The sequence below is a fragment of the Variovorax sp. YR750 genome (genome assembly GCF_900109805.1).
In the GTDB taxonomy this organism is placed as follows: domain Bacteria; phylum Pseudomonadota; class Gammaproteobacteria; order Burkholderiales; family Burkholderiaceae_C; genus Variovorax; species Variovorax gossypii.
The window spans coordinates 1-57,304 of record NZ_FOBJ01000010.1; the positions used below are offsets into that span (position 1 = coordinate 1).

Sequence of the window (57,304 nt, forward strand, 5' to 3'; positions counted from 1 at the left end):
AAGGGGTTCATGCTCATCTTGACGTTGGCAATGTCCACTCCGGTGCCATCGCTCTTCACGCGCACCTTCACGTTGTAATCGACGACCCGTTTGACAGGCACAAGAACCTTCATTGACTTGACTCCATTGGATTGCAAAAAGGGGGCTTCGAGGGCAAACCGGTCATTCTAGGGCGCGACCTTTGCCGCCTCTCCATTCTTCCCGCCGGCGCTGGCGCCAGAAAAAAGAACGATCGTGCTTTTTCGTGATTATAAAGCAGCGCCGGAGGCCTGAGCCTTTCGACCGACAAAGATATTTGGCACGCCGCTGACGCGGAAGCCTCCGCGCCATCCGGCTGCATGGATCGCACGGAAATCGATAGCCACGCCCGCTCGCGGTGCACGCAAGGCCGGCGATGGCGCCATCTGCAGCCAATTTCCGGGTTTTCGCCGATATCTGGCCTGGCACGCTCCATGCAAGATGCATTCTGTCGACAGCTGACAGTCGATCTTCGGAGATCAAATGGAAACAGCAGAACGAAGCATCCCGGACTTGCGCGGCAGCGCCCGCCCTCCCATGACGCCCGCGGAGCGCCAGATCCGGCAGGACCTGGCCGCCGCCTACCGGCTCGTCGCCCTCTACGGAATGGACGACAGCATCTACACCCATATCTCCGCCCGCGTGCCCGGCACCACGGACCAGTTCCTGATCAACCCCTTCGGCATGCTGTTTCGCGACATCACGGCGTCCTCGCTCGTGAAGATCGACCTGGACGGCAACGTCATCGAACCGTCCGACCACGACGTGAACCCGGCCGGCTTCACGATTCACAGCGCCGTGCACGCCGCCCGCCATGACGCCGTCTGCGTCCTGCACACCCATACCGTCGCCGGCGTGGCCGTGTCCTCGCTGGCCGGCGGGCTGCAGCCCTGCAACCAGTGGGCGCTGCAGTTCCACAACCGCGTGACCTATCACGAGTTCGAGGGGATCGCGCTCAACCACGAGGAGCGCGAGCGCCTGGTCGCCGACCTCGGCCCGAGCTCCCGCGCGCTGATCCTGCGCAACCACGGCCTGATCACGCTGGGCCGCAGCGTCGCCGAGGCCTTCATCCTCATGCACAACCTGGAGCGCGCCTGCCGCGTGCAGGTCGCCATCCAGGGTTCCGGCCAGCCCGTGCATCCGGTGCCCGAAGAGGTCTGCGAGCTGACCGCGCGCCAGTACGAGAGCGGCGACACGAACCGCCTGGCCTCGGCGCCCACCGACCCCTACGCCCGCGAGTGGCGCGCGCTGCTGCAGCGCCTGGCCCCGCCCACGCCGGCCTCCTTCCGCGACTGAGATTCACCCGTTCTTCACTGCCCTCCCCACTTTGAAAGGTCCGCTTCGATGAAACGCCGCAACCTGATCCAAGCCGGCTCCGCCGCCCTCGGCCTGTCCATCGCGGGGGTGCCCCTGCACAGCCTGGCGCAGGCCAGGAAGGGTGTCGTCAACGTGCTGGTCCAGCCCGAGCCGCCCGGCCTGATGATGGGCATCGTGCAGAACGGCCCCACGCAGCTGATCGCCGGCAACATCTACGAAGGACTGCTGCGCTACAACGAGAAGCTCGAGCCCCAGCCGCAGCTCGCCACCTCCTGGACCGTGAGCGCGGACAGCAAGACCTACGTCTTCAAGCTCAAGCCCGGCGTCAAGTGGCACGACGGCAAGCCCTTCACGGCCGACGACGTGGTGTTCTCGTGCGACGTGTTCCTGCGCAAGACGCACGCGCGCTTCCGCGCCAGCCTGGCGCAGGTGGAATCGATCAAGGCGCTGGATCCGCTCACCGTCGAGTTCAAGCTCAAGCAGCCCTTCGGTCCCTTCATGGGCATATTCGAGAACGGCACCATGCCCATGGTGCCCAAGCACATCTACGAAGGCACCGACTTCGCGACCAATCCCGCCAACGCCACGCCTATCGGCACGGGCCCGCTCAAGTTCAAGGAATGGGTCAAGGGCTCCTACATCCACCTGGTGGCCAACGAGAACTACCACCAGCCGGGCGCCGTCGGCGTGGAGAGCGTGTATTTCCACGTGATTCCCGACGCGGCCGCGCGCGCCGCCGCGTTCGAGTCGGGCAAGGTCGACATCGCTCCGGGCGGCACCGTGGAATACTTCGACGTGGGCCGCCTGGCCAAGCTGCCGGGCGCGGCCGTGACCACCAAGGGCTGGGAGTTCTTCGCGCCGCACAGCTGGCTGTGGATGAACAACCGCACGGCGCCCATGAACAACGTCAAGTTCCGCCAGGCCGTGTGGACCGCCATCGACCGCGAGGCCATGGCCAAGGTCGCCTGGTACGGCTACGCCAAGCCGGCCACCGGCCCCTTCAACAGCCACATCGCCTACGCCAGCGACGACGTGACCAAGTACCCGCGCGACACCGCCAAGGCCAAGAAGCTGCTGGCCGAGTCCGGCTACAAGGGCGAAACCATCCGCCTGCTGCCGCTGCCCTACGGCGAATCGTGGCAGCGCCAGGCCGAGATCGTGCGACAGAACCTCACGCAGGCCGGCATCAAGGTCGAGATGGTCGCCACCGACGTGGCCGGCTGGAACCAGCGCAACAGCGAATGGGACTTCGACCTGGCCTTCACCTACGTCTACCAGTACGGCGACCCGGCGCTCGGCGTGGGTCGCAACTACACCAGCGACAACATCGCCAAGGGCTCGCCGTTCAACAACGTGGCGGGCTACGTGAACCCCAAGGTCGACGAGCTGTTCGCCGCCGGCGCGCGCGAGAGCGATCCGGCCAAGCGCCGCGCCATCTACCTTGAAGTGCAGAAGCTGCTGGTCGACGAAGTGCCCGTGGCCTGGCTGCACGAGATCAACTTCCCGACGCTGTACCGCACCAAGATCCAGAACGTGGTGTCCTCCGGCATCGGCCTGAACGACAGCCTGGGCCGCGTCAAGCTGGCCTGACCTCCCTCCCCCGCATGCGGTGGCCCGGCGGGCCGGGCAGCCGCATGCCCGAATCGAGCTTGCCATGAAACGACTGCAGTTCATGTCCGTGCGCTTGCTGCAGGGCCTGCTGGCCCTGCTGGTGATCGCCACCGTCAACTTCCTGCTGGTTCGCGCGGCGCCGGGCGATCCGGTTTCCGTCATGGCCGGCGAGGCCGGCGCATCCGATGCGCAGTTCGTGGCCCAGTTGCGCCAGCAGTTCGGCCTCGACCAGCCGCTGCCCGTGCAGCTCGGCAACTACCTGGGCCACGTGGTCAAGCTCGACCTGGGCTTCTCCTACCGCCAGCAGCAGCCCGTGGTCGACCTGATCCTGGAGCGCCTGCCGGCCACGCTGCTGCTGACGGGCACGGCCTTCGGGCTCTCGCTGCTGTTCGGCATCGTGCTCGGCGCGCTGGCCAGCCGCAACGCCGGCAAGTGGCAGGACAGCCTCATCACCGTGGTCGCGCTGATCTTCTACGCCACGCCGCTGTACTGGCTGGCCATGATGGCCGTGCTGGTTTTCACGGTGCAGCTCGACCTGCTGCCCGCCTTCGGCTTCTTCACCGTGGGCGCGGACCTCAAGGGCATCGACAAGGCGCTGGACATCGCGAAGCACCTGATCCTGCCGTCGCTCACGCTGGCGCTGTTCTACATGGCGGTCTATGCGCGCATGACACGCGCCTCGATGCTGGAGGTCGCGCAGATGGACTTCGTGAAGACCGCGCGCGCCAAGGGCGTGGCGCCCGGCCGCATCCAGCGCAAGCACATCCTGCGCAACGCGCTGCTGCCGGTGGTCACGCTGGCCGGCATCCAGGCCGGCGGCATGATCGGCGGCGCCGTGCTGACCGAGACGGTGTTCGCCTGGCCCGGCATCGGCCGGCTCATGTTCGACGCCCTGCTGCAGCGCGACTACAACCTGCTGCTCGGCTGCTTCCTGTTCACCGCGGCCATGGCCGTGCTGTTCAACCTCATCACCGATTTCGTCTACACGCTCGTCGATCCCCGCATCGAGCTGAGCTGAGGAGAGCCGTTCATGAAAAGCAAATTCTGGCGGCGCTTCAGCCGCAACAAGGGCGCGGTCTTCGGCCTGATCGTGCTGATGCTGGTGGCGCTGGTCACCGCGCTGGGCCCCTTCGTCGCGCAGAACAACCCATGGGACATGGTCGGCACGCCCTTCGCTGCGCCCATGGCGGAACAGGGACTGCTGCTGGGCACCGACACCATGGGCCGCGACATCCTGTCGGGCATCGTCACCGGCGCGCGCGTCTCGCTGCTGATCGGCGTGGTCTCCACCGTGGTCTCGCTGCTGATCGGCGTGTCCATCGGCGCCGTCTCGGGCTACTTCGGCGGCTGGATCGACGCCACGCTGATGCGCTTCACCGAGCTGTTCCAGGCCATCCCGAGCTTCGCGCTGGCCATCGTGCTGGTGGCCATCTTCCAGCCCTCGGTGCAGTCCATCGTCACGGCCATCGCGATCGTCTCGTGGCCGCCCGTGGCGCGGTTGGTGCGCAGCGAGTTCCTCACGCTGCGCCAGCGCGACTTCGTGGCTGCGGCCCAGTTGGCGGGCCAGTCGACGCCGCGCATCATCCTGACGCAGATCCTGCCCAACGCCGCCTCGCCCATCGTGGTGATGGCCTCGCTGATGGTGGCCACGGCGATCCTGCTCGAGTCCAGCCTGAGCTTCCTGGGCCTGGGCGACCCGAACCAGATGAGCTGGGGCTACATGGTCGGCTCGGCGCGCACGGTGCTGCGCCAGGCATGGTGGATGGCGGTGTTCCCGGGCGTGGCCATCCTGCTCACGGTGCTCGCGCTGAACCTGGTCGGCGAAGGCTTGAACGACGGCCTCAACGCGCGCGCCGACGGGAGGGGCAAATGAAAATGGAAAAGATCGTCCTTCCCGTGCTCGACGTCCAGGAGCTGGACATCCGCCTGCCGCCGGGCGCAGACCGCGAACTGGCGGTCCGGGGCGCCTCGCTGCAGCTGCTGCCGGGCCAGACGCTGTGCGTGGTCGGCGAATCCGGCTCGGGCAAGTCCATGATCGCGAACGCCATCATGGGCCTGCTGCCCCGCCCGCACGTGGAGCCCGTGGCCGGCCGCATCCTCTTCGACGGACAGGACCTGCTGCAGCTCGACGAGGCACAGCTTCGCACGCTGCGCGGCCGGCGCATCGGCATGGTGTTCCAGGAACCCATGACGGCGCTGAACCCGGTCATGCGCATCGGCGAGCAGATCGCCGAGGTGTTCGACGCCCACGTGAAGCTGTCGGCCGCGCAGAAGCGCCAGCGCATCCTCGCGGCACTGGCCGACGTCGGCCTGCCCGAACCCGAGGTGCTGATCGACAGCTATCCGTTCCGCCTGTCGGGCGGCCAGCGCCAGCGCGTGATGATCGCGTGCGCGCTGGTGCTGGAGCCGGCCCTGCTGATCTGCGACGAACCCACCACCGCGCTGGACGTGACCACGCAGGCGCAGATCCTGAAGCTCATCCGCGAACTGCAGCAGCGCAAGGGCACGGCGGTGCTGTTCATCACGCACGACTTCGGCGTGGTCTCCGAGATCGCCGACCAGGTCGTCGTGATGCAGACGGGCGAAGTGGTCGAGTCCGGCCCGGCCGCCGCCGTGCTGGCGCGGCCCCAGCACGCCTACACACGCAAGCTCATCGCAGCGATCCCGAACGGCCAGGTGCGCGCGCCGGCCGAAGAGCGCCCCGTCGAGCACGTGCTGCAGGTGCAGGAGCTGCGCAAGACCTACGTGACCGGCGGCGGCCTGTTCAGCAAGGGCCGGCGCGTGGAGGCGGCCAAGGGCCTGTCGTTCGAGCTGCGCCGCGGCGAGACGCTGGGGCTGGTCGGCGAATCGGGCTCGGGCAAGTCCACCGTGGGCCGCTGCATCGTGGGCCTCGCGCCGTTCGACAGCGGCCGCGTGCTGTTCAAGGGCCGTGCGTTGCAGTCGGGCGCGCAGTTCCGGGCGCAGTCGCAGGGCAAGATCCAGATGGTGTTCCAGGACCCGTATGCCTCGCTGAACCCGCGCCATCGCATCGGCCCGGCCATCGCTGCCGGCCCCATCGCCCAGGGCGTGCCCAAGGCGCAGGCCATGGCCCGCGCGATGGAACTGCTGGAACTGGTGGGCCTCAAGCCCGACGCGGCGGAGCGCTTTCCGCACGAGTTCTCCGGCGGCCAGCGCCAGCGCATCGGCATCGCGCGCGCACTGGCCATGGAGCCGCAGCTGCTGGTGGCCGACGAGCCCGTCTCCGCGCTCGACGTGTCGGTGCAGGCCCAGGTGCTGAAGCTCTTCGCCGAGGTGCGCGAGCGCTTCCAGCTGGCCATGGTGTTCATCACGCACGACCTGCGCGTGGCCGGCGAGATGTGCGACCACATCGCCGTGATGCAGCGCGGCGAGATCGTCGAGTACGGCGAAACGGCCAAGGTGCTGGCGAACCCGCAGCACGCCTACACGCGCACGCTGATCGAGGCGCAGCCGAGGCTGTCGGCGGCGGCCGCGGAACAGGCGGTGGCCGCATGACGCTCAACATCGCACTGGTCTCGGACCAGATCGCCATGGACTACCTGCAGCCCGCCTTCCGCGAGCGCTTTCCGCAGGCACGGCTGCACCGCATCGACACCGAGGTGCAGGAGCTGGACGCGCTCGGCGAGATCGACACCGTGGTCTGCTGGTCGCCGCCGCCGGGGCTGCTGGCGCGCATGCCGCGGCTGCGGCTGGTGCAGTCCGTGGGCGCAGGCACCGACCACATCACGCGCGACCCCGCGCTGCCCGACGTGCCGGTCCGCCGCATCGTCGACGCCGACATGGCCGACGGCATGAACGCCTATGTGGCATGGGCCGTGGTGCACGGCCAGCGCCACATGGGCTCCTATCTCGACAGCCAGCGCCGCGCGGCCTGGGAGGAAGCGCCCATCGAGCCGCCGGGCCGGCACCGCGTGGGCATCGCGGGCCTGGGCGTGCTGGGCCAGTCGGTCGCGCGCGCGCTGCTCGCCATCGGCTACCGCGTGCGCGGCTGGAGCCGCAGCCCCAAGGACGGCCTGCCCGAGGGCATCGAGGCCTTCCACGGCGACGCGGCACGCGCCGAGTTCCTGGCGGGCTGCGACACGCTGGTCTGCCTGCTGCCGTTGACCGACGACACGCGCGGCATCCTCGATGCCACGTTGTTCGCGCAGTTGCCGCGCGGCGCGCGCCTCGTCAACGCCGGCCGTGGCGCCCATCTCGTACAGGAAGACCTGCTCGCGGCGCTGGAGAGCGGCCAGGTCGCCTCGGCCGTGCTGGACGCCTTCGTCGAGGAGCCGCTGCCGGCAGCCCACCCGTTCTGGCACCACCCGCGCATCACCGTCACGCCGCACATCGCGACGCGCACCCGGCCCGAGGCCATCGCACGGCAAACGCACGACAACCTGGCGCGCCTGTAGCCACTATTCAGCGCCCGACATTCAAAGAGGAACCCCATGGCAGAACCCCTCGGCACCGGCGACAAGGACGTCGCCACCCACCTGCATTCGTACACCAACCTGGCCGCGCTGCCGCAGACGCCGCCGCTGGTCATCGTCGAAGGCGACGGCATCCACGTCGTCGACGAAGGAGGCAAGCGCTACCTCGAGGCCATGTCGGGCCTGTGGTGCGCATCGCTGGGCTTTTCCAACAAGCGCCTGGCCGCGGCCGGCGCGAAGGCACTGAACACCCTGCCCTACTACCACACGTTCAACCAGCGCACCAACGTGGCGGTGGCCGACCTGGCCGAGCGGCTGCTGGCGCTGGCGCCCGCGCCCATGGCGCGCGTGTTCTTCGCCAACTCGGGCTCCGAGGCCAACGACAGCGCGGTGAAGATGGTCTGGTACTACCACAACGCCATCGGCCAGCCGGAGCGCAAGAAGATCATCGCGCGGCGCAACGCGTACCACGGCGTGACCGTGGCCGCCGCCAGCATGGGCGGGCTCGACGGCAACCATCGCGACTTCGACCTGCCCATCGCGACCGCGCCCGCGCGCTTCCTGCACGTGGACTGCCCGCACCACTATCGCTACGCCGAGCCCGGCGAGACGGAGCAGGATTTCTCCAGCCGCCTCGCGCAGCAACTGGAGCAGACCATCCTGGCCGAAGGTCCGAACACCGTGGCCGCCTTCATCGCCGAGCCGGTGATGGGCGCGGGCGGCGTGCTGGTGCCGCCGGCCGGCTACTTCGAGAAGGTGCAGGCCGTGCTGCGCAAGTACGGCGTGCTCATGATCGCCGACGAGGTCATCTGCGGCTTCGGCCGCACGGGCAACATGTTCGGCTCCACGACCTTCGGCATCCAGCCCGACATCCTGAGCTGCGCCAAGGCGCTGTCTTCCGGCTACGTGCCGATCTCGGCGGTCATGGTCAACGAGAAAGTGCACAGCGCCATCGCCGCCAACAGCGGCAAGCTCGGCAGCTTCGGCCACGGCTACACCTACTCGGGCCACCCCGTCGCCTGTGCGGTGGCGCTGGAGACGCTGAAGGTCTACGAGGACGAGCGCATCCTCGAGCACGTGCGCGAGATCGCCCCCGCGTTCCAGGCCGGGCTGCGCGCCTTCGCCGAACGGCCCTGGGTGGGCAACGTGCGCGGCGTCGGCCTGATCGGCGCCATCGAGCTCATGGCCGACAAGGCAGCGCGCACGCCGTTCGCCGCCGAGCGCAAGGCCGGCTACCGCTTCGCGGCGCTGGCACTCGATGAAGGCCTGATCGTGCGCGCCATGGGCGACAGCATCGGCCTGTGCCCGCCGCTGATCATCACGCGGGCCGAGCTGGACGACCTCTTCGCGCGCCTGGGCCGCGCCATGGACCGCTTCGACCAGGAAACGAAGGCCTGAGCATGCAGGCCTTCTTCAGCGACGACCAACTGCTGCACGACCCGCAGCAGTTCATGCGGCTGGGCCGCATCAGCAAGCCCGCCGACCTGCCCACGCGCGCCGAGGCGCTGATGGGCACGCTCGCCGCGCGCGGCATCTCGGTGAGTGCGCCGCCCGAGGCCGGCCGCGCCGCGCTGGAACTCGTGCACAGCCTCGACTACCTGGACTTCCTGGAGAGCGCCTACGCGCGCTGGCAGAAACTCGGCGGCCCCGGCCTGGAGCCCGGCATCGAGGTGCTGCCCAACCTGTCGCCGCACGGCACGCGATTCGGGCCCTGCCCCTCGCCGTCGGTGGTGGCGCAGGCCGGCTGGTACATCGGCGACCTGGCCTGCCCGATCGGCCCGCACACCTGGCGCTCGGTGCTGCGCTCGGCCCATGCGGCGCAGGCCGCGGCCGAGACGGTGCTCGACGGCGGCGGCATCGCCTACGCGCTGTGCAGGCCCTCGGGCCACCATGCGCAGCATGCGCGCGCGGGAGGCTTCTGCTACGTGAACAACAGCGCCATCGCGGCCGCCACGCTGCGCCGGCGCCATGCGCGCGTGGCCGTGCTCGACATCGACGCCCACCACGGCGACGGCACGCAGCAGATCTTCTACGAGCGCGCCGACGTGCTGACCGTTTCCACGCACGCCGACCCCTCCGGCTACTACCCCTGGTACACAGGCTATTCGCACGAGCGGGGCACCGGCGAGGGCGAAGGCTGCAACCTGAACCTGCCGCTGGCACACGGCAGCGGCAACGCCGAATTCGCCGAGGCCCTGGACAAGGCCGTCGCCGCCATCGAGCGCTTCCAGCCGCAGGCCCTGGTGCTGCCGCTGGGCTTCGACACCTACAAGGACGACCCGATCAGCGTGCTGAAGTTCGACATGGAGGCCTTCCGCCTCGCAGGCGCCCGCGTGCGCGCGCTGGGCCTGCCCACGGTCGTGGTGCAGGAAGGCGGCTACATGGTCGAGGCCATCGGCGCCGCGCTCGACGCGTTCCTGGAGGGATTGCAGGCATGACCGTATCCATAAATGGCGACCGGCTCTGGCGCAGCCTCATAGACCTGGCCCGCATCGGCGCCACGCCCAAGGGCGGCAACTGCCGGCTCGCGCTGAGCGCACTGGACGGCCAGGGCCGTGACCTCGTGGTCGGCTGGATGCGCGAAGCCGGGCTGGACATCACCGTGGACCAGGTCGGCAACATCTTCGGCGTCCGAGCGGGCCGCGACCCGTCGCGCCGGCCGGTGATGACGGGCAGCCACATCGACACGCAGCCCACGGGCGGCCGCTTCGACGGCTGCTACGGCGTGATGGCGGGCCTCGAGGTCATGCGCACGCTGAACGACCACGGCATCCGGACCGAGGCGCCGCTCGCGCTTGCGATCTGGACCAACGAGGAAGGCACGCGCTTCGTGCCGGTCATGATGGGATCGGGCGTGCACTGCGGAGTGTTTCCGCTCGAGACCGCACTGTCGGCCACCGACGTGGACGGGCTCGCCGTGCGCGACGAGCTGGCCGCCATCGGCTACGCGGGCAGCGCGCCCATCGGCACCGTGCAGGCCGCCTGCTACCTGGAGGCCCACATCGAGCAGGGACCGATCCTGGAGGCCGAGCAGACCGTCGTCGGCGTGGTCACGGGCTCGCTGGGCCTGCGCTGGTACGACGTGTCGGTCACCGGCATGGAAGCGCACGCCGGCCCCACGCCCATGGCCATGCGCCGCGACGCGCTGTACGCGGCCACGCACCTCATGCAGGCCGTGGTCGACATCGCCAACGATCCGGCCTTCGCGCCGCTGGGCCGCGGCACGGTGGGCGTGGTGAACGTGCATCCGGCCTCGCGCAACGTGATTCCGGGCCGCGTCGACTTCACGGTCGACCTGCGCCACGAAGACGCCTCGCTGCTCGAACGGATGGAGCAGCGCTTCCGCGCCGCGGCCGCCGCGCTGGCCGCGGGCGAGACCACCGGCACGCCCGTCGAAGTGCGCATCGCCGACGTGCAGCAGTTCCCGCCGACGCCGTTCGACCGCACGCTCGTGGAACGCGTGCGCAGCGAGGCCGCGGCACGCGGCAGCACGCACCGCGACATCGTGACCGGCGCCGGCCACGACGCCGTCTACATGGCGCGCCGCGTACCCACCGCGATGATCTTCGTGCCCTGCAAGGACGGCATCAGCCACAACGAAGTGGAAGACGCCGATCCGCGCCACCTGGAGGCCGGCGCCAACGTGCTGCTGGGCGCGATGCTGTCGCAGGCTGCATGAGCACGGTGCAGGCCTCGCCCCTCCCGGCGCGCCGCGACAGCGCGGGCACGGGCATCGCCCTGTTCCTCTGCGCGCTGGTGCTGTTCGCGGCATACGACGCCTTCGCCAAGCAGATGGTGGCCAGCCATGCGCCGGCCGTCGTCAACCTGGGTCGCTACACCGCGATCGGCGCCATCGCCCTGGTGCTGCTGCTGCGCCACGGCGACCTGCGCCTGTGGCGCCAGCCGCACCAGAAGCTGCTGGCCGCGCGCAGCGTGGCGCTGGCCATCGTGGCCACCTGCTTCATGACTGCGCTCGTCACCATGCCGCTGGCCGAGGCCACCGCGATCTATTTCACGGCGCCGCTGATCATGGTCGCGCTGTCGCCCTGGCTGCTCGGCGAACGCGTGGGCCGCGCGCAGTGGACTGCCGTGCTGCTGGGCTTCGCGGGCATGCTGTGCATCGTGCGACCGGGCGGCAGCCTGCCGCTGGCGGGCACGCTGCTGATGGCCGTGTCGGCCGTCTGCTATGCGCTCTTCCAGGTGCTCACGCGCCGGCTCTCGGGGCTGGTGCCGGCACCCGTGCAGTTCGCGCACATGGCGCTGGCCTGCCTCGTCATCACGAACCTGCCCGTGCTGTTCATGCCGCACGTCACGCTGCCGCCCTGGCCGGAGATGGCGCTGCTGGTCGCCGGCGGCGCCGTCAGCGGCAGCGCCCAGCTGTTGCTGCTGGCTGCGTTTCGCCGCGTCGGCGCGGCCACGCTGGCGCCGCTGAACTACGTGCAGCTGCTGCTGGCGGTGCTGATCAGCACGCTGTGGTTCCAGCGCCCGCCCGACGGCACGGCCCTGGCCGGCATGGCGCTGATCGCTGTCGCCGGCGTGTACCTGGCGCGCACGCAACGACCGGCGCGGAATGGCCCGCGCAAAGGGCCGACGCAAGGGGCCGGCATGATACGCACAAGAGATCGAGACAAGGAATTCCGATGACCACCAGCCGGCCCGAAGCCGCCACTCCTCCCGCCTTCTCGTCGATCCAGGTGCCCGACCTGGTCGGCGTGGTGGAGGCGCAGCTGCAGCAAGCCATCCTGTCGGGCCGCATCGCGCCCGGCGAACGCATCGTCGAGGCCGAACTGGCCCGGCAGATGGGCGTGAGCCGCGCGCCCGTGCGGGAAGCCGCGCGCCGCCTCGAAAGCCTGGGCCTGCTGATATCGCGCCCACGCCACGGCTTCGCGGTACGCACGGTTTCGCCCAAGCAGGTCACCGACCTGTACGAAGTGCGCATCCAGCTCGAGCTGCTGGGCGCGTCGCTGGCCTGCACGCATGCCACCGACGCCGAGCTGGCCCAGCTCGACGCGCGCGTGGACGACATGGTGGAGCGCGCCGAGATCCTTTCCTCGCCCGAGCGCGTGGCGCTCGACCTGGATTTCCACTTCGCCATCAGCGCGCTCTCGGGCAACCACTATCTTCACCGGCTGTTCGACAACATGCAGACCGAGGTGCGCATGTTCCTCGCGCTCAGCGAGGACAGCTACGGCGACCTGAAGGCGCTGGCCGAGACGCACAGGCCCATCGCCAAGGCGATGGCGGCGCGCGACGTCGACGCCGCCCAGCACGCGCTGCGCTATCACCTCGAAACCGCCAAGGCCCACGTGCGCGGCCTCTTCTCCAAGGCATGAGATGAAGGCCGCGCCCCGCGTCGCCATGGTCAGCGGGGGCAACCGCGGCATCGGCCTAGCCATCGTGCGCGAGCTGCTCGCGCACGGCTGGCGCGTGAGCGTGGGATCGCGCAACGCCACCGATGCCTTCGCCGGCCACGACCCGGGGCAGGTGCGCGCCTACCGCTTCGATGCCGAAGATGCGCGCAGCGAGACCGACTGGGTGGCCGCGACCGTGCGCGACTTCGGCGGCATCGATGCGCTGGTGCACAACGCCGGAGTCCTCAGCACGCGCTCGGTCATCGATGCCGACGACGCGGAGGTCGACCGCCTGCTCGAGATCAACGTCAAGTCGCCGCTGCGGCTCACGCGCAAGGCCTGGGCGCACCTGCTGGCGGCCGACGAAGGCAAGGTGCTGGTGATGGCCTCGCTCGCCGCCAAGCGCGTGCGTACGGCAGATGCCTCGCTCTACGCGCTGAGCAAGGCGGCGGTGCTGTCGCTGGCCCATGGCATCCGGCACTGCGGGGCCGAGTCGCGCGTGCGCTGCACGGCGCTGTGCCCCGGCTTCGTCGCCACCGACATGGCGGCCGCCCTGCCGCCCGAGCAGCAGCGGCAGGCCACGCGCCCCGAGGACGTGGCCCGCATCGCGCGGACGGTGCTCGAACTGCCGGCCTCGGCCAGCGTCGCCGAGATTCCGATCAGCTGGACCGTCGAACCCGAATACTGAAAGCCCGACATGAAAGTCATCTACAGCGACCAGCACACTGGCCACGACCCGCAGCAGTTCATCGTGCGCGGGCGCATGAAGCGCAGCAACGAGCAGCCCGAGCGGGGCACCCTGCTGCTGAACGCCGCGCGCGCGCAGGGCCACGACATCGTTGCGCCCGAAAACCACGGCCCGGGCCCGCGCGCCGCCATCCACACGCCGCAGTACCTGCGCTTTCTCGAAACCGCCTGGGAGCGCTGGCAGCAGCTCGACGGTGCCTCGGAGGAAGTCATTCCCAACGTGCATCCGTTCCCGGGCCAGCCCTTCACCTACCCCGACAGCCTCGTGGGACAGGCCGGCTACCACATGGGCGACATGGCCTGCTCCATCGGGCGCCACACCTGGCATGCCGCGACCTGGTCGGCCCACGTGGCCACGCATGCCGCCCAGCTCGTGCTGGACGGCGAGCGCGCCGCCTACGCGCTGTGCAGGCCGCCCGGCCACCATGCCTATGCCGACCGCGCCAACGGCTTCACCTATCTCAACAACGCGGCGATCGCGGCCCAGCATCTGCGCAGCAGGCACGACCGCGTGGCGATCCTCGACATCGACGTGCACCACGGCAACGGCACGCAGGGCATCTTCTGGCGCCGCAAGGACGTGCTGACGATCTCGCTGCACGGCGACCCGCATTTCTGCACGCCCTTCTTCACGGGCCACGCGCACGAGACCGGCGAAGGAGAAGGCCTGGGCTACAACCTGAACCTGCCGCTGGCGCGCGGCACGCAGGACGAGGGTTTCCTCGCCGCGCTGGCGACGGCGCACGCGACCATCCGCGCCTTCGCACCCGGCGCGCTCGTCGTGGCCCTGGGCCTGGACGCGCACGAGAACGACCCCTATCAGGCGCTGGCCGTCAGCACCGCGGGCTTCGGCCGCATCCTCGGCGAGATCGCGCGCCTGGGGCTGCCCACGGTGCTGGTGCAGGAAGGCGGCTACCTGTCGGAAGACCTGGGCCGCAACCTGGCCAGCGCGCTCGGCGGCTTCGAGAAAGCGGCGTGATGACGCAGGAACTCGACGACGCCATCCGTGCGGCCCTGCCCGAGGCGGCAGTGCTGACCGCGCCGCCCGCCCCCGTCGAAACCGGCTGGGCCGCCGACCTGCTGCAGCGCCTGTACGGCAAGCGGGGCAGGCTCAAGCCGCTCACCGGCGAGCGCGACGCCAACTTCCTGCTGGAGCCGGAGGACGGCGGCGCGCGCTGCATGCTCAAGCTCTCGCACCCCGACGAGGACCCGCTTGTCGCCGACTTCCAGACGCAGGCGCTGCTGCACCTGGCGCGCACCGACCCCAGCCTGCCGGTGCAGCGGCTGCTGCCGGACCGCCTCGACGCGGCCTCGGTGCAGATCGAGGACGCCGAAGGCCGCACGCGCGTGGCGCGCCTGTTCAGCTACCTCGAGGGCCTGCCCATGCCGCAGGCGCCGCGCTCGGCGGCGCAGCGCACCTGCGTCGCCCGCATGCTCGCTCGGCTGGGCCTGGCACTGGCCGGCTTCGAGCACCCCGCCGGCGCCCGCGAACTGCCCTGGGACATCCAGCGCGCCGACCGCGTGCGGCCTCTGCTTGTGCACGTGGCCGACCCTGCCCGCCGCGCGCTGGCAGAGGCCGCGCTCGACGGCTTCGCGCAGCGCACAAAGCCCAAACTGGCCGGGCTGCGCCGCCAGCCCATCCACAACGACTTCAACCTCTACAACCTGCTGGTCGACCCGGACGAACCGGCGCGCGTGGCCGGCATCCTCGACTTCGGCGACATGGTGCATGCGCCGCTCGTCGACGACCTGGCCGTGGCGGCCTCGTACCACATCGACGAGCATGGCGATGCTCTGGCGACGATCGCGCGCTTCGCGGCCGACTATCACGCCGTCTCGCCGCTGACCGATGGCGAGACCCACGCGCTGCTCGACCTGGTGCGCGCGCGGCTGGCGATGGTGGTCGCCATCAGCGGCTGGCGCGCCGCACGCCAACCAGACAACGCCGCCTACCTCATGCGCAACAACACCGTCTCCTGGGCGCGGCTGCAGGCCTGCGCCACGCTGACGCCCGACCAGATGCAGGACGCCATCCGGGCCGCCTGCCGCGTCGCTCAACCCACGGAACCCACGGAAGCCACGGAACCGATCCATGACTGAGAAACACACCGCCGAGTTGCTCGAGCGCCGCGCCCGCCTGCTCGGGCCGGCCTACCGGCTCTTCTACGAAGAGCCCTTTCACCCCGTGCGCGGCGAAGGCGTTTGGCTCTACGACGCCGACGGCACGCCCTGGCTGGATGCCTACAACAACGTGGTGCCGCTGGGCCACGCGCGACCCGAGGTGGTCGAGGCCATCGCACGCCAGGCGTCGGTGCTCAACACGCACACGCGCTACCTGCACGAGGGCATCCTCGACTACGCCGAGCGGCTGCTGGCCACCATGCCGCCCGAGCTCGGCCATGCCACCTTCACCTGCACCGGCAGCGAGGCCAACGACCTCGCCATGCGTATCGCCACCGCGCACACGGGCGGCGCCGGCCTCATCGTCACGCGCTTCGCGTACCACGGCGTGACCTCGGCCATCGCCTGCGCCTCTCCGTCGCTTGGGCAGTACGTGCGCCTTGGCGAGCACGTGCGACTGGTCGATGCGCCCGAGGGAGGAGATGCCGAGACGGGCAAGCGCTTCGCCGACGGCGTGCGCGCGGCCATCGCCGACCTGAAGGCGCACGGCATAGCACCTGCGGCGCTGCTCGTGGACACGGTCTTCTCCAGCGACGGCGTGTTCACGGCGCCCGCCGGATTCCTGCGCGAGGCGGTAGAGGCGATCCGTGCGGCCGGCGGCGTGTTCATCGCCGACGAGGTGCAGCCCGGCTTCGGCCGCACGGGCGAGGCCTTCTGGGGCTTCCTGCGCCACGGCGTGGTGCCAGACATGGTGACCATGGGCAAGCCCATGGGCAACGGCCACCCGGTCGCGGGCCTGGCCGTGCGGCCCGAAGTCTTGAAGGCCTTCGGGCAGGCCAGCCGCTACTTCAACACCTTCGGCGGCAACCCGGTCTCCATGGCAGCAGCCTCGGCGGTTCTCGACGTGATCCAGAAGAACGGCCTGCAGGACAACGCATTGCAGGTCGGCAACTACCTGCGCGAACGCCTGGCCGCACTCGCGCAGCGTCATGCGCTGGTCGGCGAGGCGCGCGGCGCGGGACTGTTCATCGGGCTGGAACTCGTGACCGACCGCGCAACGCGCGCGCCGGCCACGGCGCAGGCGGCCAAGGTAGTCAACGGGCTGCGGCAACGGCAGGTGCTGCTGAGCGCGACGGGGCCGCAGGGCAACGTGCTCAAGATCCGGCCGCCGCTGGTGTTCGAGCGGCAGCATGCAGATCTGCTGGTCGAGCGGGTGGATGAGGTGCTGGGGACGCTTGGGTAGTTGCGGAACGCCGTTGGGCCTGCGTATGCGGAGGGGAGCGAGCGGCGTACTGGGCTGCTCGCTGAAACAGCATACGGCCGACAACTGCAGTCGGGCAGAAGCGGACCCCAAGCCGAGTGCGACGGCTAGTGTCTATGGTTGGACATGCTCTGACGTGATCCGCCACATCGACTACGCATCGATCGGATCACCTCCGCGGAAGGCGCCGTGGTGTCCAGATGTGGCTGGCGTTCAGCATGCGCAAAAGGCTAGGTGCGGCGGGTCAGCGCGCATACGAGCGATGGCTGCCGCCTCAAGTGTCATACGTGCTTGAAATTTTCCGTAGTTGGCGAAGTGCAGATGCTGGTGGATCGTCGTTTCTCCAACCTGGTACAGCCGAGGGAGCACTTGGTTCGCAATAGGTTCAGGCAACCAACGGAAACGCCCGCTGATGCGCATGAGCCTGATTACCCTATCCGCCAAAAAGACGTTCCGCTTGGCACCGCACTGGATAAGTGCATTCAGCCCCTCCAGGTGCGCGGGGTCGAGATCATCCAATACCAGCTGACTGCGACCGACCGTCGGGATGTGCAGTAATTCGATGAATGACACGCGGCACGCGTCCTTCGGTTCGAAACCCGTCCGTGCGAAGTTGCGGTGATAGCGCTGGCCGTCGCCCCTGTAGTCAGCCAGAAGAAACGGATGATGAACCTTGTAGCGCCGCCAGAAGGCAACGCCGTCGTCGTGATACTCCAACACACGGGAGAAGACAGGGCTGCTTTCGATGTCAGCGGCGTAGTTCGCATCTAGTCCCACGAAGATGAATTCCGCACTTTCCGGCCTGGCACCTTGGTAGGGCTTGGCACGGAACATCTCGACGAGCTTCTGGCTGAGGTGCGGCTGGTACACCACGGCAGCATATGAGAGTTCGCTACAGTGCGCCAGTGACGCAATCGAGCGTTTTCCGTCCGGCGGGGCGCTAGCCAACTATGAGCGACAGGATCGCTTCTGGCGATAGAGTTCGCGGATGTCTGTTTCGGGCCGTTTCGCGACAGTTGCACGTCCGGCCACGGTCGGCCAAGAACAGACATTCGCGCCCATGGCAAGCTCGTTGCACGCATCGGTTGCGTGACCGTCTAGTTGAATGATGACTCTCTCCTTGTGACAAATTCAAATCCGTTTCACGCCAAGAACTACGATCTGTTCGTACTGCTTGGCGCGCCGGACTTGTTACCCTGGCAATGGCAGATATGGGTGGAGATCGAGCCGTTGCTCGCGCCATTTGTCTGCTCGGACCGCGGAAAGTCGATAGTCCGGTCAAGCCAAGCCTCTGGTTTGGGGAAAGAATATCGATCGATCGCCTTCGGAAAGATGGGGTGGGATTTGAAGTCGCATCTACGTTGGACGCACGGATCGCCCTCCAATGCCCTCGACTCAAATCCTCGGAGATTCCTTGGAATGGAAGCGTGGGGGCCGTCATGGACGGTATGCGAAAAGGAACATGAGGCGCCGGACTTCTACTTGCATCTGCTTTCGGCGCCCAACGCCCGACAAGGAGGCATACCCCGGTTCGGTTCCATGTTGGTGGTCGCGCTGACAGCTTCTGCCTCTGGAGAACGCAGAAGAGAGCTCCGCGCTGCAATGATCGCCGTTGCTGCGCTGCTCAAGAGCCCCCTAGCAGTTTGCAAGCGCCGAGCTTGGGGCATCGCATCAGGCGCGGCCGGCGGCTTTCGGGACGCGGTGCAGGATCTCGGCGTCGGCCGCGGTTTGTTCAGGGAGGAAGACCCTCACGCACAGCCTGTTAGCCTCGAAACCTTTTCTGAGGCGTGGAGCCCGCTTCGGGCTTGAACAACGACCCAGGCTCAACGACCAGAGCACCGATTCGGCGTAGGCGCTTGTGCAGGACAGCTGCGAGGAAATCTGCACTTCCTGTTCGGCCTCTTTTCGCCGCTTGGACGGCTACAGTCGGCTAGAAGGAGACATCTGATGCAGGTTCGCGACTTTGCAGCCTCTGACCTTGATGCGGCTTATCAACTCCTCGTCTCAAGCGGCTGGAGCCATCGCGTCCCAAGTGCTCAATACCTGCAACGACTTGTCGCTGCCTCGCAACGCACAGCAGTCGCGTCACTCGACGGCCAAGTCATCGGCTTTGCTCGCGCAATCACAGACGGCATATCGAACGGATACCTGTCAATGATTGTTGTCGCCGATGCGCATCGTCGGCGAGGTGCGGGCAAGGCCCTCGTAAATCACATTGTCGGGACGGAACCTGGAATTACCTGGGTCCTGCGTGCCGGCCGTAGCGGTGCATCGGAATTCTTCGCCAAACTAGGGTTTGTCGCATCCAGTGATGCGATGGAGCGTCAGCGTCGCTGACGGCCAGGATCCGTCGTTCGCAGAAGAGTCTCAATTCGCCCCAGAGCGGTCGCCTGAAGTAACCAGCAAGATGAACTCTGAACTCGAAACTTGGATCCTCGAGGTCGGTGACCTCGTCATTCAGAGGCAGGCCGATGGAGGCGTGAGCGCGCTGTCCGAACCGGAGCGCGCCATCTACCGGATGTGGCTGATCGACTACGCCGTGAGAAATTCAGGTTCGTTTGGACCACTAGAGGACATGGACTCCACTGCTCTCGCAGACCTCGCGACATTTGCAAGGGATGCGCGACTCTTGGGGCTGGCTTCATGGCTGGCGCTGTCGAGCGATGAAGAAGCCTTCTGCGCGACTTACCATGACCGCTTTGACGAGGGCTGCGCAGAATTGAAGGCCTTCTATGAAGGCAGTGGCGCGCAGACCGGCTCATGACGACCACAACCAGTCGTTCGCAACAGCCGTTGAAAATGGACATCACACGCATCCAGCGCTCGGTCTTCTACCGCTATCAGCATGTGATTGGTCCGAAGTGCGTCTTGGTTTCCGTCCGCTTTGGAAAGGCGCCGCTGAACGGCCCTCCAGTGATTCGGCTACTTGCGATGAACCGAACGGAGAGTGCGGTCCAATTTGACTTGGCGAATCACGTGTCCGAGATACTTGCTGGCGTGGCTCGGGCAAATTCTGAATGTGGAACCTGTCTCGAAGTGGAAGCGATTGAAGTGGTTCCTGACGACTACCCAGGAAAGGGACACGCTGAGCATGTCGCGTACAAAGTCGCTATGGCCGTGGGTCGGGGCGACGTATAGCCGAAGCGAGCCAGGAGCGGAGATTCAACGATCTCGTCAAGACGAAGATGCTGCGTAATCGCACAGATGCATACCAACTCCTGAAGCGGCTCGGTGCTCCTCCGCGCTTGCTACTCCATGTTCAATTGGTCGGAGAAGCCGCCGACATGCTTGTGGAGGGCTATAAAAAATTGGGGCTAAACCTCGATGCGAAACGAATCGAGTTGGGAGTGGCAATCCACGATGCCGGAAAAATTGGCCATCCAGAGGAGATGAGCGGACCAGGGTCGCTCCATGAAGCCGAAGGCAAGCGGTTGATGCTTGAGAACGGTGTTCAAGTCGAGATAGCCGAGTGCTGTGTATCTCATGCAGCATGGCGAAGCCCCGGCCTGAAATTGGAGGAGCTCTCCGTTGCGCTTGCTGACAAGCTATGGAAAGGGAAGCGGGAGGAGGAACTGGAACTTCTTGTAATCGACAAAGCTGCGCAGTACTTGGGGACGGACCGTTGGGAAGTATTCGCTGCGCTTGATTCTGTGTTCGAGGACATCGCGGCTGGAGGCACGGAACGTCTACAGCGCAGCAACATCGAGTGATAACGCAAAGCGTCTACCGCGCAAATACGATGACTGCTATCGGCCTCTAGTGATTACTGCTCAGGACCCATAGCAGTCGGTCCCTGACTCCGGTCCCGGTCGGATGGCCGATCCACTCAGCCTGGAAGTGAAAGGCACGCCATCCGAAACCCGTGTGAATTGCTCGGCGCTCTGAAGAGCCCCCTGTGACGCTGCGATTCGAAACCCACGAACATCCTTGCCTCCAACGCGCAATGGCCAATGCGCGCGAACACGGGAAACCTCGATCGCCTATTTTTCCGCGACCTCGCCAGCAAGGGCCGCACCGGCCGGAAGAGACTCCACCCGCACCACCCGCTGCGGATAAGGAATATCGATCCCCGCCCCCCGCAACCCATCGAGGATCGCGATGTTGATCGCCGAGCGCAGGTTGTCCTTGCCCTTGTCCGGATCGGCCACCCAGAAGTTGAGCGTGAACTCCAGCCCGTCGGGCGCGAAGTTCATGAGGAAGGCCACCGGGGCCGGGTCGGTCATCACGCGCGGCTGGGCCTTGGCCGCCTCGCAGAGGATGGACTGCACCAGCGCCACGTCGCTCTCGTAGCCGACCACGATGGTGGTCGTGATGTTGAACTTGCGGTCGGCCAGCGAGAGGTTCTCCACGCGGCTGGTGATCAGCGACTCGTTCGGCACGATGGCTTCGCGCCCGTTGCCCGCGCGGATGAGCGTGTAGCGCGTCTTGATGTCGGTGATGCGGCCCTCGAAGGTGTCGACCTTGACGTTGTCGCCGATGCGGATGGAGCGCTCGAGCAGGATCACGAAGCCGCTGACATAGTTGGCCGCGAGTTTCTGCAGCCCGAAGCCGAGGCCCACGCCGAGCGCGCCGCCCAGCACGGAGAGCGCCGTCAGGTCGACCCCCACCGCCGAGAGCGCGAACAGCAGGCCCACCAGCAGCAGGAAAGCGCGCACCGCGTTCGACGCCACCTTGCGCATCGACAGGTCGGTGACGGCCTCGCGCAGGATGCGTTTCTCGATGGTGCTGGAGATCCACAGCGAGATCATCAGCACCACGCCCGCCGACAGCACGCCCTGGAAGATGGTCTGCAGGCTCACGCGCGTCTTGCCGAAGGCCAGCGTGATGTCGTCGAGTTCGGCCAGCACCGGCGGCAGCAACCCGACGATCCAGAGCACCGCCGCGATCCAGGCCAGCCACGAGATCGTGCGCTCTATCAGCCTGACGAGATTGGAGGCCGGGAACACCGCCCTGAGCACCCGCGCGAACAACCTGATGACCGCCAGCGACAGGAACACCGGCACCGCGATGCGCAGCACCAGCACGGTCTGGAAGTCGATCACCACGCGCCGGGCGAGATCGGTGAACACCAGCGCCAGCAGCGGGAACAGCAGCCCGTCGAAGGTGCTCTCGCCGAACCAGATGGAATCCTTGGGCTGGTCGCGGCCGAACCACTTGCAGATGGCCCAGGCCAGGGCCACGCAGGCCACCAGCGCGATCAGTTCGATGCCAAGGCCGCGCGCGTCGACCTGGCTCAGTCGTTGGAGGAAATCGTTGAAATTCATCTATCGGGACAGGACACCGGCGTCGGCCGTGCCCGCTGCGTCACAGGGAAGCCAGCACGCGGATGTGGGCTTCCACGCTGCGCGCCAGTGCGTCGAGGTTGTAGCCGCCTTCGAGCATCGAGACTATGCGCCCTTTCGAATGCCGCTTCGCGACATCGTGTATGCGGCTCGTGATCCAGGCAAAGTCGTTCTCGTTGAGGCCCAGCTGGCCCAGGTCATCCTCGCGGTGCGCGTCGAAGCCGGCGCTGACGAAGATCATCTGCGGCTTGAACTCCTCCAGCCGCGGCATCCAGGTCGCCTCGATCATCTCGCGCACGTCCATGCCCCGGGTGTAGGCCGGGATCGGCAGGTTGAGCATGTTCGGCGCCGGGTGATTCGTGCCGCTGTACGGGTAGAACGGGTGCTGGAAGAAGCCCACCATCAGCACGCGCGGGTCGTTGGAAAGAATGTCCTCGGTGCCGTTGCCGTGGTGCACGTCGAAATCGACGACGGCCACGCGCTCGATCCCGTGCGCCTCGATGGCGTGCCGCGCGGCGATGGCCACGTTGTTGAAGAAGCAGAAGCCCATCGCCTGCTCCCGGCAGGCATGGTGGCCGGGCGGACGCACCGAACAGAAGGCGTTTTCCAGGTCGCCGGCGATCACCGCATCGGTGGCGGCGATCGCAGCGCCGGCGGCGCGGCGCGCGGCCAGCAGGGTGTAGCGGGTGAGCGTGGTGTCGGGGTCGAGCTGCGCGTGGTCGGGGCCGCCGGCGGGCTCGTCGGCCACCAGGCGCTGGTGCAGCGCCTCCAGGTGCTCGACGTGCTCCGTGCTGTGCGCCCGGGTGAGCTGCTCCAGCGTGGCCAGCGGCACCTCGCGGTGCTCCAGCGCGTCGCCCACGCCGGTGAGCAGCAGGCGGTCCTCGATGGCATCCAGCCGGCCGGGGCACTCGGGATGCCCTCCGCCCATGTCGTGCTTCCAGAAGTCCCGGTGTGTGAAGTAGCCTGTCTTGCCCATGTGTCTCTATCGCCACGTCTAGACCTCACGCAGCATGGGGCCGGCGGGTCTTACGGTATCGTTTGCATATGGATACAAATATGGACGTTGCCGCAAAGCTAGCCACTTTGTTAACTCAGCTTAACACGGTGATCGTGGGCAAGGAGGCCCAGGTTCGCGACTGCGTGGCCTGCCTGCTGGCCGGCGGCCACCTGCTGATCGAGGACGTGCCGGGCGTGGGCAAGACCACCCTCGCCCACGCGCTCTCGCACACCTTCGGGCTGCAGTTCTCCCGCGTGCAGTTCACCGCCGACCTGATGCCGGGCGATCTCTCGGGCGTGGCGATCTACGACCGGGGCCAGCAGGCCTTCACCTTCCACCCCGGGCCGATCTTCGCGCAGGTGCTGCTGGCCGACGAGATCAACCGCGCCAGCCCCAAGACCCAGAGCGCGCTGCTCGAGGCCATGGAGGAGAAGCAGGTCACGGTCGAGGGCGAGACCCGCCCGCTGCCCACGCCCTTCTTCGTGATCGCCACCCAGAACCCGCAGGACCAGCTCGGCACCTTCGCCCTGCCCGAGTCGCAGCTCGACCGCTTCCTGATGCGCATCTCGCTCGGCTACCCCGACCGCGCCGCCGAACGCCAGCTGCTCGCGGGCGTCGACCGCCGAGAAATGCTCGCCACCCTGCCCGCGATGCTGACCGCCGGCGAGCTGACAGCGCTGCAGCAGCGCGTGCAGCAGGTGCACGCGGCCGATCCGCTGCTCAACTACGTGCAGGACCTGATCGCCGCCACCCGCTCGGGCCGCTGGTTCCTGCAGGGCCTGTCGCCGCGCGCCGGCATCGCGGTGCTGCGCGCCGCCAAGGCGCAGGCGCTGCTGGCCAACCGCAACTACGTCGCGCCCGACGACGTGCAGGCCGTGCTGCCCCAGACGATCGCGCACCGCCTCACGCCCGTGGGCGACGCGGGCCGTGGCGCCGTCGAGCAGGTGCGCGCGATGATCGCCGCCGTGCCATTGCCGTGAGCCCTGTCGGCGTCATCCGCTCGCGCATCGACGGCTGGTTCCTGTCACGCCGGCCGCCATCCGATACGCTGGAACTCACCCAGCGCAACGTCTACATCCTGCCCACGCGCGCCGGCTGGACGCTGGGCGCGACGCTGCTGGTGCTGCTGATCGCCTCGATCAACTACCAGCTCAACCTGGGCTACCTGCTCACCTTCCTGCTCGCCGGCAGCGTGGCCGTGGGCATGCATGTGTGCCACGGCACCCTGCGCGGGCTGGCGATGCACATGGTGCAGCCCGAGGCGCATTACGCGGGCGCCGCCGCCGCCTTCCGGGTGGTGCTGCACAACACCAGGCGCCGGGTGCGCTACGGCATCGGCATGGCGGTGCGCGGCAGCGGGCAATGGGCCTGGACCGACGTGCCGGCCGAAGGAACCTCCACCGTCGAGATCGCCTTCCAGCCCGAGCGGCGCGGGCTGCACCCGGTACCACCGCTCACGGCCGAGACGCGCTTTCCGCTCGGCACCTTCCGCGTGTGGACGGTCTGGCGGCCGGCCGCGCAGATGCTGGTCTACCCGGCGCCCGAGGCCCATCCGCCGCCGCTGCCACCGGGCGAGCCCCTCTCCGGCCCCGCCGCACTGACCGCCTCGATGCGCGCCCACAGCGCCGGCGAGTACGACGGCGTGCGCGCCTACCGCCGCGGCGATCCGCTCAAGCTCGTGGTCTGGAAGAAGGCTGCGCGCGCGCAGGCGACCGGCTCCGAAGACCTGGTCAGCCGCGACACCCAGCAGGCCCAGCGCGAAGAGCTCTGGCTCGACGCGCAGGCCACCGGCCTCGCTGACACCGAAGGCCGCCTCTCGCGCCTGTGCGCCTGGGTGCTGATGGCCGACCGGCTGGGCGTGGACTACGGCCTGCGGGTGGCCGGCCGGGTCGTGAAGCCCTCGCAGGGCGAGGCCCACCGCCGGGCCTGCCTCGAGGCCCTGGCCCTGTGCTGAACGGGAGCGCCGCATGAACAGAGTGATGCGCGAACTCGCCGCCCTGCCCCGCGACGCGCGGGACACGCTTTTTCTTCTCTGCGTGATCGGCCTGATCCTGCTGCCGCAGATCGAAAACCTGCCGTGGTGGTGCTCGGCCCTCACCGCGATGGTGCTGCTGTGGCGCGCCTCGCTGGCCGTGCAGGCGCGGCCGCTTCCCAGCCGGTGGTGGCGCCTTGCGCTGCTGGCTCTGATATTGGGCGCCACCTACGCCACCCACCGCACGCTGCTGGGTCGCGACGCGGGCGTCACGCTGATCGTGAGCCTGCTCGCGCTCAAGACGCTGGAGCTGCGCGCGCGGCGCGACGCCTTCGTCATCTTCTTCCTGGGCTTCTTCGCGATGCTCACGAATTTCTTCTACTCGCAGTCGCTGCTGACGGCCTTCACCATGCTGCTGGCGCTGCTGGGGCTGCTGACTGCGCTGGTCAACGCCCACATGCCGGTGGGCCGGCCGCCGCTGATGCAGGCCGCGCGCACGGCGGGGTGGATGGCGCTGGCGGGCGCGCCGATCATGCTCGCGCTGTTCCTGCTGTTCCCGCGCTTCGCGCCGCTGTGGGGCACGCCCAGCGACGCCATGATGGGCCGCAGCGGCCTGTCGAACAGCATGCGCGTGGGCACGATTGCCGAGCTGGCGCTCGACGACCGCATCGCCGCGCGCATCAAGTTCGAGGACGGCCAGGCGCCGCCGCAGAGCCAGATGTACTTCCGCGGACCGGTGCTGGCGCAGTTCGACGGCCGCGAGTGGACCACCCTGCCCTCATGGGCGCGCGGCTCGCAGTGGGCTTCCAACCTGCGCGTGAGCGGCTCGCCCGTGCGCTACGAGGTCACGCTCGAAGCCAGCAACCGCCCCTGGCTGCTGACCCTCGACGTCGCGCAGCGCCCGCCCGAGGTGCCGGGCTTCGAGGTCAGCGGCACGCCCGACCTGCAGTGGTTCGCCAGCCGCCCGATCAACGACCTCGTGCGCTACAGCGCCGAGAGCTACACGCAGTTCCAGAGCGGCCCGCTCAGGCGCACCGGCGGCCAGCTGCAGGCCTATCTCACGCTGCCGCCGGGCACCAACCCGCGCACCGCGGCGCTCGCCGCAGAGATGCGCGCCGCCCCCGCGCTGGCCCAGGCCGACACGCAGGCCTTCGTGCAGGCTGCCCTGCGCCGCCTGCGCACCGGCGGCTACACCTACACGCTGGAGCCTGGCGTCTACGGCAACGACACGGCCGACGAGTTCTGGTTCGACCGCAAGGAGGGCTTCTGCGAGCACATCGCCTCTGCCTTCGTGGTGCTGATGCGCAACCTGGGCATTCCGTCGCGCATCGTCACCGGCTACCAGGGCGGCGAGCTCAACAACGTCGACAACTACTGGGTCGTGCGCCAGAGCGACGCCCACGCCTGGGCCGAAGTCTGGCAGGAAGGCACCGGCTGGATGCGCGTGGACCCCACCGGCTCCGTGGCGCCGGGGCGCATCGGCCAGTTCCAGCGCCTGACCCCGCAGCCCGGCCTGCTCGCGGGCGCCATCGGCTCGATGAGCCCCACGCTCGCGCAGAACCTGCGCGCCGTCTGGGAGGCCGTGAACAACGGCTGGAACCAGTGGGTACTCAACTACACGCAGAGCCGGCAGCTCAACCTGCTGAAGAACATTGGCTTCGAGGCTCCCAGCCTGGAAGACCTGGGCTACGTGCTGCTGTACCTGCTGGTGGCCGCCAGCCTGGCCGGCGCCGGCTGGACGCTGTGGGAGCGCAGCAGGCACGACCCGTGGCTGCGCCTGCTGGGCCAGGCGCGCACGCGTCTGGCCAAGGCCGGCCTCAAGCTGCCCGACACCGCCCCGCCCCGACAGATGGCGCAGGCCGCCGACGCGCGATTCGGCCCGGCCGCGCAGTCGGTGCGCGACTGGCTGCTCAAGCTCGAGGCGCAACGCTATGCGCCGGCCACGCCCGACTCGCTTTCCACCCTGCGCGCGGAGTTCCGGCGCCTCGCGTGGCCCAGCGCCGATCCCGCAAGGGGCTGAAACCACATGTGTCGCTGAAGAGGGGCCGCGCGGGCGGACGGCACAATGGGCCCATGCGATTCCTTCTTCCCAAGCCTTCGCGCACCGCCACGGCGGCTGCAGCCCTCCTTGCCGCCTGCTGCCTCGCTTGGTCCACGGGGGCCCAGGCCCAGAAGTCTCCCAACGGCCGCAGCGCCGCGGCCAACGCGGTTCGCGGCAGCACGCCCTACGCCACGCGCGACGACGCGATGCAGTTCGCCGACGACGTCGCCGAGCGCCGCGGCCTCGACCGCGAATGGGTGCGCGCCACCATCGGCAGCGCGCGCTTCCTGCCCAACGTGCCGCGGCTGATGCTGCCCGGCCCCGTGGGCACGGTGAAGAACTGGCAGACCTACCGCGGCCGCTTCATCGATCCGGTGCGCATCGCGGCCGGCGTGCGCTTCTGGCGCGCCAATGCCGACACGCTGGCGCGCGCCGAGCAGGTGTACGGCGTGCCGCCGGAAATCATCGTCGGCATCATCGGCGTGGAGACCATCTACGGCCGCAACATGGGCAACTTCCGCGTGATCGACGCGCTGGCCACGCTCTCCTTCGACTTTCCCGATGCACATCCGCGCGCGGCCGACCGCCGGGCCTTCTTCCGCGGCGAGCTCGAAAGCTTCCTGAGCACCGAGAGCCGCACCGCCGAAGACCCGCTCGTGCCAGTTGGCAGCTACGCCGGCGCCATGGGCATGCCGCAGTTCATGCCCAGCAGCATCGCCAAGTACGCGGTCGACTTCGACGGCGACAGCCGCATCGACCTCGTCAACAACCCGGCCGACGTGATCGGCTCGGTCGCCAACTACTTCAAGTCCTTCGGCTGGACGCCCGGCATGCCGGCCATCTACCCGGTGCATTTCGAGGAAGCCCGGCTGCAGAAGGCGCTGCTGCTGGCGCCCGACATCCTGCCGAGCTTCAGTGCCGACAGCTTCGTGGCGGCCGGCGCGGTGCCCGAGGGCGACGGCATCAACCACAAGGGCCTGTTCGCGCTGATCGAGCTGCAGAACGGCCTCGACATGCCGCCGACCTACGTGGCCGGCACGCGCAACTTCTACGTGATCACGCGCTACAACTGGAGCAGCTACTACGCCATGTCCGTGCTCGACCTGGGGCAGGAGGTCAAGGCGGCGATGGAGCAGCAGCAACAGGCGGCAAGGTGACACCCGAGGCGCTGCACGCGAACTGGGCCGCAGCATGGCATGCGCTGGGCGTCGCATCGCCCGGCGACGCGCTTTGCGACGAGCTTCAGCGCCGCTACGCCGAGCCGCAGCGCCACTACCACACGATGCAGCACCTGGGCGAGTGCCTCGCGTGGTTCGAGCGCGAGAAGGCCCTGGCCGAGCGCCCCGGCGAAGTCGCGCTCGCGCTGTGGTTCCATGACGCGATCTACGACGTGCACGCGCATGACAACGAGGCGTGCAGCGCGGACTGGGCCCGCCGGGCGCTGCTTGATGCGGGTGTCGACACCGCGGCGGCGGATCGGGTCCACGCACTCGTCATGGCGACGCGCCACGACGCCGTGCCCCAGGGCCGCGACGCCGAACTACTGATCGACATCGACCTGTCGATCCTCGGCGCCGAACGCGCGCGCTTCGACGAATACGAGCGGCAGGTGCAGGCCGAATACGCCTTCGTTCCCGACGAAGTGCGGCTGCCTCGCCGCCGCGCGATCCTGCAGCGCTTTCTCGACCGCAAGGCCATCTACGCCACGCCGCGCCTGCATGCGCAGCTGGAGGCGCGGGCGCGCGCTAACCTGCAGCGCTCGATCTCAGGCTGATTTCAGGTCGGCACCAGGCGCCACCATTCGGAGCGCGCGGGCTCGCCGTTTCGCTCCTCTTCCACGACGCCGAACAGAAGCCCGTCCGGCGAGGCACCCAGCTTCGCCAGCCGCAGCACCTGAGCCGCATCGCGGCACAGCGCGAAGCTCGCATCGCCCTGCCACTCGAGACACCGACCGACCTCGGCCAGCATCAGCGCGGGCTGGCTCTGCATGAAGGTGAAGGGCATCGGGAGCCCGGCGTCGAGCTGGGCCAGCCCGGTGTGCGTGGCGCCCCAGGCGCCGCGCTGGCTCGAAACGCGGATGCGCGCGCCCGGCGGCAGCGCGGCTTCGCCGGCGACACCGAGGCAGCAGCGCGCGCCGTACATCGCCAGCTCGGTCCACAGGCCCACGCGGCGCGGCCTTCGGCCTATGCGCTCCGCCAGATCGTCGCGCCATCCCTCGGGCGGCGGATGCGCGACGAAGTGGGCAGCGGTGCGCCAAGTGGTCATGCGCCCGTGTCCTTCAACACCAACGAGGCGTGCCCGCCGCCGAAGCCCGAGAAGTTCAGCAGGATGTTGCGCAGCCTTCGCGGCGCCTCCTCGCTCAGCGCGATGCCCAGCGACCCGTCGAGCGGGTAGTCGACCGACGGCCACGCGCCGCCTTCGATGCAGCCGAGCAGCAAGGCCAGCTCCGCCGCCCCCGACGCGCCGAGCGTATGGCCCAGCACCGACTTAAGCGACACCAGCGGCGGCATCGGATCGAACACCTGCTTCAGCGCCTCCGCCTCGATGGCGTCGTTCACCGGGCTGCCGGCGGCCTGCACCTTGACGAGGTCGATGTCGCCCGGCTGCAGGCCTCCTTGCGCCAGCGCGCCGCGGCACATCGCGTGCACGGCCGTGGCCTCGGTGCCCGAGGGATTGCGGCCATCGACCACGTTGACGCCACCGGCAACCTGCCAGCGCGAAGGCCGCGACGACAGCCGCAGCGCGGCCACCGCCTCGCCCAGCACCAGTCCCCTGCGCCCTTCGCCGAAAGGCTGGCCACTGTCGGGGGCCAGCAGCTGCATCGCGCCGAAGCCGGCCACCGTGAAGCGGTTGCACATCTCGGCGCCGATCACCAGGGCTTCGTCTGCTTCGCCGGCGCGGATCAGGTCGACGGCCGCCAGCACGGCGTTCAGCGACGAGGTGCAGGCGGTGGACACGGTGAACACCGGCCCCCGCCAGTCGAGCGCGCCGGCCACGACGCTGGCGAAGTCCTGCAGGTCGCCGCCCAGCCGCAGGTCCTGCTTCTCGTGCTCCATGAAGCCGATGTCGAGCGAGGACGAGGCGACGAAGAGCGGCGCGGTGCACGGGCCCCAGTCGCCCGTCTGCGCGACCACGCCGCGCACGGTGTCGCGCAGGCGCTGCGTCCAGTCGCCGTCCTTCGGCGCCAGCGCGTAAACCGGCCAGCGGAAGCCCTCGGCCACGTCCACCATCACGGGCGGCACGCCGCCGCGGCGCAGCGATGCGAGCGCGGATGGCATGTCCTCGCCCAGCACGCAGGCCAGGCCGGTGCCGGCGAGGTGGACCGGACTCATGCCTTGCCCGCTTGCGCGAGGTGCTCCGCGAGGTGAACGATGGAAGTCAGCGCCCGGCGCGTTTCCTTGCTGTCGGGCATGCGCACGCCGAAGCGCTGCTGGATGGTCATCGACACCTGCAGGGCATCGAGCGAGTCGAGGTCGAGCCGGGAGTCGGGGCCGAACAGCGGCTCGTCGTCGCCCAGGCCTCCGGGCGGCTCGCCCTTCTCGACGGCTTCGAGCACCATGGCCTTGAGGCTGGCAATGAATTCAGGGGTGACGGTGATGCTCACGATGCGCGCCTGCGAAACAGAAAAACGGCCAGGACGAACATCAGCGCCGCGAACGCGACCAGCCGGCCGACCTGCGGCAGGGTGTCGGCCACGCCACCGCCGCGCAACAGCACGGTCAGCAGCGCCTCCAGCCCCCAGTTCATCGGAGAGATCTCGACCAGCCGCTGCATGAAGCCCGGCATGACGAACTTGGGCACCATGATGCCGCCCGCTGCCGCCATCAGCACGTTGACCATCGGCCCGATGGTGGCCGCCTGCGCATGGCTGCGCACCACGCAGGCCAGCGCGAGCGACAGGCTCACGGCCGCCAGGCTCACCGCCGCAAGCGACAGCAGCAAGGCGCCCCAGCTGATGCCCGCGAGCGACAGCGCGTCGCCGCCGATCAGCGGCATGAACCAGATGCCGGCCGCCAGCATCAGCACCGCCTGCAGCGCGTTCACGCCCAGGTACGGCAGCGCCTTCGACGCCAGCAGCATGCCGCGCGACACGCCCAGGCTCTGCAGCCGGCCGAGCGCACCCGAGCTGCGCTCCTGCACGAACAGGCTGGAAAGCGAGGCCACCACGAAGAACATGCCGAACACCAGCCAGGCCGGCACGTTCTGCTGCACCGAGGTGGGCCGGGGTCCGGCGGTGGAGAAGCGCTCGGCGTGCACCATCGCCTGGATGGATGCGTCCGGCGCCGGCCCCGCCGTTCCGGGCACCGCCAGCGCGAGGCGCGCCTTGAGCTCGCCCGATGCACCGATGAGTTCGGCACGCAGCGCGTTGAACAGGTTGGCGTCGATGCCCGGCTCGGTCAGCAGCCGGATGCGCGCCTCGGTCGACAGCGCGGCCGACTCCAGCTCTTCCGAAAGACCCGGCTCCATCACGATCACGTACTTCAGCGAGCCGTTGCGCAGCCGCTCCTGCCAGTCGGTGCCCAGCGGCTGCGGTGCGCCGTGGCCGCGCTGCCAGAGCTGCTTGAGCCACTGCGCGGGCGTCGCGGTGTCGCGCATGTCGACGGCGTAGCTCAGCTCGGCCAGCGGCGGGCGGTATATGTCCTTCAGCGTGAGCGACATCAGCACGATGAAGACCATCGGCATCAGGAACAGCGCGGCAAGGCCGTGCATGTCGCGCGTGAGGGCGATCAGTTCCTTCCTGATGAGCGCGAGAAGCATGGGCGTCCGTTCAGTCGCGCAGCGAGCGGTGAGTGAGCGCCATGAAGAGCTGCTCGAGGTCATGCCGGCCGAACTCGGCGTGGCGCACCTCGATGCCCTCGGCCTCCAGCGCGGCCAGGACCGGCGCGGGGCCGCTGCCGGGGTTGAGGTGGATGCGCCAGTGCACGCCGCCCTGCTCCACAGTGCCGAAGCGCGAGAGCATGTCGGCATCGAGCCCGTCGGCCGCCAGCGTGAGCAGCATCGCGCTCTTAGACAGAAGCTCGTCGAGCGACCCTTCGCGCAGCACGTGGCCGCGGTCGAGGATCGCGACGCGGTCGGCGATGGCCTCGATCTCCTCCATGTAGTGCGAGGCGTAGATCACCGCCGCGCCCTGCTGCGCGAGGCTCTTGATGGCATCGAGGATGAAGGCGCGCGACTGCGGATCGACGCCCACCGTGGGCTCGTCGAACAGCATCAGCTCCGGCTCGGGCAGCAAGGCGATGGCAAGGTTGAGCCGGCGCTTGAGGCCGCCCGAGAGCCGCTCGGCGCGCACGGCGGCAAACTGCTCGAGCTGCGCGAACTGCGTGCATGCCTCGATGCGCTGCTTCCTGCGCGTGCCCGCAAGCCCACCGGCCGCGGCGAACACCGCGAGGTTCTCCGCCACGGTCAGCATCGGATAGAAGGCATGCTCCTGCGGCGCGACGGCGATGCGGGTGGGCGTCTTCGCGCGCACCGCCTTCAGCGGCTCGCCGTCGATGCGGATCTCGCCCGACTGCACGGCCAGCGCGCCCGACAAGTGCGAGATCAGCGTGGTCTTGCCCGCGCCATTCGGTCCCAGCAAGCCGAGCACGCAGCCCTTGGGCACGGCGAGCGACACGTCGACCAGCGCGGGCTTGTCCGCATGCGGGTAGCGGTAGCTGAGCTGGCGCAGCTCGAGCATCAGGCGACGGCGGCCTTCAGGTCGCGAAAGAAGTTTTCCTCTTGCTGCGCCTGCTCGCGCAGCTTGGCCGCCAGCGCGGCCGGGTCGACCGCCTCGCGCCCCTTCACCATGCGCGCGGCCTTGAGCGCGAAGGCGCGCCAGCCGTCGCCGATGGCGATGAGCCGCTCGGACATCTGCTGCAGCTGCGGCTTGTCGAGCAGCTGCGCGGCCTCCTGCAGGAAGCCCGCGTAGATGAAGCGGAAGCCCGCCCCGCCCGTGCCGATTTCTTCCTGCATGCGCACCACATGGCCGATGAAGTCCACGCTGCGCGGGTCGGCCGGCGACAGCTTCTGCATGCGCGCGGCCAGCGTGCGCATTCCGCGCACGCCGACGATGGGAATGGGCGCGAGCATGGTGCGCACCGTCTTGCGGATGGCCTTGACCACCGAGGCCGCGTCCACCGCCTTGCGCTCGATGGCCTGCGGGTAGTACATGAGCCCCTTGGGCGCCAGCACGCCCTTGGCGAAGCGGGCGCGCGCGAGGTCGCTGCTCGGGCAGCGCACGGGCTCCTCGAACACCGGGTCGCTGATGAGGTAGTCGTCGCCGTCCTTGCCGTACACCAGCAGGTTGTGCGCATTGAAGTGGAAGCGCATGTTCTGCGGGAAGTACGGCAGCCAGTACACCGAGGTCTGCAGCCCCACCAGCTTGCCGTCGGCCAGCAAGGCGTCGAGCCGCTTCTGCCCGGCCTCGGCGCTGCCGAAGGTCTCGAAGCGGAATCGCGCGGCCATCGGCGCCAGCAGGCCCTTGATGATGGCCTTGGGCGGCATGCGATACGAAATGAGCGGCAGGCCCGACAGCTTGATGAATGGCAGGTACGCGAACGAGAGCGCGGACGAAAGCCCGAGCGCCATGCTCTCGCTCATCGGCGCGCCGTGGTGGCGCATGAGGCTGGAGATGACGCCGCTTTCGCAATGCGCCGCCTGTTGATGCTGGAAGTTCACGGCAGCCCCTGCAAGGTGGAAACGGGCAGGCCCAGCGCTTCGCCGTAGCGTGCGAGCTGCGCCGCCGAAAGCGAAGCGAAGTGGCGCGGCTGCAGGTGGCGGCGCACGCGCCATTGCCAGAAGCCGCTGGTCTGCGAGAGCAGCGCCACGTCCATGCGGCGCTCGTACATCCAGTATTCGAGCGGCGAGGCCAGCCCCGCCTTCACGCGCTCCTTCGCGGCGCGGGCCTGCTCGACCAGCACGTCGACCGCGTGGCTGGTGACGATCTCTTCCGCCTCCCAGCCGCGCGAGGTGGTGGTGACCACGCGGCCCTGCGCATCGCGCGCGTACATCAGCTTGGAATGGCCGTCGAGGGTCGCGTTGCCCTCCTGCGGCACGGCATCGAGGTCCATGGCTACACCGCCTCCATGTAGATGAAGCCGCTGGAGAAGCGGCCGCTTTCCGGCACGAACATCAGCAGCTTCTGGCCGGGCTTGATGCGGCCCGAGCGGAACAGCTCGTCGAGCATGATGTACGGCGAAGCCGAGCCTGTGTTGCCCTTGGTCGCGAGGTTGCTGAACCAGCGCTCGCGCGGAATCGGGAAGCCCAGCTCCTCGAGGCTGCGGCTCACCGGCTCCACGAAGTATTGCGACGACAGGTGTGGCAGGAACCAGTCGACGTCGGCAGGCCTGAGCCCCCTGCGCTCGATGACCTGCGCCAGCGGCTCTGCCAGCGTGGCGCGCACGATGTTCTCGTTGAGCAGGCGCACGTCCTGCTTCACGGCGAAGGTCGATTCGCTGCGCCATTCCTCGGGCGACTTGCGCGCCCAGCCATCGAGGCCGCCCTCGGCGTTCTTCTCGGCGCCCGCGTACATGCAGGCCGGCAGCTCGTGCGCGGCCGAGGAAAGGTCGATCCAGTCGATGCGCAGCGACAGCGGCCCGCGCGGCTCGCGCTCAAGCAGCACTGCGCCCGCGCCGTCGGAGAGCATCCAGCGCAGGAAGTCCTTCTCGAAGGCCAGCTCGGGCCGCGCCTCCAGCGCCTCGAGCTTGTGCTCGAACTCGGCCTCGAAGCGCGAGCCGCGCATCACGGCCGAGGCCAATTCGGAGCCCGTGGCCACTGCGCGGCGCGCGTCGCCCGCGCGCACCGAGAGCCATGCATGCTTCAGCGCCGCGGCGCCGGCCAGGCAGATGCCCGCGCAGGCCACCACCTCGAGGCGCGGCCAGCCGAGCTCGCCGTGCACCATCACCGCGTGATTGGGCATGAGCTGGTCGGGCAACGAGGTGCCCGTGACGAGGCAGTCGACCTGCCCCACGTCGCCCAACGCGCGGATGGCGCTGGCCGTGAGCTGGGCGTTGGTCATCGCCAGCTCGCCGGTGGCGCGGTCGATGGCGTAGTGGCGCGACCGGATGCCGTTGCTGCGAAGGATCAGCCGCCGCGCGCGGGACGCCTTGCCGCCGATGCGACCGAGGACGTCTTCGATGTCTTCATTGCTGACCGGAGAAAAGGGCAGAAAGGCGGCGGTGCGGGTCAGGAAGACATCAGTCGTCATAGAGAGGGGTGCGGTCCGTGGCTGAGCCCGACGGGCACTCGAATTTGGCGGTCATTCTAGTCAGCCACCCTCTGAACAGAGGTCGCAGAAGCGCCTGCAGGCTCAGGCTCACGGGCACCACCGTAATGATCAGTACCAGCAGAAACAGCACGTACAAAAGAAGCAGCGGCTTGCGCTGCCACGCGCCGGGCCCGCCGGCGGCCATGATGAGCTTGCCCCAGAGGTAGAAGCTGCGGGTGCCGGCCTTCTCGCTGATGAGCAGCCTGGCGTTGGCCTGCACCGCCCCGAGGCCGGCCAGCAGCGGCTGCGAGCCGCGCTCCAGGTCCTTGTGCAGCGCATCGCGCAAGGCCCGGCCGAAACGGGCCGTACCCGCGATCTGGTCGGTACTGAGCCCGGCGTCGGGCATGCCCCAGAAGCCGCGCTTGCGGCCCCAGATCAGCCAGGCCGGCGTGGTGAAGAAGGTGGCGAGCGTGGGGCCGGGGTCGGTCAGCACCACGTTGTCGATCAGCCGCGCACCCACGTCGTCGAGCATGCCCTTGAGCTTTTCCTGCGCCAGCAGCCACATGTTGCGGCAGGCGATGACCGTGACCACCGGCTTGCCCCTGAGCAGCCGCGCCGCCACCGGATGCTTGAGGAAGGCGGCCACCGGCTGCGAGGGCGCCAGGAACCATACCTGGTACGGCAGCACGACGAGGTCGAAGTCTTCGTCGCCCGTCAGCGAGAGCGGCGCCAGCGGCTGCGGCTTCATGTGGGCCGACTCCGGGAACGCGTCGAAGAACGTCAGGAAGGGCCAGGGAAAGGGGTACGGCTGCAGCGGGCGGAGCACTTCCTCATGCACCTGTATTGCCGGATCGGCCCGCAGCGGCGCCACGATCCGGTCGGCGACCTCGTCGAGCTGGCCGGACTGCGAATAGCGCAGGACGAGGACGCGCTTGACGCTCGGAGACGCGCTGGAAGGGCTGGAAAGACTGGAATTCACTGGCTGGGGCTTTTCGGGGGCCGTCGAATGTACGCGAAGCAGGTAGCGAAAGCATCTGCCAATGGTCATGGCGTCGCGGCAATCAGACGCTCGAAACGGCCAAATGGCGGCAAACGGCCGGCAATGCGGAAAAACGAGCACAAAAAAAGGGCCGCGCCTCGCGGCACGGCCCTTTGTATTGCCGGATAACGGTCTGGCGGCGCTCAGCGCACCTTGCCTTCCTTCCAGGCGCTCAGCAGCTTGTTGTAGTCGATGGTCTCGCCCTTCGGCTTCTCGTTGGCCAGCTTCTTCCACGGGGCGTGGTCGTCGCTCAGGTACTTGGCCGGGTCACCCTTCGGGTTGAGCTTGGGCGCGCACTTGGCCATGCCGGCGCGTTCCAGGCGGGCCATCACGTTGTCCATCTCGTCGGCCAGGTTGTCCATGGCCTTCTGCGGGGTCTTCTCGCCCGTCACGGCCTCGGCCACGTTCTTCCACCACAGCTGCGCGAGCTTGGGGTAGTCGGGCACGTTGGTGCCGGTCGGGGTCCAGGCCACGCGCGCCGGGCTGCGGTAGAACTCGATCAGGCCGCCGTACTTGTTGGCGTTCTGCGTGAAGTAGTCCGAGCGGATGTCGCTGTCGCGGATGAAGGTCAGGCCGGTGATCGACTTCTTCAGCGAGGTGGTCTTGGCGGTGATGAACTGGGCGTAGAGCCAGGCTGCGGCCGTCTTGTTGGCGTCATGGCCCTTGAAGAAGGTCCACGAGCCCACGTCCTGGTAGCCGTTCTGCATGCCCTGCTTCCAGTACGGGCCGTTCGGGCCGGGGGCCATGCGCCACTTGGGCGAGCCGTCTTCGTTCACCACGGGCAGGCCCTTCTTGGTCATGTCGGCGGTGAAGGCCGTGTACCAGAAGATCTGCTGGGCGATCTGGCCCTGCGCGGGCACCGGGCCGGCTTCGCCGAAGGTCATGCCCATGGCTTCCTTGGGCGCGTACTTCTTCATCCAGTCGATGTACTTGGTGAGCGCGTACACGGCAGCCGGCGAGTTGGTCGCGCCGCCGCGAGCCACCGAGGCGCCGGTGGGCGTGCACTTGTCGGCAGCCACGCGGATGCCCCACTCGTCGATCGGCATGCCGTTGGGGATGCCCTTGTCGGCGGAGCCTGCCATCGACAGCCATGCGTCGGTGAAGCGCCAGCCCAGCGACGGGTCCTTCTTGCCGTAGTCCATGTGACCGTAGATCGGCTTGCCGTCGATGGTCTTCACGTCGGTGCTGAAGAACTCGGCGATGTCTTCGTACGCGCTCCAGTTCAGCGGCACGCCCAGGTCGTAGCCGTACTTGGCCTTGAACTTGTCCTGCAGGTCCTTGCGCGCGAACAGGTCGGCGCGGAACCAGTACAGGTTGGCGAACTGCTGGTCGGGCAGCTGGTAGAGCTGGCCGTCGGGCGCGGTGGTGAAGCTGGTGCCGATGAAGTCCTTCAGGTCGAGGCCGGGGTTGGTGAACTCCTTGCCGGCGCCGCCCATGTACTCGGTCAGCGACATGATCTTGCCGTAGCGGTAGTGCGTACCGATCAGGTCGGAGTCGGACACCCAGCCGTCGTAGATCGACTTGCCCGACTGCATCGAGGTCTGCAGCTTCTCGACGACGTCGCCTTCCTGGATCAGGTCATGCTTGACCTTGATGCCGGTGATTTCCTCGAAGGCCTTGGCCAGCGTCTTCGATTCGTACTCGTGGGTGGTCAGGGTCTCGGAGACGACGGACACCTCCTTGACGCCCTTGGCCTGCAGTTTCTTGGCGGCCTCGATGAACCACTTCATTTCCTCCATCTGCTTGTCCTTGGACAAGGTCGATGGCTGGAACTCGCTGTCGATCCATTTCTTGGCTTCGGCCTCGCCGGCCGTTGCGGCGCCATGCGCGGCGAACATCGCCGCTGCAAGTGCCAGTGCCGTGTAGCGCATCTTCATGGAACTGTCTCCTCGGTTGTTGCTTCCCCGGTGTTGTGTCCGATCACGGCTCCGGGGAGGCGGAGAGCCGGAACGCTTTTGGAAGAAGGAAAGAAGCGAAGCGGCGCCCGCTCAACCCTTGCGCATCACCAGCGCGAGCAGGGCCATCGACAGCACGAAGCTGATCCAGACCGAGGGCTCGGCCTCGAGGCTGAACCACTCCTGGAACTTGCCCGCCAGGCCGACGAAGACCAGGTTCACGTAGGCCGCCGACAGCAGCCCGATGAAGAGCCTGTCGCCGCGCGTGGTGGCCATCGGCAGCCAGCCGCGCCGCAGCGTGGTGGGCGACTTGAGCTCCCAGATCGTCATGCCGACCAGCATGAGCGCGATGCAGATGAAGAACACGGCCACCGGGGTGGTCCAGACCATCCAATCGAACATTTCCGTGCCTCCTCAAACACGACCCATCGCGAAACCCTTCGCGATGTAGTGACGCACGAACCAGATCACGATGGCACCCGGCACGATGGTGAGCACGCCGGCCGCTGCCAGCGTCGCCCAGTCCATGCCCGACGCGCTCACCGTGCGCGTCATGGTCGCCACGATGGGCTTGGCGTTCACGCTGGTGAGCGTGCGCGCCAGCAGCAGCTCGACCCAGCTGAACATGAAGCAGAAGAACGCCGCCACGCCCACGCCGGCCTTGATGAGCGGCAGGAAGATCGTGAGGAAGAAGCGCGGGAACGAATAGCCGTCGATGTACGCCGTCTCGTCGATCTCGCGCGGAATGCCGCTCATGAAGCCTTCCAGGATCCACACCGCCAGCGGCACGTTGAACAGCAGGTGCGCGAGCGCCACGCCCAGGTGCGTGTCCATCAGGCCGACCGTGCTGTAGAGCTGGAAGAACGGCAGCAGGAACACCGCGGGCGGCGTCATGCGGTTGGTCAGCAGCCAGAAGAAGACATGCTTGTCGCCCAGGAACGAATAGCGCGAGAACGCATAGGCCGCCGGCAGCGCCACGGTGAGCGATATCACCGTGTTGATCGCCACGTAGATCAGGCTGTTGATGTAGCCCGAGTACCACGACTCGTCGGTGAAGATGCGCGCGTAGTTCGACCAGGTGAGCTGCTGCGGGAAGAACGAGAAGCTCGACAGGATCTCCTCGTTCGTCTTGAAGCTCATGTTGATCATCCAGTAGATGGGCAACAGCGCGAACAGGATGTACAGCACCAGGAAGATGCTGCGCTTGTGAAATCTCTTCTCGTTCATTTCTCCACCTCCGCTTCCTGCGTGCCGACCCGCTGCATCCAGTTGTAGAGCACGAAGCAGAACAGCAGGATGATGAGGAAGTAGATCAGCGAGAACGCCGCCGCCGGCCCCAGGTCGAACTGGCCCACGGCCTTCTGCGTGAGGTACTGGCTCAGGAAGGTGGTGGCGTTGCCCGGCCCGCCGCCGGTCAGCACGAAGGGCTCGGTGTAGATCATGAAGCTGTCCATGAAGCGCAGCAGCACCGCGATCATGAGCACGCCGCGCATCTTGGGCAGCTGGATGTAGCGGAACACCGCGAACTTGCTCGCGCCGTCGATGCGCGCGGCCTGGTAGTAGGCATCGGGAATGGAGCGCAGGCCCGCGTAGCAAAGCAGCGCCACCAGCGGCGTCCAGTGCCACACGTCCATCACCAGCACGGTGAGCCATGCGTCGGCGGCGCTGCCGGTGTAGTTGTATTCGATGCCCAGCCTCTGCAGGGTGTGGCCCAGCAGGCCGATGTCGGCGCGACCGTAGATCTGCCAGATGGTGCCGACCACGTTCCATGGAATCAGCAGCGACAGCGCCACCACCACCAGCACCGCCGACGACTTCCAGCCCTTGGCCGGCATTGACAGCGCCAGGCCGATGCCCAGCGGAATCTCCACCAGCAGCACCGACAGCGAGAAGCCCAGCTGGCGCCACAGCGCCTCGTGCAGCTCGTCGTCGCGCATCACCGAGGCGAACCATTCGGTGCCCACGAACACGCGGCGCTCGGGCGAGATGATGTCCTGCACCGAGTAGTTGACCACCGTCATGAGCGGCACGATGGCCGAGAAGGCCACGCAGATCAGCACCGGCAGCACGAGCCACCAGGCCTTCTGGTTGATCGGTTTGTTGGTTGCGTTCATGCCACCAGTTCCTCATCCTTGTAATAGCAGGTGTGCGTGTCGAGCACGCGCACCCACACCGTGTCCCCCACCGCCGGCGGGCGGTCGTCCGAATGCAGACGCACCTTCAGCAGGCTGCCGCCGGCGTCCACCGTCAGCATCACGTGCGTGCCCACGTCCTGCACCTGCTTCGCCACCGCCGGCACGGCGCCGGCAGCGCCCGCGTTCGACAGGCGCAGGTATTCGGGGCGAATGCCGATCTTCAGCGGCCCCTGCGGCAGTTCGCGCGTGGGCACCAGCGGCGTTCCAGCCACTTCGATGGTGCCGTTCGCGCTCTGCGCCGAGAGGAAGTTCATGCCCGGCGAGCCGATGAAGTGCCCGACGAAGGTGTGGGCCGGCCGCTCGAAGAGCGCATCGGCGCTGCCCACCTGCACGGCCTTGCCGCGCGTCATCACCACCACCTCCTCGGCGAAGGTGAGCGCCTCGACCTGGTCGTGCGTCACGTAGATCAGCGTGAGCTTCAGCTCGCGGTGGATCTGCTTGAGCTTGCGGCGCAGCTGCCACTTCAGGTGCGGATCGATCACGGTGAGCGGCTCGTCGAACAGCACCGCCGACACGTCGCTGCGCACCAGCCCGCGACCGAGCGAGATCTTCTGCTTGGCGTCGGCCGCGAGGCCGGCGGCGCGCTGGTTGAGCTGGCCGCTCATGTCGAGCATCTCGGCGATCTCGCCGACGCGCTTCTTGATCTGGTCGGCCGGCACCTTGCGGTTGCGCAGCGGGAACGCGAGGTTCTCGGCCACGGTCATGGTGTCGTAGATCACCGGAAACTGGAACACCTGAGCGATGTTGCGTTCCTGCGGCGTGGCGCGCGTCATGTCGCGGCCGTCGAAGGTCACCGTGCCCTGCGAAGGCACCAGCAGGCCGGAGATGATGTTCAGCATGGTCGTCTTGCCGCAGCCCGAGGGGCCGAGCAAGGCGTATGCGCCGCCGTCGCGGAAGCTCATCTTCAGCGGGAGCAGCGCGTAGTCGCTGTCCTGCGTGGGGTTCGGGCGGTAGGCGTGAGCCAGGTCGAGGTCGATGCGTGCCATGACTAGTCTCCCTTGCGCCATGCAGGCGCCAGCGCCAGCTTTTCGCTGGCATCGAACACATAAGCTTGGGACGCGCTGAAGTACAGCGTGAGCGAAGCGCCCAGTTCGAAGCGGTGCACGCCGGTGAGCTGCGCCACCAGTTCGCCCACCGCGGTTTCCACGTGCACGAAGGTGTCGGAGCCCGAGATCTCGGCCAGCTCCACCTTGCCCGGCAGGGCGATGTCGCCCTCCCCCGCATCGACGTTCAATGCGCTCGCGCGCAGGCCCACGGTGACGGGGCCCGACACGCTCTCGGACAATGCCAGCGCCAACGCGGGGCCGCCCGCCATCTGCACGCGGCCGGCGGTGGCGGTGCCGGGCAGCAGGTTCATCGGCGGATCGCTGAAGGCGCGCGCCACGCGCAGCGACTGCGGCGCATGGAACACCTCGGCCGTGGGGCCGTACTGCAGCAGCTCGCCGGCGTCCATCACCGCGGTGTAGCCGCCGAGCAGCAGGGCTTCGCCCGGCTCGGTGGTCGCGTAGATCACGGTCGAGTCGCCGGTGGCGAAGAGCTGCGTGAGCTCCTCGCGCAGGCCTTCGCGCAGCTTGTAGTCGAGGTTGACCAGCGGCTCGTCGAGCAGCATCAGCGGCGCATTCTTGGCGAGCGCGCGCGCCAGCGCCACGCGCTGCTGCTGCCCGCCCGAGAGCTCCTGCGGATAGCGGTCGAGGAACATGCCGATGTGCAGCTTGTCGGCCAGCGCCTTCACGCGCGCATCGATGTTCGATTCGCCGCGCAGCTTGAGCGGCGACGCGATGTTGTCCGCCACCTTGAGCGACGGATAGTTGATGAACTGCTGGTAGACCATCGCGACGTTGCGTTCGCGCACGGGCATGCCGGTCACGTCCTTGCCGTCGACCATCACCTTGCCGGTGGTCGGCGCGTCGAGGCCCGCCATCAGCCGCATGAGGCTGGTCTTGCCGGCCTGCGTGGCGCCGAGCAGCACGGTGACCGCGCCGCTCTTCGGCGCGATGCTCTGCTCGTAGAGCCATGTCTGCGCTCCCACCTTCTTGGTGACGCGCTCGAGTGTCAATTGCATTGGCGCTCTTCCTCTTCCCTTGTGTCCGGCCTAGTTGTCGCTGGCGCGGGGTTGTTGCTGCTGCAGCCAGCGCGCGACCTGCTCGCGCTCTTCGGGCGTGTAGTGCAGGCCCAGCTTGGAGCGCCGCCAGAGCACGTCTTCGGCGCTCACGGCCCACTCGTTGTCCTGCAGGAAGCGCAGTTCGCGCTCGAACAGGCCGGGCGCCACTTCGGCACCCAGGTCGGCGAAGGACTTCGCCTCGCCCAGCAGTTGATCGATGCGCGCGCCGTAGGCCCTTGCGAGTCGGCGCGCCAGCTGGCCGTAGAGCCACGGGTACCTGGCCTGCACGGCTGACACGAAGCGCTCGAAGTCGTCGTCGGGCCGCTTCGCCGCGCCGATCCAGCCCGACAGGTCGCCGCCCGCGAGGAAGGCGCCGTCGGTCCATGCCGGGCGTTGCGCGCCCGTCTGGCCCAGCATGCGCCCGACTTCGTCGGCCGCGTCCTCCGCCAGCTTGCGGAAGGTGGTGATCTTTCCGCCCCACACCGACAGCAGCGGCGCGGCCTCGGTGTTCGACTCGAGCAGGTAGTCGCGCGTGACGGCCGAGGGATCGCCCGAATCGTCGTCCAGCAGCGGACGCACGCCCGAGTAGGTCCAGACCACGTCGGAAGGCGCGATGGGCTTGTCGAAGTAGCGGCTGGCCTGGGTGCAGAGGTAGTCGATCTCTTCCTGCGCGATGCGTGCGGCGCCGGGGTCGTCGCCGGTGAGCTCGATGTCGGTGGTGCCGATCAGCGTGAACTCGTCCTGGTAGGGAATGGCGAAGATGATCCGCTTGTCGGGGTTCTGGAAGATGTAGGCGTGGTCGTGCTCGAACAGGCGCGGCACCACGATGTGGCTGCCCTTCACGAGCCGCAGGCTCTTGGTGGCCAGGGCTTCGCCCCTTGCCGACTGCGCAACGCCGCGCAGGAAGGATTCGGCCCACGGCCCCGCGGCATTGACCACCGCGCGGGCACGCAGCGTGCGCTTGTTGCCGTCGGCTCCCAGCAGCGTGGCGGTCCAGCCGTCGGCGTCGCGCTTCGCATGCACGCAGCGCGTGCGGGTCAGCACCTCGGCGCCGCGCGCCTGGGCGTCCAGCGCGTTCAGCACCACGAGGCGCGCGTCGTCCACCCAGCCGTCGGAATAGATGAAGCCGCGCTTGTACTGCTCCTTCAGCGGCTTGCCGGCGGCGTGGCGGCGCAGGTCGACGCTGCGCGAACCGGGCAGCACCTCGCGGCGGGCCAGGTGGTCGTACATGAACAGGCCGATGCGGATCATCCAGGCCGGGCGCATCGACGGGTCGTGCGGCATCACGAAGCGCAGCGGCCACATGATGTGCGGCGCGCTCTTGAGCAGCACCTCGCGCTCCTGCAGCGCCTTGCGCACCAGCGAGAACTCGTAGTACTCGAGGTAGCGAAGACCGCCGTGGATCAACTTGGTGGAGGAAGACGAAGTGTGCGAGGCGAGATCGTCCTTTTCGCACAGCACCACGCGCCAGCCGCGGCCCGCGAGGTCGCGCGCGATGCCGCAGCCGTTGATGCCGCCGCCGACGATGAGCACGTCGCAATCGGTGGCCGGCGCTGGCGAAACGGAAGAAAAATCGCTCACAGGAATTGGGTCCGTTGAAGCGTGACTTTGGTCACTGACGGCGGCCATTGTATTTTCGTGTTTTTTCATTTGGATTCCTTTTGGCGCGATTTTCCTACGAGTTTTCCCTTAGTTGGCTTCGTTTTTTTTCGCTTTAAAGTGACGCGCCCGGCCTCCGAAGCCGAAGTCTTCCCGCTTTCCACGACGCTCCTGTGAACTCCAACCCGCGCCAGATCAACCTCCTGGACACCGTGCGCGCGCGCGGTTCCGTCACCGTCGAGCAACTGGCCGACATGCTCGGCGTCACCCTGCAGACCGTGCGGCGCGACGTGCAGCGGCTGGCCGACGAAGGGCTGCTCACGCGCTTCCATGGCGGCGTGCGCGTGCCCAGCTCGACCACGGAGAACATCGGCTACCAGCAGCGCGAGACGCTGCACGCAGAAGGCAAGGCGCGAATCGCGCGCCGCGTGGCACAGCTGGTGCCCAACGACTGCTCGCTGATCCTGAACATCGGCACCACCACCGAGGCCATCGCCAAGGCGCTGCTGCGCCACACGGGCCTGCGCGTGATCACCAACAACCTGAACGTGGCCACCATCCTCAGCGGCAACACCTCGTGCGAGGTGATCGTGGCGGGCGGCTCGGTGCGCCCGCGCGACCGCGCCATCGTGGGCGAGGCCACCATCGACTTCATCCGCCAGTTCAAGGTCGACATCGCGCTGATCGGCGTGTCGAGCATCGAGGCCGACGGCTCGCTGCGCGACTTCGACCTGCGCGAGGTGAAGGTGGCGCAGACCATCATCGCGCAGGCGCGCGAGGTGTGGCTGGCCGCCGACGCGAGCAAGTTCAACCGGCCGGCGATGATCCAGCTGGGCACGCTCTCGCAGATCGACCGGCTCTTCACCGACGCGGAGCCGCCGGCGCCGTTCGCCGACCTGCTGCACGCGGCGCAGGTGCGCCTGGAGATCGCGCGCGAAAACTGACAAGAAGGAACACGAACGAATGACCACCTACCTGCTCGCCCTGGACCAGGGCACTTCCAGCTCGCGCAGCATCGTGTTCGACCGCGAAGGCCACATCGTCGCCATCGCGCAGAAGGAACTCACGCAGATCTACCCGCAGCCGGGCTGGGTGGAGCACGACCCCATGGAAATCTGGCGCAGCCAGCTCGCCACCGCGCGCGAAGTGCTCGCGAAGGCGAAGCTGCAGCCTGCGGACATCCACGCCATCGGCATCACCAACCAGCGCGAGACCACCGTGCTGTGGAATCGCAAGACGGGCCAGCCGGTGCACCACGCCATCGTCTGGCAGGACCGCCGCGCCGAGCCGCTGTGCGCGCAGCTGCGCGACGAAGGCATGACCGACACCATCCGCGAGAAGACCGGCCTCGTCATCGACGCGTACTTCTCCGGCACCAAGCTGCGCTGGCTGCTCGACAACGTGCCGGGCGCGCGCGAGCAGGCTGCACGCGGCGAGCTCGCGTTCGGCACCGTCGACAGCTGGCTCATGTGGCAGCTCACCGGCGGCAAGGTGCACGTGACCGACGTGAGCAACGCCTCGCGCACCATGCTCTTCAACGTGCACACCAACGAGTGGGACGCCGACCTGCTGAAGGCGCTCGACATTCCGGCCTCGCTGATGCCGAAGGTGCAGCCCTCGAGCTCCCACTTCGCCGACACCGACGCGGCCCTGCTGGGCCACGCGCTGCCCATCGGCGGCGTGGCCGGCGACCAGCAGAGCGCCCTCTTCGGCCAGGCCTGCTTCGAGGCCGGCATGGCCAAGAACACCTACGGCACCGGCTGCTTCCTGCTGATGCACACCGGCGGCGAGTTCCAGCCCTCGCACAACGGCCTGCTGGTGACCAGCGCCGCGCAGACCGACGCGAAGCCGCAGTACGCGATGGAAGGCAGCGTGTTCGTCGGCGGTGCCGTGGTGCAGTGGCTGCGCGACGGGCTCAAGGCCATCAAGGGCAGCGCAGAGGTGCAGTCGCTCGCCGAGAGCGTGCCCGACGCGGGCGGCGTGATGATGGTGCCGGCCTTCACCGGCCTCGGCGCGCCCTACTGGGATGCCGACGCGCGCGGCACGATCACCGGCCTCACGCGCGGGACCACGGTGGCGCACATCGCGCGCGCCGCGCTGGAGAGCATCGCCTACCAAAGCGCCGCGCTGCTGCAGGCCATGAGCCGCGACGCGGTGGCCGCCGGCGGCAAGCCGGTGGCCGAACTGCGCGTGGACGGCGGTGCGAGCGTGAACGACCTGCTGATGCAGTTCCAGGCCGACCTGCTGGGCATTCCGGTGGTGCGGCCCGAGGTCATCGAGACCACCGCGCTGGGCGCCGCGTACCTCGCGGGCCTTTCAACCGGCGTCTACACCGACGCGCGCCAGCTTTCGAAGCTGTGGAAGATCGAGCGGCGCTTCATGCCGACCATGGGCCGGGCGCAGGCCGAGGAATCGATGGCGCGCTGGGAGCGCGCCGTGCGCCAGGCCACTGCGACCTGAGCCCTCCTACCAGCCCCAGACGAGGCTGCGCTGCACCCAGCCGGTGGCGCCGCCTTCGTGCTGCACCTTGAGCCAGTTGCCACGCCGCTCGATCGTGCGCAGCACGTCGCCGTAGCCCGCCTTCTTCACGACCGGGCTGCGCGCACCGGGCGCACGACGAAGGTTGGCCGACTGGGCCTTCACCACATGGTGCGGCGTCTTGTTCGTCATCGGACGGAAGACCCAGGCCTTGTCGCCCTCGAAGTCGCTGACCCTGAGCCAGTCGCCCTTCTTGCCGATCACGCGGAACGGATAGCCCCTGGTGACCGTCCAGTGCGTCTCGTAGCGCTGGCCGGGGCCGGTGCGCATGTTCAGCGTCTTGACGGCGACGCTCACCATCTGTGTCTGGGCGGCATTCGCGGGCGGCAGTGCCATCCACGAAAGAGCGAAGGCGAGCAGGAGCGCGGGCAGACGGCTGAATCTGAGCATGGAGCGGGGGTTCCTTTCCGGGGAGTTGAGGAAAGCCCGTCTGGGCACCTGTCGCCGGATAAGTTCCGCGGGGATATCCCTGAGTGCACCGGCTCGCCAAAGGGCCTCGCCGTCATCGGGGCACTGAGGGCAGCCGCGCGAGCCCCGGGGCAGAATCCGCCCGCCCCCGACTCGCAGCCCCACCCGCTTGACCACCCTGCCCAAAGACGCATCCACGTCGTCGTCGCGCAACGCGCTGCTCGCCTGCGGCGTGGTGGGCGCGACGCTGCTGGCGCTCATCGCACTGGGCCATGACGGCCGCCGCATGGCGCAGCTCGCCGTGCTCGCGATGCCGATGGTGCTGTGGCTGGCGTGGCCGCTGCGCAGCGCGCGCATGCGGCGCGTTCGCACGCTGCTGGTCTGGCTCTGGGCCATGGGCTTCGCGCTCGACGGCGCGGTGCGCGCCTATCTGCTCGACACCTACCAAGCCGCGCCCGATGGCGCGATGGTGCTGGGCGCCGCGGCCAATACCAATGCGCGCGAGGGCTCCGAATACCTGTTGATGCACTGGCGCTCGGCCGCCGTGTGGGGGGCGGCGCTGGTCGTGGCCGGCGTACTCGTAGGCGTGTTCGCGCGGCGCGGCGCGGTGGCCGATGCCGCATCCGCCCGACCGTCGCGATGGATCGTGGCGCTGATCGCCCTCCTGCTCCTGCTCTCCTGCGTGGCCTATGCGAGCAAGCCCTGGCGCAGGCTGCATCCCGCGATCTTCTGGACGCAGTGGATCGACTCCCTCCACACGCTGCGCTCCGCCTGGGCCGACCAGCAGAAGCAGCGCGACCGCCTGATGGCGCAGGCCAAGGCAATCGCACCGGTGATGACACAGGCCGGGCCCTCCACCGTGGTGCTGGTCATCACCGACAGCATCAACCGCGACAACATGGCGCTCTACGGCTACGGCCGCCCCACCACGCCGCGCCTGCTGGCGCACAAGGCGCAGACCGGCGACCAGATGGCGGTGCTGAAGAACGCATGGTCGGTGGACGCCAGCACCCTGCCCGCGCTGCGCAACATGTTCCACTTCGGCCTGCCCGAGGCCGAGAACCCGCCGCACGTGCTGGCACTGGCCCGCGCCGCCGGCTACAAGGTCTGGTGGATCAGCAACCACGACGACCTGGCCATCGAACAGCAGCACGCGCGCCTCGCCGACGTGGTCGACATGGTCAACCGCACGCCGGGCCGCGCCAGCGCGTCACTCGACGGCGAGATCCTCGACTGCATGCAGGAAGCACTGGCCGACACCAGTACAGACCGCAAGCTCATCGTCGTCCACCTGATGGGCGCGCACCCGCACTACAGCCTGCGCTTTCCCGAGAACGCAAATCCCTTCGACGACAACGTCGATGCGGTGGAAAACGGCCTGGTGAAGGACGGCCGCTCGGCCTGGGTGCGGCGCTTCCGGCAGGAGTACGACGCGGCGTTGCTGTATCACGACTTCGTGGTGTCGGAGTTGCTGCAGCAGACGCGGGCTCCGGGCAAACAGGGCGAGTACCGGGCGTGGATGTATTTGTCGGACCACGGGCAGGAGGTCGGCCATGTGAGCGACCGCGCGGGGCATAGCCCTTCGACCGCTTCGGGCTACCGCATCCCGGCCGTGGTGTGGCGCAACCGGCAGCCGCTGCCGCAGGAAGCGGTGCTGCAGCCGTTTCGCGCGGACTGGACGGGGTGGACCTTGATGGATCTGCTCAACATTCGGTGGAATGGGCAGCAGCCTGAGCGGGATGTGCTGGCGGAGTCTTACCGGTGGCAGGCGCCGGGGATTCCGGTGAAGGTCGAGTCGTTCTCCCGCTAGTTCTTGACGGTCGAACGACTGCGGAACGAACTCATCTTGCGATCAAGGGTTCAAGAGGCCGAGGAAGATTGCCACGCGCGGGTCATCTTCACCGGCATCTCCGCATGCTTGATCCGAGGCCCCAGGCGACTCAGTACTTCTTCGGTGACGAATGTCTGCGCATCCATGTTCTTGGGATCGGATCGCAACTCGACGAGTATCGAGCGCACCGGCTGCGCGGGCCCCGGGCCACTGGACGGGATGTAGATGAACAAGGGTGCCTGGCTCTTCACCATCGTCGGCGCCGGCGGCGCCCGGAACACGGGCACCGCACCTGCGGTTCGCTGCATGTGGGGGTCATGGGCTGCAACGATCTGGTCGCCTTCGCGCTGCGGATGCAGCGCCACCCGACTGACTTCAACATCAGCCAACGGGCTCATCTGCCCAAAGACATCGTCGCCTGCAAGAACCGTGGTGTCGACCGAGCCTTCGACGATCTTGAACGCTGGCGCGCCAGCCTCTTTCGCGATCTGCGCGGTGCGATAGAGCACGAACGCATCGGCCCATCGCAAGGGCGTGCGTGACGAACCCGTGAAGCGCACGCGATACAGCTGGTCGGACAACTTGCTGCTTGCATAGCCGAAGTTGTTTCCGCCCGCCCCAGCCTCCCGGTATTGAGTTGGAGCGACACAGGCAGTCAATACAACTGCTGCGACCAGCGTTGCAACCATCTTCGTGGACATGAGTTTTCTCCCTGAATACTGAGCAGTTGGTCTGTTGCGATATGGTTCAGAAGCTTGCATTGAGATTGAAGCCCAGCGTGACCTTCGCAGTTCGATAGCCCTCCGGCTTGCTGATCGGCGCGCCGACGAAGAAGTCGTAGCTCAGCTTGCTCCACTGGCCGCGAACGCCGATGACGGCCCCGGCCAGGCTGCGGCCGAGCAGGTCGACCGTCGAGCGGCCGCCCACGTGGCCATAGTCAGCCCCGACGTACAACTCCGCCCCGCTCTGCCCCACGGCCCATCCGATGTCGTTGCGGATGAGCCAGCCGCGCTCACCCATCAGGCTCGTCTCGCCGTCGAAACCGCGCACCGTGTAGCGCCCGCCGATGGCGAAGCGGTCCTGCGGCGTCAGCGGGGTGCGGTTCCATTGGGCGCGGATCAGGCCGGAGTAGCGCAGCTTCTGCACGTTGCCACCGACATTGAGCTTGAACGGCGCGTTGAGGCTGATGTCGGCGGTGTAGAGCTTCAGCCGCGACGTGCCTTCGCCGAACTCTTCTTCCGGCGCGGTGCGCGAGCCGAAGCCGCCGGTGCCGCGCTTGTAGGCCAGCGTGCCTTCGAGCGTCGCCTCGCCTAGGTACTCCTTGTGATTGAGGCTGAGCTCCCAGCCGCCGACCACGCGGTGCTGCACTTCGACCTCGGTGTCATCCACGAAGTTGCGCGACTCGCTGCGCCAGCCCTTGATCGCCACGCTCGTCTTGCGGCTCTGGTCGCGATAGACGAGGCGCGAGAGCTTGACCTCGGCGTTGTTGGTCTTGCCGGCGTAGACGTAGTCCTGGTTCAGGCCGGCCACGCTCTGGTGGTACTGGCTGTTGGAGGCCGTGAGGCCCAGCAGCCAGTAGCCATACGGCAGCGAGTAGTGAACGGTCTGGCCTTCGGTGCCCTTGGCCGGGTCGCCGAAGACGTGGTTGTTGATGTTGTGGTTGGCGCTGACGTAGAACAGGTCGTTCAGGCCGAAGGGGTTGTCCAGGGACAAGGTGGCACCGGTCTGGTAGCGGCCGGTGGCTTCGGTGCCACTGTCGTCGAGGCTCAAGGTGGCGCGCCACTTCTTGGATTGGACGTACTTGACGACGAGGTCGCTGTCGCCGGGCTTGGAGTTGGGGGCCGTTGAAGGCTCGATCTGGATGTCGGCTTCGGCGGTAGGGGCTCGCTTGAGGTTTTCCAGGCCTTGCTCGATGTCGCGCAGGTTCAGAAGTTCGCCGGGACGCGCAGGGATGGCCGTGGCCAGCAACGCGGAATTGCCGAGCAGCGTGGATGAAGAATCGGGCCTCGTCCGAATGCCTGCGATGCGGCCAGGCACCAGCGAGAGGGTCAGCGTGCCGGTGGACAGATCCTGCGGCGCGGCCAGCACCCGTGTGGTGACAAAGCCCCGTGCGATGACAGCTTGCTGCGCACGCGCCAGCACCACATTGACGCCAGCAGTGCCGAGACAGCGGCCGACCGGGGAATCATTGCTCTCGGGGCCAGACAGATCGCCAACGACCCATTGAAATGACTCGGACTGCTCACCGACTAGGAGCACGCGGTCGATGCGGAAGCACGGGGACCCGGCGTCGGGGATGCGCTGGGCCGGAACGGGCGGCGCAGCCTGTGGACGCTGGTCAACGGTGCGCTCATTCTGCTCGCGCAGAGCGCGTTCGCGCTCTTGCTGGCGCTGCTGCTCGACGAACGGCTGTGGTGTGCTCGGCACCTGAGCGAGAGCCCACAGCGGGCCTCCCATCAACACGCCGACCAATATGGCGCGCAGGTTTGCTCTCACCATTTCTCTCCCTCAATATCTTTCTTGGCTGTGACGCCAGCTCCTGTACCCTGCAACTCAACTAGAACCCCAATTCGCGCCTACTGCCCTGGGGTTATGCATAACCACGGGGCTGCACCTGCGGTGTTTGAAGCTCTGCTCCGAAGACTCAACTTTCTAATGGCTCGGACGAATTGCATAAACAGCGGCAGCAAATTAGTCCTTGCCTCTAGAGGCTTCATTATGAGATGAGTCTTGTGGGCGTCGTAATTTTTATAGCACATTCAGATGACAATCATTTCTCCTCTGCAAACTACGCCGCTGCCTCTTTTTTTGTAAATTCGAACCACACGGTGCATATACTCCATGAAACTCATTCCAGTACAGGTCATTGCTCCTGAATCTGTTTCGTCTGGATTTTCATCGTCGTATCGATAAATTAAATCGGGACTGTCTGATTTTGTTAGTAGAAAATAAAACTGCGTCTCCGATTCGACTGAAATGATGAATTCACCCTGAAATCGGAGATCAAATTTTTGCATTGCACAAAACCTACGATCCATTCCAGCCTGAAAAAACACATGGCGCCGAACTGAGCGATCTCGATAGAACGAAATCGGATCATCGCCGATCAAGCCACCATCTGAGCGCCCCATTTCCAGCATGAAATCCCGCAGATCACCAGAAAATTTCACGTCATACAGGCGCTCTATCTTTAGCAACTCTTCCTCTGTGTAGCCTTCGACCAATTCCGGGTGAAGAATTTTCAAATTATCGGCCGTACGACTGCCGCACAATTGCTCGTAAATACTTTTCTTCATGGTCTTGTTCCTGTGCTTCCCTGGTAAACATTAATCGTAAATCCCGGGTTATTTACTGCCAAATTGGGCACTGTCTCTTGGCATGCCGAGCACATTCCTGGATTTATTGCAGAATTATTCTGGACACTCAAATTCACTACTGCCGATTTTCCTGAGTAAGCATTACTAATGTAACTTCCAAGTCGATTCTCCGCATGATAGGTGTTTACCTGCCCATTTTCCTGAAGCGCAGAACCTATGCTGCCGGATCTGTCAAGGACAACCGTGTATTTTGTACCGCCGATAGTGACCGTACTGGGGGCATTGCCGCTCCAGGCTTTTCCACTGACCGAGAGGAAGTAATTCGTGCTGCCGTCCACAGTAACGGATGCAGTTGAGATGGAATACTCACCAATATAATCGGATTTCACGTATTTATTAACGGAGGCTCGCAATGCATCGGGATTGATTGCAGGATCCGGTATGTTCTTTAAGTCATACACGCGCAGATTCGGAATGGCGGCATCTACCCCTATTGCTGTCGTATTTCCCAGTACGGGCGTCAATCCTGCCTTGGACACGACTCTTGCTGCTGCGATATCGCTCAACAGGCTGGCGAGCTGCGTCGCAACTGCCACGTTTTGGCTGTCTGCTCCTACTACGGTACCAATTGTGTAGGTGCCTGCCGCCCAAACTGGACTGTTCTGCAAGGCAGCAAACAGTGCATCGTACTTGTGGGCCTCGACCGAAGTGGGTAGCGATGCCTCGTTGTTCGTGACATTCAACGGCTGCCCGGTCTTGATGAGCGCTTGATTGAAGCTCTGCTCATTCACCGACTGGTCGCGCCCGAGGTAGGCATTGAGGAGGCCTTCGGTCTCGGTCAGTTGGCGCATATAGGCCCGCTTCTGTTCATCAGTACCGGCGTAGGGGTACGAGTAGTTACTGGCGTTGGCGGTCGCACTCCCATTGAGCAGCAACTGCGCTGTAGCGTCCTTACCATTGATCGACTGATAGCGGTCCAGAAAGACGCCCAGATTGACCTTGTCGTCAGCGGTCAAAGGTTGGCCCGATCGTGCCTTGGCCAGCAGCCCATCGCTGAGTTGATCAGCACGCTCCAGAGCAATCAACTGCTCGCTTTCATCGACAGTCAGCCCCGTTGAGGAAGCTCTGATGCGCAACAGATTGAGTTGCAGCCGGTCCGCGTGGTTCAAGAAGTTGTTCTCAGCCGCGTTGGTCCCTGCGGATGCTGCGATGTAGCTCGCGCTCGCATTCCCGCCCACCAAGGCACCGATAACACCGCTCATCAGGTTGGCTGCCTGGAGCGTTTGCTCGGACAGCTTGGGGTCGGCTGTAGGGTTCACGGCCTTGGCCGTCAGTTCGCCAACCACTGCGCCGATGGCCCCAGCTGCGCAGCCAGCACCGCTGCCGCCACCGGCTCCCGCTGAAGCGCGACCCGCGCCGACAACGCAACCAAGGATGGCGTGTGCGACCTGCTGTCCGTATACGTTGAAAGTCCCGCCCCTCGTCAAATCTCCAATCGCGTTCGCGCCCTGTGCCGCGACAGTGTTCAGGAGCGCGGTTGCGATGGCGGTGCCCAGTTCGTCTTCCAGACTCGTGCCATTGATCGCACTGCGCACCACCGAACTGGCCACGCCATTGAGCATCTGGCGCTGCAACTGATCGGTGAAGAGCGCCTTGCCATTCGTTGCCGTCCGGAGGTTGTCAGGCAGCACACCCTCGACGTTCAGCCCTTCGATGGCCCCTGCCGTGACCATTGCGGTGAGGATGTTCTTGACGCTCTGGCTGCTGCCCAACTCTTTGAAGACCTTCCCGAGGTCCCCATCGTTGTTGACGAAGGAGACCGTCGCCTGGCTTGCAATCGCGGTGATACCAGCCTGCATCGCTGCCGAAGCGATGGTGGTCGTCGTCGCGGACAGCCCCATTGCACCTGCGATGCCGGTCCCCGTTGACGTAGCGGTGCCGGCTGTTCCCACCGCAGCCGAGCCGGCTCCTGCGGTCGCTACACCCACCACCACGCTCACAATAGCTGCCGCCACAGGCCCCATGCTGGTTTGGCTCTGGGCCCACTTCTTGTGCTCCTCCTGCACCCGCTGCCACTCGACGCTGTTGGCAAGAGCCGGATCGGAAGTCAGCTGATTGACCCATGCCATGCCGGGCTGCTTGGCCAGCTCGGAAAGACTGGCGTTCTGCCCCAGTTGCGCCGTCACCCCGCCACCGGCCTTGATGCTCGTGTTCAGTGCATTGAAGAGGTTGTACTGGCTGGTCTCGTCCGTATGGCCCGCACTCTTGGCCGAGACCCAGGCGCCATCGCCATCGGTTTCCGAGCCGCTGAAGGCGCTGGTGGTCTTTTGCGTGAGCAAATTGAGCTTGCCACCCGCGTCGATGCTCAGGTTTTCTGCATTGGCCTCGATGGCGCTGAGCGTCATGTCGCCACCGCTCTTGAGCTGGATGTCCTTGCCCGTGAGCGTGGTGCGCGCCAGCGAGGTCTCTTGGCTGTCGGCATTCGAGCTGGAATGACTCAGGCCATCTTTCTGCGCATCCGTCGTGGAAGCTGAGGCCGAGTTCTCCCCCGCGATCAAGCTGAGCTTGTCGCCTGCACTCAGACTCAGCGTCTCGCCAGCGCTCAGGTTTCCTGCCACCGCCGTGAGATTGCGTCCGGCGCCGATACCCACATTGCCCGCGCCGCTGATCGTGGTTCCGATTACCTTGCTTGTCTCGTCCTTGCGCGTGTTGTCGGAACTCCAGCGAATGTCATCCGTGCGACTGGTCGTCACGGTACCCAGATTCACGTCACGCCCCGCAACGATCGTTGCATCTCCCGCGCTCTTGATTTCGGCGCCGATCAGGTTGGCATCGCGCACGGCCACGACATTGAGACTTCCGCCAGGATTCGTGACATACAGCCCCGCCACCCGGTCCAGCGTCGTGGCGCTGAGGTTCACACCGCTGTCGGCGCTCGAACGCGCCAGCGGCCCCGTGTCGCTCTTCGAATCACGGGTGGTCGTCACGACGTTGATGTCGCGCCCCGCGATGGCTGTCAGGCTCTTGCTCGCATCGATCTGCGCGCCGATGACATTGATATCGGTCCTGGCGGACACCGTGACATCCTCGCCGGTGATACGCCCCGCGAGGTTGTTGATGTTGTCTGCCGAGAGCGAGACCGCGTGACGCCCGGCAATCGTGCCTCCCGCGTTCGTGAGGTCGCCCGAGAAGCGCATGTCCACACTGCCGCCCGAGAGCACCGCGCCGGAGCCGTCGATGTCGCCCGGCTTCACGCGCACGTAGACCTGCGGCACCAGCACGCGCTGCGTGCTGCCGTCGGGCAAGGTCACCGTCTGCTCGACCAGCCAGACGATGTCGCTGGTCAGTTGTGCCATCTGCGCGGCCGTCAGCGCCACGCCCACGCGCAATCCGTACTGCTGCGCGAAGGCCGCGCCGGCATTCATGAGAGCCGAGTACTGCGCGTCGTCGCTGGTGAACCCATCCAGGTAGCGGTAGCCGGTCAACTGGGCCACCTGCTCGCGAATCAGGCGTTCCTCGTAGAAGCCGTCGCCCAACCGCTTGAGGGTGTTGTTCGGATCGAGTCCGAGGTTGTTCAGCAGATAGTCACTGGACAGCCAGTTGCGGTAGTTCGCAAACCGGGGATCGGTTTCGATCAGGTAGCGGCTTGACGGATCGGCCAGCGTCCTGAACAGGCTCGCGCTGGGGATCGCCACGTTCGGTGCGCTGGTCCGCACGACCGTGGCGGCGGAAGTGCCTGCCGTGTTGCCGGGGCCACTGTTCGTTGGCACCTGAATGATGGGGTTGACGATGGCGCTGCCGGCCACACTGCCAGCCGCTTGGGGACCCGTTCCGGTCTGCCCCACCGACAAGCCCCCCGTACCCGGGTTGCCCACAGCAACCGCGACATTGCCCTCCTGGCGTGCTGCGGCCAACGTGACCGTGGAGTTGGTCGTCAGGTTGTATGGCGCGATCTGGTAGACGCGCACATCGTCGCCGGAGTGCGCTTCGACATAGCTGTGCGAAACCGTGCCGGTCTGCACAGTGGGGGCGTCGACAGTCAGCCCCTTGTTGACGATGGTGCCGCCCGTGACCGTCAGCGCGCCACCAGCCAGGATTTGGCTCATGTCGTTGACGCCGCTGCCCACCGCGATGTTCATCGCGCCGCCGGCGATGATCTTGCCCGGCGCGGAGCTTTGCAGGACCGGCGTGGACGGGGTGACGCTGTAGACGTAGGCGTCGTAAGTCGACGCCATGCGTCCGGGCTCGTACTCGGTGCCCGTGAGCGACGTGTATCCAGCGATGGTGTGGATGAACTTCAGCGTGGCCTTGTCCAGCGCGGCGTGGGCCTGGCGATAGTCCTGCCACTGGTCGTACTCGGCCTGGGTGACCGGGTGGTCGAAGGGGATCCACTGGTCGTGGTTGGTTTCGTCTAGGACCATGACACCGGCCTGGCCCACGGTCATGTCCGGGTACTTGCGGCCAATGAAATCCATGGGCAAGTCCACGCCAGGCGGCGTGACGCCGAAAGTCGCCCAGATCGGGTTGGTGCGCGAGTACCAGGCGCCGGCGACGTTGGTGGTGTCGCACGCGGTACCTTCGCCGCCGCCGCACGTCTGGTAGCTCCGGTCCTGGCTGCTCGCCGGGCTTTGCATGTAGTAGGCGCGGAACTGGGCCAGCGGGTAGTCCGGCGAAGGCACCAGCAATCGCGCATAGGGATTGCTGCCAGCCGTCAGCGGATTGGCTGCGCTCGCGGCGGTCCAGGCGTTCCAGCCGGTGTCGGGGAACTGCTGGAGGCCCCCGAAGCTGATGAGCACATCTTCGGCCTTGTAGCGCGTGCCGCTGCCTGGGAGGGTGTACTCGACGACCTGCTTGCTCTCGCCCGGCTGCAGGGTCCAGGTGACGCCGCCGTTGGTGTTGTTGAGCGTGGTGGTCTTGATGTCGATGTCGCCGGTAGCCTCGATGGTTGCGGCACGGTTGTTGACGCTCGTTGCCGTGCCGGTGGCATGTCCTAGTGCATCGAGACCACCACCGATGAAGAGGCCACCGCCGATGAGGGGGCTGCCGTC

Annotated in this window: 52 protein-coding genes and 1 pseudogene (1 of these 53 cut by a window edge); 28 read left to right on the top strand and 25 right to left on the bottom strand. The window is 67.2% G+C overall.

Annotated features, from left to right (window positions below; genetic code table 11):
* Window positions 1-113: pseudogene (locus BMY35_RS37745) on the bottom strand (electron transfer flavoprotein subunit beta/FixA family protein); the annotation flags it as partial.
* Between the two features lie 442 nt (window positions 114-555).
* On the opposite strand from BMY35_RS37745, the gene BMY35_RS20350 reads away from it, so the two are divergent.
* From BMY35_RS20350 to BMY35_RS20420, 15 genes are all read left to right on the top strand, one after another.
* Window positions 556-1,314, top strand: coding sequence for a class II aldolase/adducin family protein (locus BMY35_RS20350; protein ID WP_093202956.1), 759 nt, complete (start codon window positions 556-558; stop codon window positions 1,312-1,314).
* Between the two features lie 48 nt (window positions 1,315-1,362).
* Window positions 1,363-2,925: an ABC transporter substrate-binding protein gene (locus BMY35_RS20355; protein WP_093202958.1), complete on the top strand. Its 1,563-nt coding sequence runs from the start codon at window positions 1,363-1,365 to the stop codon at window positions 2,923-2,925.
* 64 nt (window positions 2,926-2,989) lie between these two features.
* Window positions 2,990-3,964 (top strand): ABC transporter permease, encoded by a 975-nt coding sequence (locus BMY35_RS20360; protein WP_093202960.1) that lies wholly within the window; start codon window positions 2,990-2,992, stop codon window positions 3,962-3,964.
* A gap of 12 nt (window positions 3,965-3,976) precedes the next feature.
* Window positions 3,977-4,819, top strand: a complete 843-nt coding sequence (locus BMY35_RS20365) for an ABC transporter permease (RefSeq protein ID WP_019656076.1) — start codon at window positions 3,977-3,979, stop codon at window positions 4,817-4,819.
* Window positions 4,820-4,821: 2 nt separating this feature from the next.
* Window positions 4,822-6,459 (top strand): ABC transporter ATP-binding protein, encoded by a 1,638-nt coding sequence (locus tag BMY35_RS20370; RefSeq protein ID WP_093202963.1) that lies wholly within the window; start codon window positions 4,822-4,824, stop codon window positions 6,457-6,459.
* Window positions 6,456-7,358, top strand: a complete 903-nt coding sequence (locus BMY35_RS20375; RefSeq protein WP_093202965.1) for a 2-hydroxyacid dehydrogenase — start codon at window positions 6,456-6,458, stop codon at window positions 7,356-7,358. The genes BMY35_RS20370 and BMY35_RS20375 overlap by 4 nt, the downstream gene beginning before the upstream one ends.
* A 36-nt stretch (window positions 7,359-7,394) precedes the next feature.
* The gene (locus BMY35_RS20380; RefSeq protein WP_093202968.1) at window positions 7,395-8,774 is read left to right on the top strand and encodes an aminotransferase; all 1,380 of its coding nucleotides are present in this window, start codon (window positions 7,395-7,397) and stop codon (window positions 8,772-8,774) included.
* A gap of 2 nt (window positions 8,775-8,776) precedes the next feature.
* Window positions 8,777-9,814: a histone deacetylase family protein gene (locus tag BMY35_RS20385; RefSeq protein ID WP_093202970.1), complete on the top strand. Its 1,038-nt coding sequence runs from the start codon at window positions 8,777-8,779 to the stop codon at window positions 9,812-9,814.
* A complete protein-coding gene (locus tag BMY35_RS20390) occupies window positions 9,811-11,055 on the top strand; it encodes a Zn-dependent hydrolase (protein ID WP_093202973.1) in 1,245 nt (414 codons plus the stop codon). The genes BMY35_RS20385 and BMY35_RS20390 overlap by 4 nt, the downstream gene beginning before the upstream one ends.
* Window positions 11,052-12,020 carry a DMT family transporter gene (locus tag BMY35_RS20395; RefSeq protein WP_256228981.1) on the top strand — a complete coding sequence of 323 codons (969 nt, stop codon included), beginning with the start codon at window positions 11,052-11,054 and terminating at the stop codon, window positions 12,018-12,020. The genes BMY35_RS20390 and BMY35_RS20395 overlap by 4 nt, the downstream gene beginning before the upstream one ends.
* Complete coding sequence (locus BMY35_RS20400; RefSeq protein ID WP_093202977.1) at window positions 12,017-12,709, top strand: GntR family transcriptional regulator; 693 nt, start codon at window positions 12,017-12,019, stop codon at window positions 12,707-12,709. Before BMY35_RS20395 ends, BMY35_RS20400 begins: the two co-directional genes overlap by 4 nt.
* A gap of 1 nt (window position 12,710) precedes the next feature.
* Window positions 12,711-13,415, top strand: coding sequence for an SDR family NAD(P)-dependent oxidoreductase (locus BMY35_RS20405; protein WP_093202979.1), 705 nt, complete (start codon window positions 12,711-12,713; stop codon window positions 13,413-13,415).
* Window positions 13,416-13,424: 9 nt separating this feature from the next.
* A complete protein-coding gene (locus BMY35_RS20410; protein ID WP_093202982.1) occupies window positions 13,425-14,453 on the top strand; it encodes a histone deacetylase family protein in 1,029 nt (342 codons plus the stop codon).
* On the top strand, window positions 14,453-15,574 hold the full coding sequence (locus tag BMY35_RS20415; RefSeq protein WP_093202985.1) for a phosphotransferase: 1,122 nt from the start codon (window positions 14,453-14,455) through the stop codon (window positions 15,572-15,574). Before BMY35_RS20410 ends, BMY35_RS20415 begins: the two co-directional genes overlap by 1 nt.
* Complete coding sequence (locus BMY35_RS20420; protein WP_093202987.1) at window positions 15,567-16,838, top strand: aspartate aminotransferase family protein; 1,272 nt, start codon at window positions 15,567-15,569, stop codon at window positions 16,836-16,838. The genes BMY35_RS20415 and BMY35_RS20420 overlap by 8 nt, the downstream gene beginning before the upstream one ends.
* 231 nt (window positions 16,839-17,069) lie before the next feature.
* Here the strand turns inward: BMY35_RS20420 and BMY35_RS20425 are convergent, their stop codons facing one another.
* Window positions 17,070-17,726: a hypothetical protein gene (locus tag BMY35_RS20425; protein ID WP_256228986.1), complete on the bottom strand. Its 657-nt coding sequence runs from the start codon at window positions 17,724-17,726 to the stop codon at window positions 17,070-17,072.
* Between the two features lie 231 nt (window positions 17,727-17,957).
* Between BMY35_RS20425 and BMY35_RS38810 the strand changes: the two genes are divergently transcribed.
* The 5 genes from BMY35_RS38810 to BMY35_RS20445 all read left to right on the top strand — a co-directional run bounded on the left by BMY35_RS38810 (window position 17,958) and on the right by BMY35_RS20445 (window position 20,566).
* Window positions 17,958-18,665, top strand: a complete 708-nt coding sequence (locus BMY35_RS38810) for a hypothetical protein (RefSeq protein WP_256228988.1) — start codon at window positions 17,958-17,960, stop codon at window positions 18,663-18,665.
* 138 nt (window positions 18,666-18,803) lie between these two features.
* Entirely contained in the window at window positions 18,804-19,193 is a 390-nt protein-coding gene (locus BMY35_RS20435; RefSeq protein WP_093202992.1) for a GNAT family N-acetyltransferase, read from the top strand.
* 70 nt (window positions 19,194-19,263) lie between these two features.
* Window positions 19,264-19,620 carry a hypothetical protein gene (locus tag BMY35_RS20440; protein ID WP_093202995.1) on the top strand — a complete coding sequence of 119 codons (357 nt, stop codon included), beginning with the start codon at window positions 19,264-19,266 and terminating at the stop codon, window positions 19,618-19,620.
* Window positions 19,617-19,994, top strand: a complete 378-nt coding sequence (locus BMY35_RS37750; protein ID WP_143080708.1) for a hypothetical protein — start codon at window positions 19,617-19,619, stop codon at window positions 19,992-19,994. Before BMY35_RS20440 ends, BMY35_RS37750 begins: the two co-directional genes overlap by 4 nt.
* 47 nt (window positions 19,995-20,041) lie before the next feature.
* Entirely contained in the window at window positions 20,042-20,566 is a 525-nt protein-coding gene (locus BMY35_RS20445) for a phosphohydrolase (protein WP_093202997.1), read from the top strand.
* A 270-nt stretch (window positions 20,567-20,836) separates the two neighbouring features.
* On the opposite strand, the gene BMY35_RS20450 is transcribed toward BMY35_RS20445, so the two are convergent.
* Window positions 20,837-22,120 carry a mechanosensitive ion channel family protein gene (locus tag BMY35_RS20450; protein ID WP_093203000.1) on the bottom strand — a complete coding sequence of 428 codons (1,284 nt, stop codon included), beginning with the start codon at window positions 22,118-22,120 and terminating at the stop codon, window positions 20,837-20,839.
* 40 nt (window positions 22,121-22,160) lie between these two features.
* Window positions 22,161-23,114, bottom strand: a complete 954-nt coding sequence (locus tag BMY35_RS20455) for a histone deacetylase family protein (RefSeq protein ID WP_093203002.1) — start codon at window positions 23,112-23,114, stop codon at window positions 22,161-22,163.
* An 80-nt stretch (window positions 23,115-23,194) separates the two neighbouring features.
* Between BMY35_RS20455 and BMY35_RS20460 the strand changes: the two genes are divergently transcribed.
* The 5 genes from BMY35_RS20460 to BMY35_RS20480 are packed head-to-tail and all read left to right on the top strand — an operon-like array spanning window position 23,195 to window position 28,922.
* Window positions 23,195-24,115, top strand: a complete 921-nt coding sequence (locus tag BMY35_RS20460; protein WP_093203005.1) for an AAA family ATPase — start codon at window positions 23,195-23,197, stop codon at window positions 24,113-24,115.
* On the top strand, window positions 24,112-25,089 hold the full coding sequence (locus BMY35_RS20465; RefSeq protein WP_093203007.1) for a DUF58 domain-containing protein: 978 nt from the start codon (window positions 24,112-24,114) through the stop codon (window positions 25,087-25,089). The genes BMY35_RS20460 and BMY35_RS20465 overlap by 4 nt, the downstream gene beginning before the upstream one ends.
* Window positions 25,090-25,102: 13 nt before the next feature.
* Window positions 25,103-27,127: a transglutaminase TgpA family protein gene (locus tag BMY35_RS20470; RefSeq protein ID WP_093203010.1), complete on the top strand. Its 2,025-nt coding sequence runs from the start codon at window positions 25,103-25,105 to the stop codon at window positions 27,125-27,127.
* Window positions 27,128-27,180: 53 nt separating this feature from the next.
* Window positions 27,181-28,305, top strand: a complete 1,125-nt coding sequence (gene mltB / locus BMY35_RS20475) for a lytic murein transglycosylase B (RefSeq protein ID WP_093203012.1) — start codon at window positions 27,181-27,183, stop codon at window positions 28,303-28,305.
* Window positions 28,302-28,922, top strand: coding sequence for an HD domain-containing protein (locus tag BMY35_RS20480; RefSeq protein WP_093203015.1), 621 nt, complete (start codon window positions 28,302-28,304; stop codon window positions 28,920-28,922). The genes mltB and BMY35_RS20480 overlap by 4 nt, the downstream gene beginning before the upstream one ends.
* A 2-nt stretch (window positions 28,923-28,924) precedes the next feature.
* On the opposite strand, the gene BMY35_RS20485 is transcribed toward BMY35_RS20480, so the two are convergent.
* The 16 genes from BMY35_RS20485 to glpD all read right to left on the bottom strand — a co-directional run bounded on the left by BMY35_RS20485 (window position 28,925) and on the right by glpD (window position 44,213).
* Entirely contained in the window at window positions 28,925-29,413 is a 489-nt protein-coding gene (locus tag BMY35_RS20485; RefSeq protein ID WP_093203017.1) for a hypothetical protein, read from the bottom strand.
* Entirely contained in the window at window positions 29,410-30,480 is a 1,071-nt protein-coding gene (locus BMY35_RS20490; protein ID WP_093203020.1) for a beta-ketoacyl synthase N-terminal-like domain-containing protein, read from the bottom strand. The genes BMY35_RS20485 and BMY35_RS20490 overlap by 4 nt, the downstream gene beginning before the upstream one ends.
* On the bottom strand, window positions 30,477-30,752 hold the full coding sequence (locus tag BMY35_RS20495) for an acyl carrier protein (RefSeq protein WP_240652281.1): 276 nt from the start codon (window positions 30,750-30,752) through the stop codon (window positions 30,477-30,479). The genes BMY35_RS20490 and BMY35_RS20495 overlap by 4 nt, the downstream gene beginning before the upstream one ends.
* On the bottom strand, window positions 30,749-31,906 hold the full coding sequence (locus tag BMY35_RS20500; RefSeq protein WP_093203022.1) for an ABC transporter permease: 1,158 nt from the start codon (window positions 31,904-31,906) through the stop codon (window positions 30,749-30,751). Before BMY35_RS20500 ends, BMY35_RS20495 begins: the two co-directional genes overlap by 4 nt.
* A gap of 10 nt (window positions 31,907-31,916) precedes the next feature.
* Window positions 31,917-32,825 carry an ABC transporter ATP-binding protein gene (locus tag BMY35_RS20505; RefSeq protein WP_093203025.1) on the bottom strand — a complete coding sequence of 303 codons (909 nt, stop codon included), beginning with the start codon at window positions 32,823-32,825 and terminating at the stop codon, window positions 31,917-31,919.
* Entirely contained in the window at window positions 32,825-33,805 is a 981-nt protein-coding gene (locus BMY35_RS20510; protein WP_093203027.1) for a BtrH-related acyltransferase DarH, read from the bottom strand. The genes BMY35_RS20505 and BMY35_RS20510 overlap by 1 nt, the downstream gene beginning before the upstream one ends.
* Complete coding sequence (locus tag BMY35_RS20515) at window positions 33,802-34,197, bottom strand: DarG family dialkylresorcinol biosynthesis protein (RefSeq protein ID WP_093203030.1); 396 nt, start codon at window positions 34,195-34,197, stop codon at window positions 33,802-33,804. Before BMY35_RS20515 ends, BMY35_RS20510 begins: the two co-directional genes overlap by 4 nt.
* A gap of 2 nt (window positions 34,198-34,199) precedes the next feature.
* Complete coding sequence (locus BMY35_RS20520; RefSeq protein WP_093203033.1) at window positions 34,200-35,333, bottom strand: beta-ketoacyl-ACP synthase III; 1,134 nt, start codon at window positions 35,331-35,333, stop codon at window positions 34,200-34,202.
* On the bottom strand, window positions 35,323-36,312 hold the full coding sequence (locus tag BMY35_RS20525; protein WP_093203035.1) for a hypothetical protein: 990 nt from the start codon (window positions 36,310-36,312) through the stop codon (window positions 35,323-35,325). Before BMY35_RS20525 ends, BMY35_RS20520 begins: the two co-directional genes overlap by 11 nt.
* Before the next feature lie 203 nt (window positions 36,313-36,515).
* Entirely contained in the window at window positions 36,516-38,249 is a 1,734-nt protein-coding gene (locus tag BMY35_RS20530) for an ABC transporter substrate-binding protein (protein ID WP_093203037.1), read from the bottom strand.
* A gap of 111 nt (window positions 38,250-38,360) precedes the next feature.
* On the bottom strand, window positions 38,361-38,669 hold the full coding sequence (locus tag BMY35_RS20535) for a DUF2160 domain-containing protein (protein ID WP_093203039.1): 309 nt from the start codon (window positions 38,667-38,669) through the stop codon (window positions 38,361-38,363).
* Between the two features lie 12 nt (window positions 38,670-38,681).
* Window positions 38,682-39,494 (bottom strand): carbohydrate ABC transporter permease, encoded by an 813-nt coding sequence (locus BMY35_RS20540; protein WP_093203041.1) that lies wholly within the window; start codon window positions 39,492-39,494, stop codon window positions 38,682-38,684.
* Window positions 39,491-40,381: a carbohydrate ABC transporter permease gene (locus tag BMY35_RS20545; RefSeq protein WP_093203043.1), complete on the bottom strand. Its 891-nt coding sequence runs from the start codon at window positions 40,379-40,381 to the stop codon at window positions 39,491-39,493. The genes BMY35_RS20540 and BMY35_RS20545 overlap by 4 nt, the downstream gene beginning before the upstream one ends.
* Window positions 40,378-41,448 carry an ABC transporter ATP-binding protein gene (locus tag BMY35_RS20550; protein ID WP_093203046.1) on the bottom strand — a complete coding sequence of 357 codons (1,071 nt, stop codon included), beginning with the start codon at window positions 41,446-41,448 and terminating at the stop codon, window positions 40,378-40,380. The genes BMY35_RS20545 and BMY35_RS20550 overlap by 4 nt, the downstream gene beginning before the upstream one ends.
* A 2-nt stretch (window positions 41,449-41,450) precedes the next feature.
* On the bottom strand, window positions 41,451-42,524 hold the full coding sequence (locus BMY35_RS20555) for an ABC transporter ATP-binding protein (protein WP_093203048.1): 1,074 nt from the start codon (window positions 42,522-42,524) through the stop codon (window positions 41,451-41,453).
* A 30-nt stretch (window positions 42,525-42,554) separates the two neighbouring features.
* Entirely contained in the window at window positions 42,555-44,213 is a 1,659-nt protein-coding gene (gene glpD, locus BMY35_RS20560) for a glycerol-3-phosphate dehydrogenase (protein WP_093203050.1), read from the bottom strand.
* Window positions 44,214-44,335: 122 nt separating this feature from the next.
* On the opposite strand from glpD, the gene BMY35_RS20565 reads away from it, so the two are divergent.
* Both BMY35_RS20565 and glpK read left to right on the top strand, forming a co-directional pair.
* Window positions 44,336-45,106 (top strand): DeoR/GlpR family DNA-binding transcription regulator, encoded by a 771-nt coding sequence (locus BMY35_RS20565; RefSeq protein ID WP_093203053.1) that lies wholly within the window; start codon window positions 44,336-44,338, stop codon window positions 45,104-45,106.
* Between the two features lie 19 nt (window positions 45,107-45,125).
* Entirely contained in the window at window positions 45,126-46,622 is a 1,497-nt protein-coding gene (gene glpK / locus BMY35_RS20570) for a glycerol kinase GlpK (RefSeq protein WP_093203055.1), read from the top strand.
* Between the two features lie 6 nt (window positions 46,623-46,628).
* Here the strand turns inward: glpK and BMY35_RS20575 are convergent, their stop codons facing one another.
* Window positions 46,629-47,090: an SH3 domain-containing protein gene (locus BMY35_RS20575; RefSeq protein WP_093203058.1), complete on the bottom strand. Its 462-nt coding sequence runs from the start codon at window positions 47,088-47,090 to the stop codon at window positions 46,629-46,631.
* A gap of 187 nt (window positions 47,091-47,277) precedes the next feature.
* Between BMY35_RS20575 and BMY35_RS20580 the strand changes: the two genes are divergently transcribed.
* Entirely contained in the window at window positions 47,278-48,918 is a 1,641-nt protein-coding gene (locus BMY35_RS20580; RefSeq protein ID WP_093203061.1) for a phosphoethanolamine transferase, read from the top strand.
* 50 nt (window positions 48,919-48,968) lie between these two features.
* Here the strand turns inward: BMY35_RS20580 and BMY35_RS20585 are convergent, their stop codons facing one another.
* The 4 genes from BMY35_RS20585 to BMY35_RS20595 all read right to left on the bottom strand — a co-directional run.
* Window positions 48,969-49,640, bottom strand: a complete 672-nt coding sequence (locus BMY35_RS20585; protein WP_143080709.1) for a CC0125/CC1285 family lipoprotein — start codon at window positions 49,638-49,640, stop codon at window positions 48,969-48,971.
* 46 nt (window positions 49,641-49,686) lie between these two features.
* Window positions 49,687-51,438, bottom strand: coding sequence for a ShlB/FhaC/HecB family hemolysin secretion/activation protein (locus BMY35_RS20590; RefSeq protein ID WP_093203066.1), 1,752 nt, complete (start codon window positions 51,436-51,438; stop codon window positions 49,687-49,689).
* A gap of 260 nt (window positions 51,439-51,698) precedes the next feature.
* Entirely contained in the window at window positions 51,699-52,235 is a 537-nt protein-coding gene (locus BMY35_RS37755) for an SMI1/KNR4 family protein (protein ID WP_143080710.1), read from the bottom strand.
* On the bottom strand, window positions 52,232-57,304 hold the 3' portion of the coding sequence (locus BMY35_RS20595; RefSeq protein ID WP_093203068.1) for a two-partner secretion domain-containing protein. Its footprint extends 3,753 nt past the window's final position; only the last 5,073 of its 8,826 coding nucleotides appear in the window; its start codon lies beyond the right edge, outside the window; its stop codon occupies window positions 52,232-52,234. Before BMY35_RS20595 ends, BMY35_RS37755 begins: the two co-directional genes overlap by 4 nt.

Coding starts and splice junctions, on each gene's coding strand:
- BMY35_RS20530 (WP_093203037.1), bottom strand. CDS start 38,249: ATGAAGATGCGCTACACGGCACTGGCACTTGCAGCGGCGATGTTCGCC.
- BMY35_RS20435 (WP_093202992.1), top strand. CDS start 18,804: ATGCAGGTTCGCGACTTTGCAGCCTCTGACCTTGATGCGGCTTATCAA.
- BMY35_RS20405 (WP_093202979.1), top strand. CDS start 12,711: ATGAAGGCCGCGCCCCGCGTCGCCATGGTCAGCGGGGGCAACCGCGGC.
- BMY35_RS20470 (WP_093203010.1), top strand. CDS start 25,103: ATGAACAGAGTGATGCGCGAACTCGCCGCCCTGCCCCGCGACGCGCGG.
- BMY35_RS20520 (WP_093203033.1), bottom strand. CDS start 35,333: ATGACGACTGATGTCTTCCTGACCCGCACCGCCGCCTTTCTGCCCTTT.
- BMY35_RS20550 (WP_093203046.1), bottom strand. CDS start 41,448: ATGGCACGCATCGACCTCGACCTGGCTCACGCCTACCGCCCGAACCCC.
- BMY35_RS20365 (WP_019656076.1), top strand. CDS start 3,977: ATGAAAAGCAAATTCTGGCGGCGCTTCAGCCGCAACAAGGGCGCGGTC.
- BMY35_RS37750 (WP_143080708.1), top strand. CDS start 19,617: ATGACGACCACAACCAGTCGTTCGCAACAGCCGTTGAAAATGGACATC.
- BMY35_RS20410 (WP_093202982.1), top strand. CDS start 13,425: ATGAAAGTCATCTACAGCGACCAGCACACTGGCCACGACCCGCAGCAG.
- BMY35_RS20390 (WP_093202973.1), top strand. CDS start 9,811: ATGACCGTATCCATAAATGGCGACCGGCTCTGGCGCAGCCTCATAGAC.
- BMY35_RS20490 (WP_093203020.1), bottom strand. CDS start 30,480: ATGAGTCCGGTCCACCTCGCCGGCACCGGCCTGGCCTGCGTGCTGGGC.
- BMY35_RS20380 (WP_093202968.1), top strand. CDS start 7,395: ATGGCAGAACCCCTCGGCACCGGCGACAAGGACGTCGCCACCCACCTG.
- BMY35_RS20515 (WP_093203030.1), bottom strand. CDS start 34,197: ATGGACCTCGATGCCGTGCCGCAGGAGGGCAACGCGACCCTCGACGGC.
- glpK (WP_093203055.1), top strand. CDS start 45,126: ATGACCACCTACCTGCTCGCCCTGGACCAGGGCACTTCCAGCTCGCGC.
- BMY35_RS20420 (WP_093202987.1), top strand. CDS start 15,567: ATGACTGAGAAACACACCGCCGAGTTGCTCGAGCGCCGCGCCCGCCTG.
- BMY35_RS20400 (WP_093202977.1), top strand. CDS start 12,017: ATGACCACCAGCCGGCCCGAAGCCGCCACTCCTCCCGCCTTCTCGTCG.
- BMY35_RS20375 (WP_093202965.1), top strand. CDS start 6,456: ATGACGCTCAACATCGCACTGGTCTCGGACCAGATCGCCATGGACTAC.
- BMY35_RS20460 (WP_093203005.1), top strand. CDS start 23,195: ATGGACGTTGCCGCAAAGCTAGCCACTTTGTTAACTCAGCTTAACACG.
- glpD (WP_093203050.1), bottom strand. CDS start 44,213: ATGAAAAAACACGAAAATACAATGGCCGCCGTCAGTGACCAAAGTCAC.
- BMY35_RS20355 (WP_093202958.1), top strand. CDS start 1,363: ATGAAACGCCGCAACCTGATCCAAGCCGGCTCCGCCGCCCTCGGCCTG.
- BMY35_RS20540 (WP_093203041.1), bottom strand. CDS start 39,494: ATGAACGAGAAGAGATTTCACAAGCGCAGCATCTTCCTGGTGCTGTAC.
- BMY35_RS20370 (WP_093202963.1), top strand. CDS start 4,822: ATGGAAAAGATCGTCCTTCCCGTGCTCGACGTCCAGGAGCTGGACATC.
- BMY35_RS20455 (WP_093203002.1), bottom strand. CDS start 23,114: ATGGGCAAGACAGGCTACTTCACACACCGGGACTTCTGGAAGCACGAC.
- BMY35_RS20555 (WP_093203048.1), bottom strand. CDS start 42,524: ATGCAATTGACACTCGAGCGCGTCACCAAGAAGGTGGGAGCGCAGACA.
- BMY35_RS20535 (WP_093203039.1), bottom strand. CDS start 38,669: ATGTTCGATTGGATGGTCTGGACCACCCCGGTGGCCGTGTTCTTCATC.
- BMY35_RS20360 (WP_093202960.1), top strand. CDS start 2,990: ATGAAACGACTGCAGTTCATGTCCGTGCGCTTGCTGCAGGGCCTGCTG.
- BMY35_RS20440 (WP_093202995.1), top strand. CDS start 19,264: ATGAACTCTGAACTCGAAACTTGGATCCTCGAGGTCGGTGACCTCGTC.
- BMY35_RS20590 (WP_093203066.1), bottom strand. CDS start 51,438: ATGGTGAGAGCAAACCTGCGCGCCATATTGGTCGGCGTGTTGATGGGA.
- BMY35_RS20545 (WP_093203043.1), bottom strand. CDS start 40,381: ATGAACGCAACCAACAAACCGATCAACCAGAAGGCCTGGTGGCTCGTG.
- BMY35_RS20575 (WP_093203058.1), bottom strand. CDS start 47,090: ATGCTCAGATTCAGCCGTCTGCCCGCGCTCCTGCTCGCCTTCGCTCTT.
- BMY35_RS20485 (WP_093203017.1), bottom strand. CDS start 29,413: ATGACCACTTGGCGCACCGCTGCCCACTTCGTCGCGCATCCGCCGCCC.
- BMY35_RS20585 (WP_143080709.1), bottom strand. CDS start 49,640: ATGTCCACGAAGATGGTTGCAACGCTGGTCGCAGCAGTTGTATTGACT.
- mltB (WP_093203012.1), top strand. CDS start 27,181: ATGCGATTCCTTCTTCCCAAGCCTTCGCGCACCGCCACGGCGGCTGCA.
- BMY35_RS20505 (WP_093203025.1), bottom strand. CDS start 32,825: ATGCTCGAGCTGCGCCAGCTCAGCTACCGCTACCCGCATGCGGACAAG.
- BMY35_RS20500 (WP_093203022.1), bottom strand. CDS start 31,906: ATGCTTCTCGCGCTCATCAGGAAGGAACTGATCGCCCTCACGCGCGAC.
- BMY35_RS20385 (WP_093202970.1), top strand. CDS start 8,777: ATGCAGGCCTTCTTCAGCGACGACCAACTGCTGCACGACCCGCAGCAG.
- BMY35_RS20450 (WP_093203000.1), bottom strand. CDS start 22,120: ATGAATTTCAACGATTTCCTCCAACGACTGAGCCAGGTCGACGCGCGC.
- BMY35_RS20350 (WP_093202956.1), top strand. CDS start 556: ATGACGCCCGCGGAGCGCCAGATCCGGCAGGACCTGGCCGCCGCCTAC.
- BMY35_RS20415 (WP_093202985.1), top strand. CDS start 14,453: ATGACGCAGGAACTCGACGACGCCATCCGTGCGGCCCTGCCCGAGGCG.
- BMY35_RS37755 (WP_143080710.1), bottom strand. CDS start 52,235: ATGAAGAAAAGTATTTACGAGCAATTGTGCGGCAGTCGTACGGCCGAT.
- BMY35_RS20395 (WP_256228981.1), top strand. CDS start 11,052: ATGAGCACGGTGCAGGCCTCGCCCCTCCCGGCGCGCCGCGACAGCGCG.
- BMY35_RS20445 (WP_093202997.1), top strand. CDS start 20,042: ATGCTGCGTAATCGCACAGATGCATACCAACTCCTGAAGCGGCTCGGT.